Origin of the sequence: Enterococcus dongliensis, assembly GCF_031927985.1 — a bacterium.
Lineage (GTDB): Bacteria > Bacillota > Bacilli > Lactobacillales > Enterococcaceae > Enterococcus_A > Enterococcus_A dongliensis.
Genome location: NZ_JARPZC010000008.1, coordinates 57,672 through 107,763 on the forward strand (window position 1 = coordinate 57,672; position 50,092 = coordinate 107,763).

The 50,092-nt window shown below is 37.6% G+C and carries 49 protein-coding genes and 2 riboswitches; of the genes, 6 read left to right on the forward strand and 43 right to left on the reverse strand.

Annotated elements, in window-relative coordinates; translation table 11 throughout:
* Window positions 1-77: 77 nt before the first annotated feature.
* From P7D84_RS07490 to P7D84_RS07515, 6 genes are all read right to left on the reverse strand, one after another.
* Entirely contained in the window at window positions 78-572 is a 495-nt protein-coding gene (locus P7D84_RS07490; RefSeq protein ID WP_311805821.1) for a dihydrofolate reductase, read from the reverse strand.
* 38 nt (window positions 573-610) lie between these two features.
* Complete coding sequence (locus tag P7D84_RS07495) at window positions 611-2,485, reverse strand: ABC-F family ATP-binding cassette domain-containing protein (RefSeq protein ID WP_311805823.1); 1,875 nt, start codon at window positions 2,483-2,485, stop codon at window positions 611-613.
* 176 nt (window positions 2,486-2,661) lie between these two features.
* The gene (locus P7D84_RS07500; protein WP_137603432.1) at window positions 2,662-3,114 is read right to left on the reverse strand and encodes a hypothetical protein; all 453 of its coding nucleotides are present in this window, start codon (window positions 3,112-3,114) and stop codon (window positions 2,662-2,664) included.
* A 57-nt stretch (window positions 3,115-3,171) separates the two neighbouring features.
* Window positions 3,172-3,549, reverse strand: coding sequence for a thioesterase family protein (locus tag P7D84_RS07505; RefSeq protein WP_311805825.1), 378 nt, complete (start codon window positions 3,547-3,549; stop codon window positions 3,172-3,174).
* The gene (locus P7D84_RS07510; RefSeq protein ID WP_311805827.1) at window positions 3,546-4,763 is read right to left on the reverse strand and encodes a CCA tRNA nucleotidyltransferase; all 1,218 of its coding nucleotides are present in this window, start codon (window positions 4,761-4,763) and stop codon (window positions 3,546-3,548) included. The genes P7D84_RS07505 and P7D84_RS07510 overlap by 4 nt, the downstream gene beginning before the upstream one ends.
* Window positions 4,760-5,110, reverse strand: a complete 351-nt coding sequence (locus P7D84_RS07515; protein ID WP_137603435.1) for a nucleotide pyrophosphohydrolase — start codon at window positions 5,108-5,110, stop codon at window positions 4,760-4,762. Before P7D84_RS07515 ends, P7D84_RS07510 begins: the two co-directional genes overlap by 4 nt.
* A gap of 256 nt (window positions 5,111-5,366) precedes the next feature.
* Here P7D84_RS07515 and P7D84_RS07520 point away from each other — a divergent pair, with 256 nt between their 5' ends.
* Window positions 5,367-6,257 carry a YitT family protein gene (locus P7D84_RS07520; RefSeq protein WP_137603436.1) on the forward strand — a complete coding sequence of 297 codons (891 nt, stop codon included), beginning with the start codon at window positions 5,367-5,369 and terminating at the stop codon, window positions 6,255-6,257.
* Between the two features lie 44 nt (window positions 6,258-6,301).
* Here the strand turns inward: P7D84_RS07520 and P7D84_RS07525 are convergent, their stop codons facing one another.
* The 11 genes from P7D84_RS07525 to P7D84_RS07575 all read right to left on the reverse strand — a co-directional run bounded on the left by P7D84_RS07525 (window position 6,302) and on the right by P7D84_RS07575 (window position 17,392).
* Window positions 6,302-6,847 carry a YpiB family protein gene (locus P7D84_RS07525; protein ID WP_311805829.1) on the reverse strand — a complete coding sequence of 182 codons (546 nt, stop codon included), beginning with the start codon at window positions 6,845-6,847 and terminating at the stop codon, window positions 6,302-6,304.
* Between the two features lie 13 nt (window positions 6,848-6,860).
* The gene (locus tag P7D84_RS07530; RefSeq protein WP_137603438.1) at window positions 6,861-8,108 is read right to left on the reverse strand and encodes a tetratricopeptide repeat protein; all 1,248 of its coding nucleotides are present in this window, start codon (window positions 8,106-8,108) and stop codon (window positions 6,861-6,863) included.
* Window positions 8,109-9,161 carry a hypothetical protein gene (locus P7D84_RS07535; protein WP_311805831.1) on the reverse strand — a complete coding sequence of 351 codons (1,053 nt, stop codon included), beginning with the start codon at window positions 9,159-9,161 and terminating at the stop codon, window positions 8,109-8,111.
* 110 nt (window positions 9,162-9,271) lie between these two features.
* Window positions 9,272-9,940, reverse strand: a complete 669-nt coding sequence (locus tag P7D84_RS07540; RefSeq protein WP_311805833.1) for a hypothetical protein — start codon at window positions 9,938-9,940, stop codon at window positions 9,272-9,274.
* A 176-nt stretch (window positions 9,941-10,116) separates the two neighbouring features.
* Entirely contained in the window at window positions 10,117-10,392 is a 276-nt protein-coding gene (hbs, locus tag P7D84_RS07545) for a non-specific DNA-binding protein Hbs (RefSeq protein ID WP_137603441.1), read from the reverse strand.
* Between the two features lie 228 nt (window positions 10,393-10,620).
* Window positions 10,621-11,931, reverse strand: coding sequence for a ribosome biogenesis GTPase Der (gene der / locus P7D84_RS07550; RefSeq protein ID WP_137603442.1), 1,311 nt, complete (start codon window positions 11,929-11,931; stop codon window positions 10,621-10,623).
* 286 nt (window positions 11,932-12,217) lie between these two features.
* Complete coding sequence (gene rpsA, locus P7D84_RS07555) at window positions 12,218-13,438, reverse strand: 30S ribosomal protein S1 (RefSeq protein ID WP_137603443.1); 1,221 nt, start codon at window positions 13,436-13,438, stop codon at window positions 12,218-12,220.
* Window positions 13,439-13,584: 146 nt separating this feature from the next.
* Window positions 13,585-14,256 carry a (d)CMP kinase gene (gene cmk / locus P7D84_RS07560; RefSeq protein ID WP_311805835.1) on the reverse strand — a complete coding sequence of 224 codons (672 nt, stop codon included), beginning with the start codon at window positions 14,254-14,256 and terminating at the stop codon, window positions 13,585-13,587.
* 60 nt (window positions 14,257-14,316) lie between these two features.
* Complete coding sequence (locus P7D84_RS07565; protein ID WP_311805836.1) at window positions 14,317-14,952, reverse strand: LysM peptidoglycan-binding domain-containing protein; 636 nt, start codon at window positions 14,950-14,952, stop codon at window positions 14,317-14,319.
* Between the two features lie 68 nt (window positions 14,953-15,020).
* A complete protein-coding gene (locus P7D84_RS07570; protein WP_311805838.1) occupies window positions 15,021-16,415 on the reverse strand; it encodes a RecQ family ATP-dependent DNA helicase in 1,395 nt (464 codons plus the stop codon).
* Window positions 16,406-17,392 (reverse strand): helix-turn-helix domain-containing protein, encoded by a 987-nt coding sequence (locus P7D84_RS07575; RefSeq protein ID WP_311805839.1) that lies wholly within the window; start codon window positions 17,390-17,392, stop codon window positions 16,406-16,408. The genes P7D84_RS07570 and P7D84_RS07575 overlap by 10 nt, the downstream gene beginning before the upstream one ends.
* Before the next feature lie 28 nt (window positions 17,393-17,420).
* Here P7D84_RS07575 and P7D84_RS07580 point away from each other — a divergent pair, with 28 nt between their 5' ends.
* A complete protein-coding gene (locus tag P7D84_RS07580) occupies window positions 17,421-17,633 on the forward strand; it encodes a ferredoxin (protein WP_137603448.1) in 213 nt (70 codons plus the stop codon).
* 50 nt (window positions 17,634-17,683) lie between these two features.
* Here P7D84_RS07580 and P7D84_RS07585 read toward each other — a convergent pair whose 3' ends face one another.
* The 12 genes from P7D84_RS07585 to P7D84_RS07640 all read right to left on the reverse strand — a co-directional run bounded on the left by P7D84_RS07585 (window position 17,684) and on the right by P7D84_RS07640 (window position 29,202).
* Window positions 17,684-18,280 (reverse strand): ECF transporter S component, encoded by a 597-nt coding sequence (locus tag P7D84_RS07585; RefSeq protein ID WP_137603449.1) that lies wholly within the window; start codon window positions 18,278-18,280, stop codon window positions 17,684-17,686.
* 120 nt (window positions 18,281-18,400) lie between these two features.
* Window positions 18,401-18,519: riboswitch (FMN riboswitch) on the reverse strand.
* 69 nt (window positions 18,520-18,588) lie between these two features.
* The gene (locus tag P7D84_RS07590) at window positions 18,589-19,305 is read right to left on the reverse strand and encodes a pseudouridine synthase (protein WP_137603450.1); all 717 of its coding nucleotides are present in this window, start codon (window positions 19,303-19,305) and stop codon (window positions 18,589-18,591) included.
* Entirely contained in the window at window positions 19,305-19,886 is a 582-nt protein-coding gene (gene scpB, locus P7D84_RS07595; protein ID WP_311805841.1) for an SMC-Scp complex subunit ScpB, read from the reverse strand. The genes P7D84_RS07590 and scpB overlap by 1 nt, the downstream gene beginning before the upstream one ends.
* On the reverse strand, window positions 19,883-20,629 hold the full coding sequence (locus tag P7D84_RS07600; RefSeq protein ID WP_311805843.1) for a segregation/condensation protein A: 747 nt from the start codon (window positions 20,627-20,629) through the stop codon (window positions 19,883-19,885). Before P7D84_RS07600 ends, scpB begins: the two co-directional genes overlap by 4 nt.
* Before the next feature lie 7 nt (window positions 20,630-20,636).
* Window positions 20,637-20,996 (reverse strand): GNAT family N-acetyltransferase, encoded by a 360-nt coding sequence (locus P7D84_RS07605; RefSeq protein ID WP_137603453.1) that lies wholly within the window; start codon window positions 20,994-20,996, stop codon window positions 20,637-20,639.
* Between the two features lie 15 nt (window positions 20,997-21,011).
* Entirely contained in the window at window positions 21,012-21,902 is an 891-nt protein-coding gene (gene xerD / locus P7D84_RS07610) for a site-specific tyrosine recombinase XerD (protein ID WP_137603454.1), read from the reverse strand.
* Between the two features lie 113 nt (window positions 21,903-22,015).
* A complete protein-coding gene (gene fur, locus P7D84_RS07615) occupies window positions 22,016-22,468 on the reverse strand; it encodes a ferric iron uptake transcriptional regulator (RefSeq protein WP_137603455.1) in 453 nt (150 codons plus the stop codon).
* Window positions 22,469-22,581: 113 nt separating this feature from the next.
* Window positions 22,582-23,439 carry a CvfB family protein gene (locus P7D84_RS07620; RefSeq protein WP_311805845.1) on the reverse strand — a complete coding sequence of 286 codons (858 nt, stop codon included), beginning with the start codon at window positions 23,437-23,439 and terminating at the stop codon, window positions 22,582-22,584.
* Window positions 23,440-23,601: 162 nt separating this feature from the next.
* Complete coding sequence (locus tag P7D84_RS07625) at window positions 23,602-25,245, reverse strand: cell division site-positioning protein MapZ family protein (protein ID WP_311805847.1); 1,644 nt, start codon at window positions 25,243-25,245, stop codon at window positions 23,602-23,604.
* Between the two features lie 224 nt (window positions 25,246-25,469).
* Window positions 25,470-26,579 carry an RNA polymerase sigma factor RpoD gene (gene rpoD, locus P7D84_RS07630; RefSeq protein WP_137603458.1) on the reverse strand — a complete coding sequence of 370 codons (1,110 nt, stop codon included), beginning with the start codon at window positions 26,577-26,579 and terminating at the stop codon, window positions 25,470-25,472.
* Window positions 26,580-26,601: 22 nt separating this feature from the next.
* Window positions 26,602-28,419, reverse strand: coding sequence for a DNA primase (gene dnaG / locus P7D84_RS07635; protein ID WP_311805849.1), 1,818 nt, complete (start codon window positions 28,417-28,419; stop codon window positions 26,602-26,604).
* A gap of 153 nt (window positions 28,420-28,572) precedes the next feature.
* Window positions 28,573-29,202 carry a lysozyme family protein gene (locus P7D84_RS07640; protein ID WP_311805850.1) on the reverse strand — a complete coding sequence of 210 codons (630 nt, stop codon included), beginning with the start codon at window positions 29,200-29,202 and terminating at the stop codon, window positions 28,573-28,575.
* 183 nt (window positions 29,203-29,385) lie between these two features.
* Here P7D84_RS07640 and P7D84_RS07645 point away from each other — a divergent pair, with 183 nt between their 5' ends.
* The 3 genes from P7D84_RS07645 to P7D84_RS07655 all read left to right on the forward strand — a co-directional run bounded on the left by P7D84_RS07645 (window position 29,386) and on the right by P7D84_RS07655 (window position 33,778).
* Window positions 29,386-30,108: an alpha/beta fold hydrolase gene (locus tag P7D84_RS07645; RefSeq protein ID WP_311805852.1), complete on the forward strand. Its 723-nt coding sequence runs from the start codon at window positions 29,386-29,388 to the stop codon at window positions 30,106-30,108.
* Window position 30,109: 1 nt separating this feature from the next.
* Window positions 30,110-32,689 (forward strand): bifunctional lysylphosphatidylglycerol flippase/synthetase MprF, encoded by a 2,580-nt coding sequence (mprF, locus tag P7D84_RS07650; RefSeq protein ID WP_311805853.1) that lies wholly within the window; start codon window positions 30,110-30,112, stop codon window positions 32,687-32,689.
* 348 nt (window positions 32,690-33,037) lie between these two features.
* Window positions 33,038-33,778, forward strand: coding sequence for a hypothetical protein (locus tag P7D84_RS07655; RefSeq protein ID WP_311805855.1), 741 nt, complete (start codon window positions 33,038-33,040; stop codon window positions 33,776-33,778).
* A gap of 64 nt (window positions 33,779-33,842) precedes the next feature.
* Here the strand turns inward: P7D84_RS07655 and dnaJ are convergent, their stop codons facing one another.
* From dnaJ to P7D84_RS07710, 11 genes are all read right to left on the reverse strand, one after another.
* A complete protein-coding gene (gene dnaJ, locus P7D84_RS07660; RefSeq protein WP_311805857.1) occupies window positions 33,843-35,003 on the reverse strand; it encodes a molecular chaperone DnaJ in 1,161 nt (386 codons plus the stop codon).
* A 148-nt stretch (window positions 35,004-35,151) separates the two neighbouring features.
* Window positions 35,152-36,981: a molecular chaperone DnaK gene (gene dnaK, locus P7D84_RS07665; protein WP_137603465.1), complete on the reverse strand. Its 1,830-nt coding sequence runs from the start codon at window positions 36,979-36,981 to the stop codon at window positions 35,152-35,154.
* Between the two features lie 51 nt (window positions 36,982-37,032).
* On the reverse strand, window positions 37,033-37,593 hold the full coding sequence (gene grpE, locus P7D84_RS07670; protein WP_137603466.1) for a nucleotide exchange factor GrpE: 561 nt from the start codon (window positions 37,591-37,593) through the stop codon (window positions 37,033-37,035).
* Window positions 37,594-37,625: 32 nt separating this feature from the next.
* Window positions 37,626-38,666 (reverse strand): heat-inducible transcriptional repressor HrcA, encoded by a 1,041-nt coding sequence (gene hrcA / locus P7D84_RS07675; protein ID WP_137603467.1) that lies wholly within the window; start codon window positions 38,664-38,666, stop codon window positions 37,626-37,628.
* Window positions 38,667-38,793: 127 nt separating this feature from the next.
* Window positions 38,794-39,936: a radical SAM family heme chaperone HemW gene (gene hemW / locus P7D84_RS07680; protein WP_311805858.1), complete on the reverse strand. Its 1,143-nt coding sequence runs from the start codon at window positions 39,934-39,936 to the stop codon at window positions 38,794-38,796.
* A gap of 154 nt (window positions 39,937-40,090) precedes the next feature.
* Entirely contained in the window at window positions 40,091-40,744 is a 654-nt protein-coding gene (tenA, locus tag P7D84_RS07685; protein WP_311805860.1) for a thiaminase II, read from the reverse strand.
* 143 nt (window positions 40,745-40,887) lie between these two features.
* A riboswitch (TPP riboswitch) is annotated at window positions 40,888-40,979 on the reverse strand.
* A 69-nt stretch (window positions 40,980-41,048) separates the two neighbouring features.
* Window positions 41,049-41,891, reverse strand: a complete 843-nt coding sequence (locus P7D84_RS07690; RefSeq protein ID WP_311805862.1) for a sialate O-acetylesterase — start codon at window positions 41,889-41,891, stop codon at window positions 41,049-41,051.
* Between the two features lie 119 nt (window positions 41,892-42,010).
* The gene (locus P7D84_RS07695; RefSeq protein WP_311805864.1) at window positions 42,011-42,910 is read right to left on the reverse strand and encodes a sensor histidine kinase; all 900 of its coding nucleotides are present in this window, start codon (window positions 42,908-42,910) and stop codon (window positions 42,011-42,013) included.
* Window positions 42,903-43,577, reverse strand: coding sequence for a response regulator transcription factor (locus P7D84_RS07700; RefSeq protein ID WP_311805867.1), 675 nt, complete (start codon window positions 43,575-43,577; stop codon window positions 42,903-42,905). The genes P7D84_RS07695 and P7D84_RS07700 overlap by 8 nt, the downstream gene beginning before the upstream one ends.
* A gap of 15 nt (window positions 43,578-43,592) precedes the next feature.
* Complete coding sequence (locus P7D84_RS07705) at window positions 43,593-44,375, reverse strand: DUF2705 family protein (protein WP_311801224.1); 783 nt, start codon at window positions 44,373-44,375, stop codon at window positions 43,593-43,595.
* Window positions 44,368-45,285, reverse strand: a complete 918-nt coding sequence (locus P7D84_RS07710; protein ID WP_311805869.1) for an ATP-binding cassette domain-containing protein — start codon at window positions 45,283-45,285, stop codon at window positions 44,368-44,370. Before P7D84_RS07710 ends, P7D84_RS07705 begins: the two co-directional genes overlap by 8 nt.
* A 512-nt stretch (window positions 45,286-45,797) precedes the next feature.
* On the opposite strand from P7D84_RS07710, the gene P7D84_RS07715 reads away from it, so the two are divergent.
* Window positions 45,798-46,658, forward strand: a complete 861-nt coding sequence (locus P7D84_RS07715; RefSeq protein ID WP_311805871.1) for an alpha/beta hydrolase fold domain-containing protein — start codon at window positions 45,798-45,800, stop codon at window positions 46,656-46,658.
* A gap of 129 nt (window positions 46,659-46,787) precedes the next feature.
* Here P7D84_RS07715 and P7D84_RS07720 read toward each other — a convergent pair whose 3' ends face one another.
* The 3 genes from P7D84_RS07720 to murA form a co-directional block, all read right to left on the reverse strand.
* Complete coding sequence (locus P7D84_RS07720) at window positions 46,788-47,051, reverse strand: type B 50S ribosomal protein L31 (protein WP_137603478.1); 264 nt, start codon at window positions 47,049-47,051, stop codon at window positions 46,788-46,790.
* A 98-nt stretch (window positions 47,052-47,149) separates the two neighbouring features.
* Window positions 47,150-48,445, reverse strand: coding sequence for a transcription termination factor Rho (gene rho, locus P7D84_RS07725; protein WP_137603479.1), 1,296 nt, complete (start codon window positions 48,443-48,445; stop codon window positions 47,150-47,152).
* Window positions 48,445-49,716, reverse strand: a complete 1,272-nt coding sequence (gene murA, locus P7D84_RS07730) for a UDP-N-acetylglucosamine 1-carboxyvinyltransferase (RefSeq protein WP_311805873.1) — start codon at window positions 49,714-49,716, stop codon at window positions 48,445-48,447. The genes rho and murA overlap by 1 nt, the downstream gene beginning before the upstream one ends.
* Window positions 49,717-50,092 lie beyond the last annotated feature (376 nt).

The following is a 50,092-nucleotide window of genomic DNA, read 5'->3' on the forward strand; positions in this document are numbered from 1 at the left end:
AGTTTTAGTATATCAAACCTGATGAAATAAATCATTGTTGAGACTACTTCTTTATAAATCTTGAAAAAACGACGCCGTTAAGCATCGATTCTTGTGTAGGTCTCAAAATAATAAGGATAAGGATTCTTTTCATTTTTTTTCCCCGCTTCACGTGCGGTTAACTGCCATTCATCCCAAGCTAACGCGGGAAAATAAGCATCCCCTTCAAAACTATCTGCAATAAATGTTCGATAGATTTTTTCACAATAAGGCAAGAATTCAGTATAGATTGCCGAACCGCCAGCAATGAATGTCTCACCTTCATTTGCTTGATCATATGCAAGTACGTCCTCTACTGTATGCATTACCAAAACATTTTTTGCTTGATAATCTTTGTCTCGGGTCAATACGATTGTTTGACGATTCGGCAATGGGCGTCCCCCCATCCCTTCAAATGTTTTTCTGCCCATCACTAATGTGTGGTTGCTTGTTTTTTCTTTAAAAAACTGCAAATCATTAGGTAAATGCCAAGGCAGATGGTTGTTTTTACCAATCAATCCATTTTCATCTTGTGCCCAAATCGCAATAAGCATGCAGCGCCTCCTTATAATGTCCTTCTTTTCATACAGAATTATTGATCTTCCATAATTTCACTCAGATATTCCCAACGCGTCATTTTTTCTTCCAACGCCTGTTCTGTCTGATCGATTTCTTTTTGTAAATCTTGTAATTTTGTAAAATCATCCCCTTGATGATTCATGGCTTCTGTCAGCTCATCGATCGTACTTTCCAATAGTGCGATGTCATCTTCAATCGTTTCCCACTCTTTTTGTTCTTTGTAAGAAAGTTTTTTCTTTCGTTCTTTTGCCTGTGGTTTTACTTTTACAATTTTTTCTTCTTTTACAGGCGTTTGCTGTTCTAAGTAGTCAATGATTGAACCAAAATAAGAGGTGATTACACCATTACCTTCAAAAATCAATAATTTCTCGGCTACTTTATCTAAGAAATAACGATCATGAGAAACTGTAATTACAGCTCCCGAAAACTCTTGCAGATAGTCTTCTAAAACCGTTAATGTGGCTATATCTAGATCGTTCGTCGGTTCGTCTAATAACAAAACATTTGGCTGTTGGATCAATAGTTTCAATAAATACAGTCTTCTTTTTTCTCCACCAGATAATTTACCGATCAATGTTCCGTGCATAAAACGAGGGAACAAAAAACGTTCTAGTATTTCTGCCAGACTAATTTGTGACCCATCTTGTTGTTTTACTTCTTCAGCAGCCTCTTGCAAATAGGCAATCATCCGTTTGTTAGGATCTAATGTTTCATTTTGTTGCGTGTAATACGCTAAACGAACGGTTTCACCGATTTCGATTATGCCACTGTCTAATGGTAAACGACTAGCTAAAATATTCAGCAAGGTTGATTTTCCTGCACCATTTTTACCAGTGATACCTAAACGCTCTTTGGTTTGTACCAACAAATCAAAGTGGTCTAAGATTACTTTGTCTCCCACTGTATAAGAGGCCTGTTTTAGTTCCAAAACTTTTTTCCCTAGACGAGTCGTTGCGATAGACACTTCAAGCTGCTCATCGGTCTTGACTTGATGGAGATTTTCCTTTAAATCTTCAAAGCGATTGATCCGAGCTTGTTGTTTTGTGGTCCGGGCCTTTGCACCAGCTCGCATCCAAGCAAGTTCTTGCTTGTATAATTGTTTCCGTTTTCCTTCTTGTTCAGAAGCGATTCGATCTCTTTCAGCTTTTTCTACTAGATACACTTCATAATTTCCTTGGTATTCATATAAATTTCCAAAAGAAAGTTCAAAAATCCGATTGGTCACTCGATCTAAGAAGTAGCGATCATGGGTGACCATCAAAAGTGATCCCGAATAATTTTTCAAATAATTTTCTAACCATTGAATCGCATCATAATCCAAGTGGTTTGTTGGCTCATCTAGCAATAAGAGATCCGGCGCATCGATCAATACTTGAGCCAATGCTACTCGTTTGACCTGTCCACCGGAAAGCTCACCAATTGTTTTGTCTAATGTCGTAATCCCTAACTTATTTAAGATTGCTTTTGCTTCACTATCTGCAGTCCAAGCTTCTTGCTTATTCATCGCTTCTTCTGCCAACGTAAATCTCTGTTGATTCTCTCCATTGTTTTCATTTGATAATTCCAACAATGCTTTTTCATAGTTGCGAACTGTCTGCATTAACGGATTGTTTCCTTGGAACACGGCATCTAAAACTAGGGTTCCCTCAGCAAAATTTTGTTCTTGTGCCAAATAACCAATACGATAGTCACTAGCTTTTTCTATCGCAGAAATGTCACCGTCACCACTGTCTTTTCCTGCTAAGATTGACAATAAGCTAGATTTCCCTGTTCCGTTTACTCCAATCAGACCAATTCGATCCTTTTCATGAATCAAAAAAGAAATACGATCAAATAATGTTTTATCACCGAATGTTTTATACAACTCTGTTACTTTCAATTCTTTCATCTCGAACCATCCTCAAATTTCTCTTTGTCATTGTAACAAAAAAAAGCCGTAAAAGAAATTTTTCCTTTACGACTAATTTTTTATCTCCCTCATCACGCTTGTTCAGTTCTTCATTCAACCCACACAGACTCCATAAAAAAGACAAGCAGCCGAATCGGTCACTTGTCTAGTTAGTCTTAAAATTGATCGCCATAAACTTCGTCAACTGTTTTAGTTGGGTCGATTACAATATACAAACTTTTTGTTTTTTCAGAGACTTTTGTTGATTGGTAAACATTGTCCAAACCTTCATTATCTTTATCTTTATAAGGGAAATACACAGAATCAGGATGACCAGAGCGATAAATGATTTCCATCCGTTCAATATCTTCAAACTTACGTGCTCGTTCAAACATACCCATTTCTAAACCGCCTAAGTTAATATCTGCTGTTTGGACATGATCGCCTTCTTGATAAATTTCAATCTTGAAGCCTGCACATGGATGAATTTCTACGAATTCGCTTCCATGGATTCTTCCAAAACTAGTCGTAATTTGTTTGATCCACAAATCACCAATGTATCGACGATCAATCGTCCATGTTTCGCCATTTCTAAAATATAATTTTAGCGCTGTCATTTCTCTTGCCATTTTGCATTCTCCTCACTACTAATCTAAAAATAAGTTTAGCACACCTCGAGTAAACGGTCACATGTTGTGCTTTTCTGTCATTTTTTCTAAAAATGCCGCTGTTTCAACGATTACTCTTTGATGTGTTCCATTACCAATCATTTGCTCACCGACAAAGGCCTGAATGGAAAAAGAATAGCTGGTTCTCTTTACTTCAAGCAACTCTGCTTCAACAGCTACTACTGCACCCACAGCTGTTGGCGCTAAATGATTTATATTCATTTTAACACCAACGCTTGTTTGTGCAACAGAAAGTTCAGAAACTAAAAGACTTTTTGCACAGTTTTCCATCATCGCAACTAATGCAGGAGTCGCTAGCACTTTTAAGTCACCTGAGCCCATTGCGAGCGCTGTTTGCTCCTGTTGTACTTGATATTCTTTTCTCAATTTTTTCATGGTTGCTCCTTTTTTAAAAAGTCTTCAGCAAAACGGAACAATTCCTCTTTATGATTAGCCAATTCACCAGCTACTACTGCTCGTTCTAAAGCATTCAATGTCGTACTGATCCAAGGTCCCCGAGGATAATCAAAATGTTCCATCACTTCATTGCCTTTTACAGCAAGGTCTTTTAATGAATAGATTGGCAAAAATTGATACAATAGACGGACTTTTTCTAGATTGGGTTCTTGTTCAAAATAATATAAAAGATATTCTACAGAAAGTGCTAATTCTCGTCCCAATTGGTACAATGTCCAGCTGTCCCATCCTTGTTTCAAACGAAGCTGTAAAGCAGGAACCATCTGAGTAACTTCTCGAATCAGTTGGTTCGAACATTTCCAGTCTTTCATGAAATGACGAATATCTGCGCTGCTTAAATCAAGCATCATCATTAACAATGTCCAAGCTTGCCGCTCTGTCGGAATTGCAGGACCACGAAGTTCTGCAAAATTTAATAAAGCTTCACCATATTCACGTAATCCTGGACAATAAATGTAACACTCTGATTCTACAAGTGAATGCAAGCCAGCTTCTCGAGAAGAACCCATCATCAATTTGACAAATTCTACATTGATCCGTTCGACAGAAATTTTCGCTAGTAACGAATGATATTCTTGAATCGCTTCAAACGTATCTGGTTCTAAGGTGAAGCCTAATTGGCTAACAAAGCGCAATGCACGCATCATCCGTAATGCATCCTCATGGAAACGTTCATATGGATCGCCAACTGCTCGCAAGACTTTATTGCGTAAATCCGCTAACCCGTCAAAAAGATCAATCACTGTTCCATCAATCCCCACAGCCAATGCATTGATGGTAAAGTCACGTCGCTTCAAATCTTCTTTTAATGAGCGAACAAATTCCACATGATCCGGTCGTCGATAATCTTGATAGGTAGATTCTGTACGAAATGTGGTCACTTCATAGGTTGCCTCTTTGGTGATTACCATTACAGTCCCATGATCGATTCCTACATCAATCGTACGATGAAACAATTCTTTTACTTCAGCCGGAAAGGCACTTGTTGCAATATCCACATCATGGATGGGTTTATTTAATAAAATGTCGCGTACACTGCCTCCCACATAGTAGGCCTCATAGTTCTTACTCTGTAATTTTCGTAAAATCGGCATTGCTCCTTGAAATTCTAAAGGAAAAGCATCTAATTTCATTCATTCTCACCTTCTGTCAAGCCGTCTTTTCGTTCAAAACGAAAACGATCACGGCGATTGAATTTCTCCATATTTCGATTAAAAACTTCCGTCAAATCGATGCCAAGAGAGTTTGCCATAATAAGTGTCACAACTAAGACATCGCCTAACTCTTCTTCCACCGTCTTTGGTTTTTCTGATGGTTTCTTCAATTTTTCCCCGTAATGATGATTGACTTCTCGAGCCAACTCGCCAACTTCTTCGGTTAAACGAGCCATTTGTCCTAGTGGGGAAAAATAACCTGTTTTAAATTGTTGGATATAATCATCAACTTCTTGTTGCATGATTCTCATTGTCTTTTCATTCATTAAACCACCTCAAATCTATCTTATCAAAAAACAGATTTGTTTCCTATCATGTTGTTGTAACTATCTGAATTTCATGCTATGTTGGTTGAGGACCAATTTCGAGAAAACCGATCACTAAGTACTTGTTTACGGGCTTTATTTTTGACTTTAACATAAAATCTGCCGTAGTTTTTTGTTGCTGGCCCTCATTTTTTGCTTAATGATTATCGGTTAGTTCTCATCGAAACATCTATTCAATTTATTTAGGAGGTGTCATATGGAAACAACTATGACTATGCGGGTTAAAGAAATTTTGTTTATTGTAATCGGTACAGCGATTTATGCCTTTGGGTTAGTTTATTTAAACATCGCAAACGATCTGGCAGAAGGCGGCGTTACTGGTATCACTTTGATTATTCGAGCCTTATTAGGCATCGATCCAGCGTATACGACCTTGCTGATTAATATTCCCTTGATTTTGATTGGTGGGAAAATCCTAGGCAAACGGTCTTTTTATTATACGATTTTAGGAACCGTTTGCTTATCTGTCTTTCTATGGATTTGGCAAAGGATTCCATTACAAATCAATTTGGATCATGATCTATTTATCGTGTCTATCTTAGCAGGATTATTTGCGGGATTTGGTAGTGGTTTGGTTTATCGAAATGGTGGAACGACCGGTGGAGCGGATGTTATTGCGCGAATCCTTGAACAAAAATTTGGTTTTACAATGGGAAAATCATTATTGGTTTTTGATATCATCGTTTTATTATGTTCTTTGACGTATTTAGATTTGAAACGAATGATGTACACCTTAATCGTATCTTTTGTTTTCAGTAAAGTTGTAGATATGCTTTCTTCAGGCGGCTACGCAGCAAAAGGTGTTATGATTATTTCCAACGAGAGCAATGTGATTGCAGAATTATTGATGAGTCATTTGGAACGCGGTGTGACTTATCTCCATGGAGAAGGCGGTTTTTCTTCAGAAGTAAAACGGATTGTCTATATCGTAGTCTCTCAACAAGAGATCAATGAAGTTAAAAAACTCGTGCATACAGTTGATGAAAAAGCCTTCATCTTAATCAGCAATGTTCACGATGTTGAAGGCGAAGGCTTTACTTATTTAAAGCCACAACGTCGGAGATTCACGCTAAAAAGAAGCACTTAAAAAACATGACCTCAACACAGGTAAAAACGTGTTGAGGTCATGTTTTATTTTTGAACTGTTAATTTCAAGCGATTCAATTCATCTGATAACTCTAAAAAAGCTTCCTTGTCGCCGGCTTCTAGTGCTAAGTCTATCTGTTTTTTCAATAGTTCAACTTGTGCTTCTTGTTCTTGAGATTTCAAAAAATTTTCGACTTCTGAGACGATTTCTTCACTGACATTATCATTCCATGACAAGGCTGGATTGTCCTCAAGTACCGATAAATACTGAGGATTTTGCCAAGAATTGGGAAAACTACATTCCAAATACAGCGGCTGTTGCCAATGTAGACGGATCTCATGAAAAATTTGATCACTATTTGTAAATTGATGCCCTTCGATTGAAAACATCATTGGTTCTTCTTTTTGTGAGATATCCCGTAATGCCAAGCCTCGTTCTGTCTTCAAAGCTTGTTCTACGATATGGACATTTCTAAGGATCGCCTCATGATTGATTAAATAATTTAAAATCCAAATCACTTCTCGCCGTTGAAAACTCACATTATTGATTAACCAGACAAGAAATTCTCGTTTCTCACCTACATCGATCATTTTCTTCACCTCTCTACTCTTCTAGTAATGATTGCACCTCTAAATCTCCCGGTTCTAATTGTAAATAATTGGTCAGAACAGTTTTAGCTGCAGCTATTTGTCCATCTTCACGCAAGAAAATCCCATAAGCTTTCAAGAAATCTGGTTCGTGTGCCAACTCTTCATAGGCTTGTTGATAATGGGTCCGTGCAACATCAAAATCCTCTAATTCATTATAGGCTTGTGCTAAATTCCATTCAGCGTAAGGATTGTCTGTTTCATCCATTTGATTGATCATTTCAACTGCTTTATCAGGCTGAGCTTCATTCAAATAAAGGTTGCTTAGCGTCAATAGCGTCTCATCTGTTTTTTCGCCGCTTTCCAATGCCTGTAATAATAATTCTTCCGCTTTTTTGCTGTCTCGCAGACGATAGGCGATTTCAGAAGCCAGATGCAACAATTCTACTTGATACGGATTTTCTTTAATTCCCTCTTCTGCTGCTAGCAATGCTTCTTCTAACAATTCTTCTTCTTTCAAACTGTCGGCAAGGTAGTAATACCCGCTTTGATATTGCGGATCAAGTGTGATTAATTCTTGTAAATAATTAATCGCTTTTTGATAGTCTTTTAACTGATAATAAGTAAAACCTAATTGGAACAATCGATCAGAAGTACGTTCTGTTTCTAATGCTCGTTCTAAAAAAGGAATGGCTTCTTCAAGTCCGCCCATCATACTGTAAGCTGAACCAATCCGTTCATCAATTGAGATATTTGCCAACTCTTGGATTCCTTGTTTCTGAAGTTGACCATACTCATTGATTGCCTCACCTAATTGATTGGCAGAAAAATGTAACTCTGCCAATGCAAAGGTAATCAATGGTTCTTCAGGTGCGATTGTTTTAGCCTGTAATAATTTTGCTTCACTGACTTCAGGAATGCCTAATACTTGGTACAAATCAGCAGTTACTAATAAACTTTCTAAATAATTCTCACTTTCGGGAGCAATCTTTTCTAAATAATCAAAGGCACCATCAATATCATCATTTTCAATGGCGATTTCTGCCAAGGGCAGATAAAAAACATCTTCTGTCGGAAAATCTGCTGAAAGTTTTTCCAATACTTGTTTAGCTTCCTCTAAAAAACCCAATCCTTGTAATTCTTCGGCAAAACTTGCAAGGATTTCGGGTTCGTCTTTTTTTAACGCCTCTTCAAACAATTGATTTGCTTTTGTTAGATCTTCCTCTTTTAATGCTGTGAGCATTTTTTCACTATAACTTGCCATCTATTCTCCCCTGATCTCTGTTACGATTTTTTGATACGCTTCAAAAGTTCGAAGCAATTCTTTTTGAGTCGGTATTTTCTTGGTACCGATTCTTCCGATTTGTTCCAATCCTAAAAGTGGCTCTTCACGTGCCAAAGCGATCACTTGCTGACCATAATCTGCCAGTGAGATTCCTTTTGGAACAACGATTGGAAAACCTAATCGCACCAACCATATCATAAAATTTTTAAAATTGAAATGAAGATTGCTTGTAGTAACATTCCATCCTAATTCAAACAACAAACCGAACATCGTCTTCATACTATTTGAAAGTAGCGATCCTTTTTCTGTCTGAAAAAAAGCTTTCTCAAAGACTTTGCCAAATTCCCGCAATTGTTCACTATCTGATTGATAATAGTCAATCAAAGTCTGACTAAAAGCAGAGAAAGAATGCTGTAAGAGTGCTTCACGTGTAGGAAAATTTCGATACAAACTTTGCAGAAAAGAATAATCACTCACGACACCACAACGAATCAAAGTCAAAAGATCGACCATCTTTCCTGTCGTCTGTTGATCTGCCAACGTATGATCAAATAAGATACTCTGAGGCGCTTCTTGAATTTCCATCACTGTCATCAAGTTTTTATCAGAAACAATCTGATCAACAAAAGACAGACTTTGCGCAAAAGAACGTAGTGACACAGGTAAAAAACACAATTCTGCTTGAAAAGTCGTTACGTGGTAAACAAAACCTAAAAGTTCAATCACACCCTCATTACCGATTCCCAAAAAAAGTGTCTCTTTTTGCCGACTGAAACGATCAAGAAAATAGATCAGTTCTTGAAAGTTGACCATCGTATTACAGTAACGATTATTAGGTATAATGAACCAGTCATGAGAACTTGTTTTTGGAACAAATTGACGGAGTTTTTCCGCATACAGATCATAATAACGTTGATTGCCGCAAAAAAGAATCTGTTTGTTCTCTAAATTTTTTTTGCGCAACATTGATGCGACTGTTTCCCCGTAAATAATCCGTGTCCTAGCTTGATTGTTCTGATACGTGACCTCCATCTTGCTCACCACCTTGTTTTCTTTATTTTATACTACAAAAAAACCTCCTGCAACAAATGTACAAGAGGCAACTTTTAATGCTTCAATTCTAAAAAATCAAAAAGAAATTTTTATGGTGTGTTAGGTTGACTTTGACTCGGTGTTTCTTCTACAATTCCCTGTTCATTGGTTTGACTTGGTTGGACGTTTGGTTGATTTGGTTCATTTTGTCCCTGTTGTGGCGTTTGCTGAGATTGTGTTGGCTGCATCGGTTGATTATTCGCTTGTTCGTATTGCTGATTGTTCTGATTTGCTGTTTCTTCTACTTGAGAAAGTTCTTCAAAAGTCAAAAGTCCGTCATTATTCAAATCAGATTGTGAAGCACCTTCTCTAATAACCCGTTCACCATTAGATAAAACCCGCAATACAGTGACCTGTTCACCCCAAGGTGTCGTTAATACTTGACCGATACTTGTTGTCTCTGTTATTTCTGTCGTTTCAGCGGTTTCAGTTGAGGCAACAGTCGAATCGTTTAGACTAATTTGACGTTTTGGAATCATTTCCTCATCAGATGAACCATAAAAATACAATCCTACTAAGACCGCAATCAAAATTACTGGTACCGCGACTATTAATAAAATAAAATTGCGTCGTTTTCTTTGTTTATCTTGCTGCTCTAATAATTCTTGTGCTTCTAAAAAAGCTTGTCGCCACTTCGGATCCTTTTGTCTTTGGGCAAGAAATTCATATGAATGCCAAGAATCATTTTTTTCCACATAAAATAATTTCTCTTTTGACATCGTCACACCTTCTTTTCTTTTTTCAGTAAGTCTTTTAATTTATTTTATCCTATGAAAGACCTGACGTAAATCATTAGCTGATCAATCAAATAAAATAACAAAATATTTATTCAAAAAGTGATGGTAGACAAAAAAACCGTTGCAGCCTATAAGCTACAACGGTTTCAGCAGTTTTTTTATTTCACTGCATCTTTTAGCGCTTTCCCTGGTTTGAATGCAGGTACTTTGCTTGCTGGGATTTCGATTTCTTCACCAGTTTGTGGGTTACGTCCTTTGCGGGCCGCACGTTCACGAACTTCAAAGTTACCGAAGCCGATCAACTGAACTTTCTCACCTTCAGCTAATGCTTCTTGGATAGATGAAAATACAGCATCGACAGCAGCGGTAGCGTCTTTCTTAGTTAAGTCAGTAGCTGCTGCAACTTTTTCGATTAATTCTGCTTTGTTTGCCATGAATGAATTCACCTCCTGAGAAATGAGTATTGAAGTCTAAACATCAACCGATAACTGAGTGGTCCAGCTACCAGTAAATAAATATTGATTTGGTCAATATTCTGTTATAACGATAGCATAAGAACCTTATGTTAGCAAGGTTTTTAGCGATTAATGACACAAAATTCATGCTTGTTTGATCATTCAGAGAAATCTGTTGTCACTAAAATAAAAGTATGATAAAATGTCCTATTTTCTTCTTCGAGGAATTATTTTTATCGGCGTTCCTTCAAATTCAAAAGCCTTTCGAATTTGATTTTCTAAAAAGCGGGCGTATGAAAAATGCATCAGCTCTTCTTCATTGACGAACACTACAAAAGTCGGCGGCTTCACAGCAACTTGTGTCGCATAGAAGATCTTCAAGCGCTTGCCTTTATCTGTTGGCGTCGGATTGATTGCTACAGCATCCATAATAATATCATTTAAGACAGAAGATGGGATACGTAGATTTTGATTCATGCTGACTTCTTCGATCATTGTTGGGATTTTGTTTAATCGTTGTTTCGTCATTGCTGAAACAAAAACAATCGGTGCATAGTCTAGATATGCAAATTCTTCACGAATCTCTTGTTCAAATTTTTTCATAGTATGAGTATCTTTTTTTACTAGATCCCATTTGTTTACAACGATGATGACACCACGACCAGCCTCATGCGCATAGCCTGCAATCCGCTTGTCTTGTTCACGAATTCCTTCTTCTCCATTTAAAACGACTAAAACGACATCTGAACGGTCGATAGCCCGCATTGCACGCATAACAGAGTATTTTTCCGTATTTTCATATACTTTCCCACGTTTTCGCATTCCAGCCGTATCAATCATCGTAAATTCTTGACCATTTTCCCCGACGAAACTTGTATCGACAGCATCACGCGTAGTTCCTTCGATATCTGAAACAATCACACGATCTTCGCCTAAAATTGCATTAATCAAAGAAGATTTCCCAACATTTGGTCGACCGATCAAACTGAATTTGATAGATTCGTCTTCTTCGTCCTCATTATCGATAGGGAAGTGTTTCACCGCTTCATCTAACACATCGCCTAAACCAAGTCCGTGACTTCCTGAGACAGGATAAGGTTCGCCCAATCCTAGAGAATAAAATTCATAAATATCATTACGCATTTCAGGATTGTCTACTTTATTTACCATCAAGATGACGGGCTTTTTACTACGATATAAAATTTTAGCGACCGCTTCATCTGCATCAGTGACACCCTCTTTACCACTTGCGACAAGTAAGATGACATCTGCTTCATCAATAGCGATTTGTGCTTGTTGCTTGATTTGTTCCATGAATGGTTCATCGCCAATATCGATTCCACCAGTATCGATGATCGAAAACTCATGATCTAACCATTCACCTTTAGCATAGATTCGGTCGCGAGTAACGCCGGGCGTATCTTCGACGATTGAAATCCGTTCACCGGCGATCCGATTAAACAATGTTGACTTGCCTACGTTTGGACGGCCAACGATTGCAATTGTAGGATTTGACATAACTTACCTCGTTCCTATTAATTAACATTAATATATTTATTTTTCTAAACAGAAAGAATAAATTTGATTTTCTTAGTGTATTCCCGTTGTCTGACTAAACACATTTACTCATTCAGATGACTTTTTCTTCTCATTATAAATGAATTAGCCAGCTTCAGTCAGCATACTCTTTTTCAAATTCTCTTTAGTTTAACTAAGAAAGCTCCTTCTTGCAAGAGAAGGAGCACTTTTCATTTATTAAATTAATAAAAAGAACACACCAACAACCTGGTGTGCTCAATAAAAACTATTCTTGATTCTCTGAATCGTCTTTCAAAGCGTCTCCTAAAATGTCTCCCATAGTAAATCCAGTATTTTCTTCTGGCAACTCATAAGATTCTTCTTCAACAGGTTCTGCTTTTGCTTCTTCTGGTTTTTCTTCTAAAGCTTTAATTGAAAGAGCAACACGATGATCTTCAGGATGTACTTCTAAAACTTTTACTTGTACTTGGTCACCTTCGTGTAAAACTTCATGCGGTGTTGCAATGTGTTTATGAGAAATTTGAGAAATATGGACTAGGCCTTCTACTCCTGGGAAAATCTCAACAAAGGCACCAAAACTCGTCAAACGTTTCACTGTTCCTTCTAAAACAGAACCTGGAGCAGCTTTTTCTTCAATATCTGTCCAAGGACCAGGTAGATTTGCTTTGATTGATAATGAGATCCGTTCTTTTTCTGGATCAACAGAAAGAACTTGAACTTCTACTTCATCGCCAACACTTAATACGTCAGCTGGTTTTGCTACATGACTGTGAGAAATCTCTGACACGTGAACCAAGCCATCAATCCCGCCAAGATCAACAAAGGCACCAAAGTCAGTCAAACGAGCAACTTGGCCTTTAATAACTTGACCTTCATATAGATCAGCTAAGATTTCTTTTTTCTTTTCTGATTTCTCAGCTTCAACGACCGCTTTATGCGATAGGATCAAGCGATTTTCAGATGGTTCGATTTCAACAATTTTGAATTTCAATGTTTTTCCAGTATAAGCTGAAAAATCATCCACAAAATGATCGTCAATCATCGATGCTGGAACAAAACCACGTACACCTACATCAACAACTAAACCGCCTTTGACGCTGCTAGTTACCGGTGCTTCAATAATATTTCCAGCTTGGAATTCTTTTTCGATGTCTTCCCAAACTTTTTTTGCATCTAAGCGACGCTTAGAAAGGAGATAACTACCATTTTCTTTGTCTTTTCCGATAGAAGAGATAACGACTAAATCAAGAATATCGCCAACCTTGACTTCTTCATTGATATCTTCAACAGGTAATGTTGAAAGTTCTTTTGCAGGGACTACACCTTCTACTCCTGCACCTTCAATACCAACGATAACTTGTTTATCTTCTAAGGCGAGTACCTCACCTTTAACAATATCGCCAACTTGAACTTCATGCACACTTTCCATTGCTGCTTTCATCGAAACATTCTCATTGTCCATCGAATTTTGTTCTAAATCTGTCATGCCGTTTGTCCTCCTTACCAACAATTCTACGTAAAATACACTACATCTTCTATTTTAGATGAATCCACATGAAAAATAAAGCGATTTCTTCTTTTTTTCTAAAAATTTGAAAGAAATTCGCTTTATTTATTGGAATTAGCTAAAATTTAAAACCCTTTTGCCGTTATGATCTCTTTGATCTTCATTACTACTTGTTCGATTGACATACCAGTTGTATCAACTAATACGGCATCTGCTGCTTGAACAAGAGGTGATACCTCTCGATGTGAATCTAAATAGTCTCGTTTAGCAATGGCTTCTTTGATTGCTTCAAAATCCATTTCGATCCCTTTTTCTTGATTTTCTTTATAACGACGCTGTGCCCGTTCTTCCACGCTGGCTACTAGAAAAATTTTGACTTCTGCTTGTGGCAATACGGTCGTTCCGATGTCTCGTCCATCCATCACAATCCCGCCTGTTTCGGCCAATTGACGTTGAGCCTTTACCAATTCTTTTCGGACATTTCCGTGAGCAGAAACTTCTGAGACAGCTGCTGTTACATCTGGTTGACGAATGGCTTGAGTGATTTCTTCTCCATCTGCAAACACTAATTGCCCTTGTCCAGCTGGTTTAAAGGTGATTGGATATCGTTTGGTTAAATTTGCCAATGCGGATTCATCTGAAAATGCGATGTTATGTTTGATTGCTAAAAAAGTCACTGCGCGATACATCGCACCAGTGTCAACGTAAATAAAATGAAAGTCTCTTGCCAAAATTTTTGCTACTGTACTTTTTCCTGATGATGCTGGACCATCGATCGCAATTGAAATATTTTTCATCTTCTGCCTCTTTTCAATAAATAAGCCGTAATCGAGATCGATTACGGCGAAGTATTCAACTTATTTAACACGTACTTGCTGACCTGGATCAAAGTAAAAACTATCCAAAGTCATTCCATTTAATTGTAAAAATTCATCCACACTCAATCCATAACGTGCAGCGATTTGTTTGGGGCCTTCACCAGATTGGACTGTCCCGTATTGTGCATTAGCATCCGCTTGTGAACTTGAACTTGGTGTTGTTTGTTCTTGGGCTGCTTGAGATGCCGCTGCTGCTTGTTGAGCTTGTTGCTCTGCAGCTGCTTGAGATTCTGCTGCCGCTTGTTGAGCCTGTTGCTCTGCTTGTTGATCTGCTTCTGACTCGGTTGAAGCTGTACTTTCTTGTGTACTGCTTTCTTTGGTACTAGATTTTTCTGTTGAAGATACTTTCGATACTTGCGTTGTACTCTCAGGAGAGGCTGCCGGTTTATCGTTTCCACGAGTAATCCAGAAAAACGCACCAGCTGGAATCAAAATAAGAGCTAACAACAACGCGACTAGAATCGTCAAGAATTTTGTATTTCCGCCGCCTTTGTTACCACCGCCACTACGACGAGATTGGCTGCGTGAATAATTTTCTTCTGCGCTATCAGATTCATAAATGTGTTGATCCCACGGTTCATTCTTCGTATCGTTATAGCGATCTTTTCTACTCAATTTCTCTAACCTCCTAAATGCTATCGCCATGTATTATACCATAGCTCTAAAAAATGTGGTGTCGATTTTTAATCTTTCTTGCTATTTTTAAAAATTCTTTGAATAATTTTTTGCCATGGCAATCGTTGATCAAGCTGTTTTTGTTTCACTGTTTTCACTATCAAACTTGCTCCATCATTGTCGCAACAAATTGGATTTTTTTCAGGTAATGTATCCGCAAAATACTCAATTAAAAATTGACGGCGGCACTCTTTTGTAACGATGTACTCCAGCATCTTTTGTAGTTGGATTTTTTTGGTTGCTCCACGTTGACTTAATAAATCTAGCAAGCGAGCACTCTCATTAGGAAAATATTCTTCCCATTTTTTAATCAGCGGGTCTTCAAAAACAAGATCGCTGATCTTTTGTTTAATCTCAAATAATTTTTTTGATTGATTGGTTTGCTCTTGTAAAAAATGATGGATGTGTTCGTCCCCCATCTCATACAATAAGATTGCTTGACTGGGTTGACAATCACGACCTGCCCGACCAACTTCTTGCAAATAATTTTCTGGTGAATCTGGTAGGTCATAATGGATTACAAAACGAATATCTTCCTTATTGATCCCCATGCCAAAAGCATTTGTGGCAATCAAGATTCGCAAATCACCGGCTAAAAATTGTTGTTGCAGCATCCGACGTTCTTGTCCATTGAGCCCGCCATGATAATAAGCGATTGCCTGCTGGCCTTTGAATGCTTGATACAACTCCTCCACTGTTTTTCTCGTTGCACAATAGATGATTCCAGATCCTGCCAAAGACTCGATTAATTTTTGCAATTTTTCAAACTTATTTTCTTGATAAACAAAATAACTGATATTCGGACGATCAACGGAATAAACAAATTCTTGACCTCGTTTGTTTTTGAATAACAATTGCTGAATGTCTTTTCGTACCTCCGGCGTCGCCGTGGCCGTCAATGCCAAGACCAGCGATGCTCCCACAGCTTTGATCTCATCTGCTATTTTCAAATATTCAGGACGAAAGTCAATGCCCCACTGCGAGATACAATGAGCCTCATCGACAACGACTAAAGCAATATTAATCACTTTCAATGCTTCTTGCACAGTGGGACTGATGAACATTTCTGGGCTCATGAAAATAAATTTATACGTATGCGCTTCTTTTAAAATCCATTGTTTTTCCCATGATGACAATAGACTATTTAGTGCTACTGCCCGTTTTTCTCCCATACGCTGTAATTGTACTACTTGATCTTCCATCAAAGAGATCAGCGGAGAAATAATAATCACGGTCCCTTCTAAAACATACCCAGGAAGTTGATAGCACAATGACTTTCCTGTTCCTGTTGGCAACATGCCTAAAACGGATTCTCCTGTTAATAATGTCTCGATGATTTCTTGCTGACCTGGACGAAATTGATCATAATGAAATTTTTCTTTTAACACACGTGTTAAATCCATTGGCGTTTCCTCAAGTAATAAATTTGTGACAAACGAAAAGTCAAATAAGGCACCTCGTATTCTTGATATTGTTTATGAATAACTTGATTTTCATCCAAGTTTTCAAAAGAGAGTTTCTCAAAACGATCAAAAGGAAAATCTTCAGCTAACAGCGCCCATTCAATAAAGTGATCGTTAATGGTCCCTTGTTTCAAATGACGTTCTTGTAAAATGGCATCAACAGTTTTGCCTGACAAAAAAAGAGCCCGTGTTTTCAACATACTTTGGTTGAAATTTTGCTGATCCAATGCTGCAATCAGTCTGGCTAACTCTCCTTTTTGATTCTGGGCCAAAAAAAGATCGATTGCCCGTTGCCAATAAAGAATGCTCCATGGTTCTTTCTGCCATTTCTCCGGTAGTAATTGAAAGACCGTTTTGCCTTGAAACTCATGACCGGAAAATTGGTTTGCTAAAAAATCAGCAACATCTGACGGTAATTGCTGTAAATTCTCAATTAATTCTGCTTGAATCCTTGCTGCTAATTCCGGGCCTGACTGAGCCAACCATTTTTTGACCTGTTGTAAATAATATGGTCGATTTTCGATTGGTACATAGTTTTTTTCTTTAAAAGAAAGATGGCTGACTACTTGAAGTGCAAAAAGAAGCAGTTGCCACGAGTTTTCCCGCATTCGACCATAACGCAGATTATTTAATCCGCTTAAATCAAAATAATTTTCTGCTAAGCGAAGTTTTCCTTGCTGTGTCAATACACCAAAGCCTTCTTCTACTGTAATCAGTCGGCTAACTTCTAATTCTTTCACGGCTTTTTGAAAAAGAGCTTCAGTTAAATTAGGCAGTGAGCCCAAGTAAGCCAAATTTTCATAAAAAAAACCATGCAGTAAGACTGAACTCGTTCTTTTGCCGACCAATAAATGATACAAGGTCGATATTCTTAACTTGTAGCCGGTCTGAAATAACGTTAAAATAAATAAAGTCATAGTAAACGCTCCTGTGGAAGGTGAAAAAATGAAATGCGAAATCATTCCTGAACGTTGTATCGCTTGTGGCTTATGCCAGACGATTGCGCCAGAAATTTTTGATTATACTAATGAAGGGATCGTTCTTTTTGTAGGTGAACCAGAGGCAACTCATGAATTCATCCCCAAAGATCAACAAAGCGCAGTTATTGAATCTGCTAAACGTTGCCCATCTCATGCTATCTTATATCAAAACTCATAATACCATAGTTTGACAAAAAAAATCTCAGACAGATTGTCTGAGATTTTTTGTTAATTAATTGAGTGGTGATGAGAAACCATTGTCTTCTTCGATAACCAAGGCAATAATTTAGCATGTAACACTAAGAAAGCAACACTGACGATCATCCCTTTAAGAAGATTAAACGGTACAATCCCCACCAAGATATAACGACCCAATCCCATGCCCAACATTTGCCCTGCTGTCAGACCAAATGCTTTCAAGTAAAGAGGCGTAATCACAAAATAGTTTGCGATACTCATAAAGAGGGTCATTGCTAAAATTCCTAAACCTAATCCCAACACACGTTTTGACGTGTTTTTCTTCCTAAACAATAGAAAGATTGGCAGAGTATATAACGTTGATGCAAAGAAACTGGCAAAATCCCCGATCATATTATCAACCGAAAAACCAGTCATTGTTAAGTGTAGTAAAGATCGAATAAACGCAGTTGCGACACCTGTCAATGGTCCAAAGATAAACATATTGATCAATACCGGGATATCACTAAAGTCCAATTTTAGAAAAGGAAACATTGGAACAATCGGAAAAGCGATAAACTGTAAAATCAATCCCATTGCTGCGGCCACTGCTACTGCTGTCATTTTTTGTAATCTTAAGTTCTTCATCTGAAATCCTCCATTTTGGAAACATCTTCATCGAACTATTCAAGCGAGATTTTACACAAAAAAACTCTATGCTTCAGAAAAAAGCATAGAGTTACTTGAATATAATCTTACTCAAATAAGCCCTATCTTCTTTATCCAGACTGTACTGTCGGTATCGGAATTACACCGATTCGGCTGCTTTCGCAGTTCGCGGACTATCACCGCCGGTCGGGATTTTCACCCTGCCCCTGAAGACGAACCTTAAATTATTTTTTACTGTAAATACACTATAACAATTTTACTTTCAAAAAACAAGTAAATGATTCAAGCTATTTTGATTGATTCAACAACGTGTGAATTTCCTTTGTGTTCAAGCGACGATATTCCCCAGGACGCAGCCCTTGTAGAGTCAAATCACCATAGCGTTCTCGTTTCAATTTCTGAACTGGCAGACCAACAGCTGCCAGCATATTTTTAACTTGATGATTGCGGCCTTCATGGATCGTCAATTCAACAATACTCGTTTCAGCTTTTCTATCAGTTGAAAGAATCTCAAACCGAGCTGGAGCTGTTTTCTTTCCTTCGATCCGAACCCCTTTGGTCAATGGCAATAGCATTCTCTTTTCTGCATAGCCTTTTACTTTTGCTACATATACTTTATCAATTTGATGTTTCGGATGGGCTAGACGTTGTGAAAAATCACCATCGTTAGTCAACAATAAAATACCTGAAGTATCATAATCCAAACGACCAACTGGATAGATTCGCTCTGGCACTTGTGTAAAATAGTCTGTTACAACTTTACGCTTTTTGTCATCGGCTACTGCAGAAATGACTCCACGTGGTTTATAAAACAAATAATAGACAGGTTCTTCTTGATAAATTGGAACACCATCAACTTCAACAAGATCTTTCTTGCCAACTTTTGTTCCTAATTCTTTGACAACTTCGCCATTTACTCTGACCCGTCCACCAGTGATATACTCTTCTGATTTACGACGTGATGCGATTCCGGCATGGGCGATAACTTTTTGCAATCTCTCCATTATTGTTCATCCTCTTCTTTAAAGCGATCATAGAACAGATCAAACGGTTCTTCATCATCTGCTAGATCTTCTTCCATTTTTTGAACATCGGGTAATTCATTTATGTCCTTCAACCCAAAATAATCCATAAAATAAGTACTTGTCCCATATAATATTGCGCGCCCCGGTCCTTCTACGCGACCTTTTTCCTCAATCAATTGACGAGCGACTAATGTTTGGACAGCGCCACTTGACTGGACTCCTCGCAACTCATCAATCTCAGAACGGGTTACTGGCTGTTTATAAGCAATGATTGAAAGAGTCTCTAAAGCCGCCTGACTAAGACGATTAGCTAAAGGAGAACGAGCAAATTCTTTTAATAATGGGGCAAATTCTTTTTTAGTACTTAAAATAAAATGATTGCCTACTTCTAAAATAGTCAACGCTGATGAGGCATTTTCTTCATATCTTTTTTTCAATTCAATGATATCTTGATAAATCTCTGGTATCGGCCGATCCAATGTAAAGGCAAGTTCTTCTAGCCCGAGTCCTTCTTCACCTACGATAAAAAGCATTGCTTCAATTTGACTGAACTGATTCATACAACGACTCCTTTGTAAATCAAAATTGGCGCATAGGTCTCTGTTTGAGCCGCCAGTGCACGACCTTTTTTCATTAATTCTAATAACGCCATAAAGGTCGTGATCAATTCATCTTTTGTATACTGCACCAAAAGTGACTCTAAAGGCAATCCCTCATCTTCAGATAAGCCAGCTAAGCGTTGATCGATCTCTGTTACTTTTTGATCTACTGTGATTGATTCATTGACGATTGTTGTTTCCACCGGTTCTTCTTGACGTTTTCGTTTCAAAACATCGTGAAGCGCCAAAAATAGATCGATTGTATTTAACTGATTTTTCGGCAACGGGGGAATTTCTTCTTCATACTCAGAAAGATCCATAGGTGCTTTCGTATAAAACAAACTTCGCTCCTGTTCTTTTTCTGACAAGACAGAAGCAGCATATTTGTATTTTCGATATTCTAAAAGCTGTTGAACCAATGCATCTCGAGGATCTTCTCCTTCATCATCTACATAATCAAATTCTAGTTCAGGTTTGGGTAAAAGCATTTGGCTTTTGATCGACATCAACGTTGCGGCCATAACTAAATATTCACCTGCGACTTCTAACTCTAGTGTCTTCATCGCATGGATGAAATTCAAATATTGTCCGGTCACATCGGCAATAGGAATGTCATAAATATCGATCTCCAATTGTTGAATCAAGTGCAGCAATAGATCCAACGGCCCTTCAAAAACGTCTAATTTCAAACTAATTGTTTCCATTTCATCCTCACCTGTGTTCCTGCCATTTTGCTAAAAAGGCAGATGTAGCTGGTGTACCGATAATTTTTTGATCAGGATGCAATGCTTGTAGTTCCTCCATCATCAGCATACTGATCCCTTCCCCACGATAAGAAGGATTTAAACTAATATCATGCAACATGAGCTCATTATTATCCAACTGACTGATACCAATGACACCTTGCACGTTATCGGAACTTTCATCATAGTAACAATACAATTGATACCGTTCATCCGCTTCGTAGGTATCGATTTCTTTTAATAAATGTTGTTGATCTTTTAAATTTTCATGAAAACTCAAGAGACCCATCGCAATTTTTCGCTGATTTTTTCGATAGTGTGTAAGCATCGTATTTCCTCCTTCTTAAGCGCGCGGAAAAAATTCTTTATAAACTTCGGTCATTCTCCGTTTCGTAATATGAGTATAAATCTGAGTCGTAGATATATCCGCATGACCTAAAAGTTCTTGTACCGTTCGTAAATCCGCCCCATTTTCTAATAGATGTGTCGCAAAACTATGACGTAATGTGTGGGGAGTCACATCTTTCATAATTTCTGCTTTTATAACATATTGTTTCAAATTTTTCCAAATTCCTTGACGACTCATGCCATGTCCGTGATTATTCACAAACAGAAAAGGTTCATTTGGTGTTTTTTTAGTTAATAACGGACGAACCTCAGCTAAATAACGTTCCAGCCAATGAATCGCATAGTCACCTAGCGGAACGATTCGTTCTTTATCCCCTTTACCAACTGTTTGTAATAATCCCATCTCTAAGTGGATGTCCCCAAGTTTTAACCCAATCAATTCACTGACACGCAAACCCGTCGCATACATTACTTCTAAAATAGCGCGATCGCGAATTCCTAAATCAGTAGTCGTATCAGGCGTAGCGATCAGCCGCTCCACTTCAGCTAAAGAAAGTGTTTGAGGCAATCTTTGGGCTTTTTTAGGACTGTCGATATGTTGCATAGGGTCATGATCTGTGTAGCGTTCTTGGCGCAAAAATTGATGGAAACGACGTAAGCTAGAAATCATTCGCGTAATTGTTGTGGAGGCTTTGCCAGACTCAGTCAAATGAGCCAAAAAGGCCACAACAATATACCGATCGACAGCTTGCCAACTAGTCACCTTTTGCTCAGTTAAAAATGACAAGTATTGCTCCAAATCTCTTTGATAGCTGATTCGAGTATTCTCTGAAAGGCCACGTTCGATCGATAAATAATGCAAATATTCCGTTATCTGTTCATCCATATTTTCACCGCTTTCGCTTTATCATAACAAAAAGTCCCTTGATATGATAGCACGTATCTTTACAAGGGACTACATAAATTAATTATAACTTAATCCAATTTTTTCAAGAAGCTTTATGCCTTCTTCTCTTGGCAATTTTGACAAATACCATGAAAAGTCAATCGATGATCTTTGACCAAAAAATGATAACGCGACTCTACTACTCGTTCCACATCGCCTAAAAGATCTTCTTCAATTTCTTCAATATTGCCGCATTCAAGACAAAGCAGATGATGATGAAAATGCTCTGCTCCTTCTTTTCGTAGATCGTAGCGCGCCAACCCATCGTCAAAACTGATTTTATTGACAATGTGCAGTTCAGTTAAAATTTCCAAAGTTCGATAAACTGTTGCTAAGCCAATCTCAGGGCTTTTTTTCTTGACTAAAAAATAAATTTCTTCTGCTGATAAATGGTCCTTTTCATTTTCCAGTAACACAAGGACCGTTGCTTCACGCTGAGGGGTCAACTTGAATCCAGAATCATGAAGTTGCTTTTTCGTTTTTTGTAAGGCTAGGATTGCGTTCAAGAGAACTCTCCTCCATCTATTTTATAATAATTATAAATAAGTAGTTCGTTTTTCACCGCTTTACTTAGAATTATTATAGTTTATCACTTTTATTTATGCAAGGATATTCTCAATTAGCTTTTTAACCGAATTTCATTTTCTTTCTGTTCAATCATTTTTTCTTTCAATAAATGACCAATTGCTCGTTTGAATTGTCCTTTACTAATCCCAAAAGCTTCTTTGATCTCTTCTGGAGCTGACTTATCCCAATAAGGCAATGAGTGATCTGCCTTTCTTTGCAACATCGTCAAGATCATTGCCGCATCATCATTGATCATTTCATAACTACGAGGTTTTAATGACATATTCAATACCCCATCTGGACGGATCCCGATAACACGAGCTTCAACAACTTCGCCTAATCGTGGTTCTTTATAACGTTCAGAAGGATGAACGAAGCCTATATAGAAATCTTCTGTGATTAAATACGAGCCAGCAACTTTTAATCGATAGATCGTCCCTTTTTTATTTTCATTTTGCATCTCGGCATCCCCAGCTCGACTGAGTGAGTGGAAAATTGCCTCATCAGCCAAAACACCCCACATCCGATCTTTTTCGTCTACCCGTAAGCTGATCATTAAACGATCCCCTTTTTTCGGCCATAGTTCTTTCATGCTAGGCATTTCGTCTAATGAAACAACCATATCTTTATCAGGCAAACCGATATTTACAAAAACACCTAAATCACGCCGAACATCCGTCACCTCGCCAAAGGCAAAATGTCCGATTCGTACTTGTGGAATCTCTGTTGTAAAAATGGCTTCTTTCTTTTGATTCACATATCCAAAACCTTCCACCGATTCACCGATTTCATGGGTTTCATTCTCTTTTTTTGCAAGGCGGAAAGTCACACCATTTTTTTGGACCAAATACATTGTTTCATTTTCATCGATGATCAATCCAGTAAATACTTGCCCTAATAATTCATTCATAATTTTTCTCCTAACTCCTATTGATGTTTCTATTTAAGTGCTGATTGACTATACTTTCGACAAACAAAAATATATCAGCAGATTTTTGACTTGAACTCCTATTTTTTACGTAGAAATTGGCAAAGCTGGGAAGGCGATTCTTCCCAGCTGCTGTGTCTTTATTTAATTTGGGCCATTTCCCTTGAACCAACCAGTTTTACAGTTGATCGTAACTAAATACATCGGCAAATCTGAATCTGAATAACCTTTTGTCAGAGAAGCACGATTGGAAGTAGCGTATAAATTGTAATAGCCCTGTCCATTCTCCACTTTGACCGGTTCTAAACTATAGCCACCTTCTACGATGTAGCCACGTGAGATACAGGTTTGGATAACTTTTTCCTTGACGCCAGGTGCCCAAGCATACGCGTCACTGCTAGTGTCACCTACCTGATCCGTTGCCGAGGTGATGGTCTGTTTATTTTGTGCTTCTGCTGCTTTTTCAGCTGCCGCCTTTTCTTCAGCTGCTTTTTTCTCTTTATCTTTCAATAATTGGTCCACTTTGACCAATTCATCTTTTTGTGTTTGGATCAGTGCTTGATTTGCGACTGCTTTCACTGCATTATTAGCAGTGTTGTATTGCTCACGCGTCACTGAATCATTAATTTTGCCATCTTTTAGTAAACTATCAGTCGCCTTTTTAGCAGCTTCGATTTTAGTATACTGCCCTTTGGCCTGATCAATCGCTTGATTTAATAAGCGATCAAATGGCTCGTCTCCTGTATTACTAGTCAATTCAACTGGTGCAGCTACCTTTAATAATGGTTTTTCTACGATTTTATCGCCATCGATCGCAGCATTAGTGAATAACTGATTGACAGCATGCTCCGCTTTTTGTTTCTCAACTAATTCATCATACGCTTTTTTCAACTCATCGTAACGTTTATTATTTTTGTACCGTGACAATTCTTCATCGATTTTACTTGTGTTCAATGCTGCTTTATCTGCGGCAAGGAATGTTTGCTGATCATCGATGTAATAACTTTCTAAATTTTCCTCAATAGCATCGAGGGCTTTATTTTCTTTTTTAACAGTCTCAATTCGCTGAGCTTCAACTTCTTTTTCATGAAAATAATAACCGCCACCTACACCTAAAACCGCAATTGCAGCTAAGGTGATATAAAGTTTTTTATGACTTTTCTTTTGGGGGGTTCCTGAAAAATTTTCTTCAGGCAGAGAACGTTCATCATTAGACTCTTCTGATACTTTAGACTCTTCTGGTACTTCGTCTTCGATTATTGGTTCGCTCTCTTCAGCTTCAACAGCTGCTTTATTTTCAATTGACTCTGTTTTTTCAGAAATATCGGATTCAGCAGCGTGTTCTTTTTCACTTAAAGAAGGTTCTTCAAGATTTCGCTTCTCGCTTGACTCGTTCTCAGAAGCAGGTTCATTATCCAATACCTTATTTTCAGTCTGCTCACTATCACTTTTAGGCTCAGTTGGTTCCATAATTGCTTCAGCTTCTTCTGGTTGTTCTAAACCTTCCTTATGCTCCCGAATATACTGAGCTAAAATCGGATTCAATTCAGGCGTTTCTTCGATTTCTTTCTTTGATTTTTCTTCTTTCATCTTTTCCTCATTATCTTTAAACATTTGCTGGACAGATTCAATTGGCATATCTGCCAGTTTAGACCATTCTATCGTATCATTTTTATCAGTAACATCTTCATTATTTAATTGATCAGTTAACTGCAATGAAAAGCCACACTTCGGACAAGTCGTGCATCCTTCGACTGGTTCATAAACACAGTTAGGGCATTTTTGCAATGAAATCGGCTCCTTTTTTCAATCATATGCTTTAATCTATCATATGTTCTAAGATGTTCCAAGCAATTTTCAAGTGAATTAATTAAAAATAATAAATTCATTTGAGCGCTTACTTTGCAAGGATCTAGCTTGGACAAAAAACTTTTTATGGCCATTTTATGAATTTTAAAGAAACCTCTTTATAAAAAAACTCCTCGAGAATTTTCTCGAGGAGTTTTTAAGTTCTATTCTAAAAAGTCTTTTAATTGTTTTGAGCGTGATGGATGGCGTAATTTTCTCAAAGCTTTTGCTTCAATTTGACGAATCCGTTCACGAGTGACACCAAATACCCGACCAACTTCTTCCAGAGTCCGTGTTCTGCCATCGTCTAAACCAAAACGTAAACGCAAAACATTTTCTTCCCGGTCAGTCAACGTATCCAAAACATCTTCTAATTGTTCTTTCAACATCTCTGATGCTGCATGTTCAGCCGGACTGGTTGCTTCTTGATCTTCGATAAAATCACCTAGATGAGAATCATCTTCTTCACCGATTGGTGTTTCTAATGACACTGGTTCTTGTGCAATCTTCAAGATTTCACGAACTTTTTCTGTTGGCAGATCCATTTCTGCACCGATTTCTTCTGGTGTAGGTTCCCGGCCAAGATCTTGCAATAATTGACGTTGAACACGAATCAATTTGTTGATTGTTTCTACCATATGAACTGGAATCCGAATTGTCCGAGCTTGGTCAGCGATGGCACGGGTGATAGCTTGACGAATCCACCAAGTAGCATAAGTTGAGAATTTGAATCCTTTACGATAGTCAAATTTTTCAACGGCTTTCATCAGCCCCATGTTTCCTTCTTGGATTAAATCAAGAAATTGCATTCCACGGCCAACGTAACGTTTTGCGATACTTACGACCAAACGTAAATTGGCTTCTGCCAAACGTTGTTTTGCTTCTTGATCACCTTGCTCAATCAACAATGCCAACTCGACTTCTTCTTCTGCAGTCAATAATGACACACGTCCGATTTCTTTTAAATACATACGAACTGGGTCATTGATCTTAACACCAGTTGGGGCCGATAAATCTTCTTTTTGTGCGGCTTTTGCAGTTGCTTCATTTTGTTTCAAACTAGCTTTTGATGGATCCCCATTTTCATCGACAACACTGATCCCAGCATCCTCAACTTTTTGGATCAATTTATCCATCGCTTCTGCACCTAATTCATAAGGAGTCGCTAATCGGTTAGTCAGTTCATCATAAACTACCTGTCCGAGTGGTTTCTTCTCCTTAATGAAGACCGCTACAGCTTTTTCATACTCTTTTTTGTTTTTTACCTCTGCCATAAAATAAATGCCCCTTTCACTTCTAGGCTTGTTTCAAGCGTTTCGTCAATTCGATAATCTGAACAGTCAATTCTAATTCTCGCTGTTGATTTCCGCTTTTTCTGGCCTCAAGCTGCTCTTTTTGTCGTTGTTTTATTTCTTCAGCAATGCCAGACTGGGAAATCACTCGCATCAAGTCATAGATTTCTTGTTCATTACTATCTGCTGACATGGATATCATAGAGATGTCGATGGCAAGTTGCTTCATCTCATTCTCTTTTAAATAGTTCAGGAAGTCTGCTAAAACAAAATTTCCATGAACCATCATATAACTATCTAAGTAAAGAAGCAATTCTTGATATTGATCGTGAATAAATTGAAATTCTGTTTGAACCAATTGTTCACGGATGGAAGCTTCGTTCATGCTGCGATACAGTAGCATTCGTTCAGCTTTTTCTTCCTTAGTCAAACTTTTTTTGACTGATTGAACCGGTATTGGTTCAATCGATCGTTGTTGTTGACGGCGTGTTGTTCGAAGTGTTTGCCGAATCATCTGCAACTGTTGTTTTAAGCTTTCACGGGTTAAATGAAACTCATTTGACAACTGACCCAAATACAAGTCTTGTTCTACCAGTGATTGGACTTTGGCCAAGTCTTGCATTACGGCTTCCAAATAATTCAACCGATCAGCTTCATTTTCTAAGTTCAATCCTTTTTTTCGGTAAGACATCTTAAACGCAAAGGGCGTTTGACGACCATGTTGCAATAAATTTTGCAATTCAGTCACACCATATTTACGTAAATATTCATCTGGATCCAATTTTTCTGGTACGGTAACTGTCGTAAGATTCAACCGGCTGTGTTCAGCTAAAACCATTAATGCACGGTCTGTTGCTGCTTGCCCGGGATCGTCTCCATCATAGGCAATAACAATTTGCCCAGTAATCCGTTCGATTGCTGCGATTTGCTGTTCAGTCAAACTTGTACCCATCGAAGCTATGCCGATTTTGATGTCAGCTTGCCAAGCGGCCAGCACATCCATAAATCCTTCAAACAAAATCGCTTCACCTTGTTTGCGAATCTCATTTCGTGCTTTGTCAAAATTAAACAAGACTTGTCGTTTATTAAACAGCTCTGTTTCTGGTGAATTTAGATATTTAGGCTGATCCTTTCCAGGAAAATCCTTCGTCTTTAATAATCGGCCCGAAAAGCCGATTGTTTTCCCTCGAAAATCATTCAATGGAAACATTACACGCTGATAAAAACGATCACTAAAACTACCATCTTCACGGCGGATAAATAGCCCACTGCGCTCCATCAACTCAGCAGTCACCTTGTCTTGCTGCGCGATTTGAACTAAAAAATCTCGTTGACTAGGCGCAAACCCCAGCTTAAATTCACTGATCAATTCATCACTCAATCCACGACCATGCAGATAAGCTAACGCCTCTTCGCCTACTTTTGTATTCATCAATAAATGATGATACAAATCTCGTGTTCGTTCATGCAACGCAATCAATTGTTGTTGACCGCTTGTCTGATTGACCGGCTCACTAGAAATCTCGATAGAAAGAGGAATCTGTTCCATATCTGCTACTTTTTTTACTGCTTCAGGAAAACTAATTCCTTCTAATTCTTGTAAAAAAGTATAGACATTCCCGCCTTTGCCGCAACCAAAACAATGAAAAATCTGTTTATCTTCAGCAACTGAGAACGATGGTGTTTTTTCTTCGTGAAACGGACAGAGTCCCAAATAATTCTTGCCGGATTTTTTTAACTGTACGTATTGTCCGATCACTTCCACAATATTGGTTTTTTCACGAACTTCATCAATCACTTGTTGGGGAATCCTTTGTACCAAAACTTCACCCCAATTTCTAAAAATATGATAACAGCTGTAAAAAACCGCCCCAATTTATTCTTCAATCAGCGCGATTTTTTTAGACAAACTTATACAGTTATCATTTTAGCATATTTCTTTATTATTACAAGCTTTCCGCTCATTATTTCCTATTTATTGGAACCGTTGAAATAACATGAGGAGTTGTTTGTTCATTTGAACAATCTCTGCATAAAACATGTTTCCTCCATTTTGATATAAATAACCGCCATTGTAAAATACTGATTGAACTTGCATGTAGCGATACATCGATTGTTGATCATTGCCATACCCTGGCGAAAGAACATCCCGTGAGTACTTTTCAGCAAGCTCTACACTATTTTTCCCGCCATTTTTTTGGACATACTGAATATATTTGGTTCCAAAATTATACGCTTGGATTGCCGTATCAAGATCACACCCTGCAGCCTTCGCTTGCTCATAACTTTCAGCGAAATGTTTGACGCCACTTTCTATGCTCTCTTGTTGACTGCTGATTTTCCCACGACTACCATAAGCACTTTCAGAACTTTGCATCAAATCAGTGCCTTTTCCTTTGGATTCTGTATACATGATTCCTAAAATGACGTCAGTATATTCACCAATCTCTGCTTGATTGGCCAAAGTTTGAACATCACTACGATAACTATTGACTGTTTTTGTATGTTTATAGGTGCGAACTGCAAAAAGAATACCGATTATAAGCACCGTAAGAATTGCTAGTACGCTTATTATTTTAAAGAATTTTCCAATTATTTTTGCCATAAATCTGCCCAACTATCTTCTTTTTTCTTCTACCCATACTACAAGAATCTACTAAACTTTTGAAAGCATTAATTGATAGCTTTATATTTAATTAATCATTCAGATTGTTCTAGCTGATTGGATGATTAAATTAATGTGCAAGATACAAAAAAATCGTTATACTAATGATTGGTAGGTGATGTTGTGAAAAATGAAAAAAAGACCGCTCTTATGAGTGACGGTTCAGAAATTTATTACGAAAAATATGGACAAGGTCCAGCACTTTTCTTACTCCACGGGAATGGTGGTAGCGGAAAATACTTTTCAAAACAATTAAATAGCTTTAGTAAACATTTTAACGTTTATGTCGTGGATAGCCGTGGGCATGGTCGTTCAACAAACACGCAAAAAGAAACTAGTTTTCATCTAATGGCAGAAGATCTTGCTACGATCATGGATCAAGAAAAACTGGCACAGGCTGATTTTTTAGGTTTTAGCGATGGAGCAAATCTAGCTATGGTCTTTGCACGGTTATACTCTAAAAAAGTGGATCATCTAATTTTAAATGCCGGCAACACTATTCCGAGCGGTGTCCGTTTGATTCCGCATCTATTGAGTTATGTACAGTATGCAATCGTCTGGGTCGGTGCATTTGTTGATACAGGTATGCGTAACTTTTTACCAATCTTACGGCTCCTTTTTCGTGATATTGGATTATCAACAGATGATCTAGCTAAAATCGACGCTCCCACATTAGTCATTGTCGGAAAACACGATTCAATTAAAACAAAACATTCCATGTATATCGCCCGGTCTATCCCAAATGCAAGTTTTGCAATCGTCCCAGGACAAGGGCATATGTTCGCTCGCAGAAACCCAAAACGCTTCAATCAGGAAGTCTTACAATTTTTAATTAACGAGGAGTGAGTTGGTGGAGAAATCAATTACATGGTTTAAAGCACATTTAAACAAATTAAAAATAGTTTTCTTAATCTCAGTTATCATTATCGTTTTATTCGAATTATCAACTATTGCCAAAACGATCTCAGTTGAACAGCTCGCAATTATTTTCAGCAAGATCAAGATTGGAAACATCTTATTGATGGCTTTGATTGGATCAATCTCAGTCATACCGATGATTGGTTATGATCTCACATTGAATACATTGTTAGAACAAAAACCTAAAAAACTATATATTTTTGAAACAAGTTGGTTGGTAAACACGCTAAATAACATCGCAGGTTTTGGCGGCTTCATCAGCGCAGGGCTGCGTTCAGAATTTTATGGCAAACAGATTGCTGGTAAAAAAGTGGTCCGTGCCCTATCAAAAATTTTGGTCTTTACGATGTCGGGTTTATCTATTTACGCATTGCTCTCTTTTTTTCTTGTCATGTTTGATGATTCCAATCACTATTTGCGTCAATATTGGATCTGGTTGATTGGTGGCGGCTTGTATTTTCCCCTGATTTTTTGTTTAAGTCTTTTTGGTAAAGGAGAATATCTCGGCGATTTAAAAAGTTCTCAGCGCTGGCAACTGATTGGAACGTCCTTTCTTGAATGGAGCGGCGTGTTGATCAGTTTTATTTCAACAGGGATTTTAATGGGTATCTCAGTTGATATCTGGGAAGTAATCCCGTTATTTATTGCAGCGACTGTTATTGGGATAGTTTCGATGATTCCCGGAGAGCTTGGTAGTTTTGACTTAATGATGATTATTGGTTTATCTGCTCTTGGAACACCAAAAGAGACCGTAGTCGCCTGGCTTTTATTGTTCCGATTATTTTATTACTTAGTTCCTTTTATCATCGGACTGATCCTCTTTTTCAAAAATCTTGGTACAACGATCAACCTGCGCTATAAAGGGATCCCAATCAGCTTGCTAAAAGAATTGGCTCATAAATTGGAGACCTTTTTTCTTTATTTTACCGGGATCATGCTTGTTTTATCTGCAACGATTCCAGAAGCCTTCAGCCAATTATCTTTTTTACAGAGGCTAAATCCTATTCGTTCTCGTGTAATTGTTGTTTTCCCAGCAATTCTACTAGGCTTTTTATTGATTGTCACTGGTCGCGGGATTTCTGCACGCGTCAAACGAGCGTACATTCCAACAATTATTCTTGTAACACTGACCTTCGTGTATTCATTACTGGCTGGTTTTCGGATTTCAACCGGAATCTTTCTTGCTCTATTATTATTATTTGTTATTTTTTCTAAAAATGAATTGTTTAGAGAACAACTTGTTTACTCTGCTGAATGGATGACTATCGATGGGCTCATCATGGGCGGCTTAGGAATTTTATATATAATCATAGGCGTTTACAATAGTCCAAAAATTCATCATCGACACCATCTCCCGGATTTTTTCTTATTTCCTAGCGAACAAATCTGGATTGTCGGCTTTGTTGCAATTTTATTTGTCGCCTTCATTATTTTGTTATTAATTCATTTCTTTAAAAATAAACGGATTGAAATCGGTGAACCTTTAGATGAAATGCGGGTCCAACATATTTTACAATCCTTCGGCGGCAACCCTGACAGTCAATTGGTTTTTTTAAAGGATAAAAAGGTTTTTTATTACAATGACGGCAAAGAAGACACTGTCTTTTTTCAAATGGCAACTTTTAACAATAAACTATTAGTAATGGGGGATCCTTCTGGTAAAAAAGCTGATTTTGAACCTGCCATAGAAGCTTTAATCGATGAAGCCGATCGTTATAATTATTTGCCAGTATTTTATGAAAACAGCGAAGAAATAGTGATGATCCTCCACGAATTTGGCTATGATTTCATAAAATTTGGCGAACGAGCTCATGTTCATCTGCCTGATTTTACATTAAGCGGCAAAAAAATGAAGGGACAACGAGCTACTTTCAATAAAATTCTTAAAGCCGGCCATCAATTTGATGTCATCCATCCGCCGTTCTCAGCTGAAACACTTGCCTCCTTAAAAATAATCTCGGATGAATGGCTCAATGGCCGCAAAGAGAAAGGATTTTCGTTAGGTTTCTTTTCAGAAGATTATCTGCAACGTGCGTCCATTGCCATAATAAAAAACGAGACGGAAATCGTTGCCTTTGCAAACTTCATGCCTACTTATTCTGAGTCTATCGGAACCATTGATTTGATGCGCTTTAGTCCAACAAAGGCTCCTAGCGGGACAATGGATTTTCTTTTCATCAATTTATTCCAATATATGCGTGATGAATTAGAGCTGGACTATTTCGATTTAGGTATGGCTCCTTTGGCTAACGTCGGGACTTCCCGTAAAAGCTTTACGCAAGAACGGATCGCTTACCTAGTTTATAATTTTGGTTCACGTTTTTATTCCTTTGGCGGTCTAAAAGAGTACAAAGACAAATATGCGGACAAGTGGTTTCCCGAATACGTCTTGTACTCTCGAGATAGCTGGATTGGCTATGTCATGATTGCACTATTGATCACTGATAATGCCCCTGTTCAAAACACAAAGAACTATCACGGCCTCCATCGTTTTATCTTTAGAGAATAGCAACTTCATTATTAAAGTTGCTATTTTAGCTTGACACGCCCCAAAAATACGTCTAGAATAAATCAAAATAAAATTAATTAGTTTGGAGTGTTTATTATGACTCAATTGATCTCTAGACAACTAAATAATTATTACTTTAGCTATTTTAGATAAGTTTGTATTCATGCTTCATGGATACAGACCTTTCCGTTTGTATCTATGATGGCTAAAGCATTTTATGCTGATTTTTTCGCCACATAGATGAAAATCTATCGTGGCTTTTATTTATTTCTCGAGCTCATTGTAGATTTTCTAATCTATAATGAGCTTTTTTAGCGGCTAAATGAACAACAAATAGGAGGGATTTTTATGAATATTGTACCAGAAATTGCAATCAAGTCGGATGGATTAGCAGCGATTGGTAGTTATACATTTTCATTATGGACAAAAAGAAAAATAGTTTTAATTAGTGATAAAAAAAGTTTTGATATTCATGGTTCAAAAGTACTCCAATACTTAACGATTATCGGATTTGATGTTCATACACTTATTTTAGATGAAACTTATTATACTGTAACTACAGCAAAGCTCATTCATACTTTTTTGAAAAATGAGAACATAACTAAGACAGACGGAATCATCGGTTTAGGTAATGAAACACTCTGTCAATTAAGTGGTTTTGTATCAGCGACATATCTTGGTGGACTTCCATTGATTCAAATTCCAACAACTTTGATTGCCCAATTTATTGTCTGCGCGCAAAAACAAGTTTGTTTGCTCAATTCTGAAACAACATATTTACATACCGCACAAACAAGACCCGATGGTATCATGATTGATTCAACCTTGACGGATAATCTATCTAAAGAAGAGCTAACAGCCGCACAAACCTTAATGCTTAATTTAGGATTCTCACAAGATCATGTTTGTCGTCATGAATTAAGAAAAAAAGAACGGATTATTGATTATCAATTAAACTATGAATTATTATTTGATAAATTCATAACAGATACTTTAATCAGTAATAAAAAAATAATCAATAAATCATTTAATTCCCATTTACAAAGTATCTATAATAAATTGCTAGCTCAATCAAATCATCTAAGTTAATAACTACCATCCCTTCTACTTTCATCAAAAAAGCTCAGCCAATTAACATTGACTGAGCTTTGCTTTATTTTTTTGCACCAAAGGCATCTTTCATTTTACCAAAAAAACCTTCTTCTTTTTGCTCACTGACTGTTTGCCCGCCAGCTTCTGCAAATGCACGTAACGCCTCACGTTGCTTCTCATTTAAGTTCTTCGGCGTAATAATCTTCACCGTAACTTGTTGATCCCCGTTTGTAGTACCGCGAAGTCTTGGTGCACCTTTGCCGCGAAGTCTGAATTTCGCACCCGTTTGTGTACCAGCAGGTATTTTTAAGCGTACATCCCCATGGACAGTCGGCACATTGATTTCATCACCTAATGCCGCTTGAACAAAACTTAATGGTAAGGTGTAATAAATCTCCGCACCATCGCGATCAAAAATATCACTCTCTTTTACCTTAAAGACGACATAAAGATCTCCATATGGTCCACCATTAATTCCTGCCTCGCCTTGATCAGCCAAACGCATTTGTTGTCCATCTTCTACACCAGCAGGTACTTTTACCTTAACAGTATGTGGACGTTTTTCATGTCCTGTACCATGACATGTTGGACAAGGATCCTTAATTTCTTTTCCTGTACCATGACATACGTCACAAGTTTGACGACTCATCACACGGCCAAGCGGTGTTTGGTGTTCCACATTGATCGAACCTGAACCATGACATTTATGACAAACTTCCGGTTGTGTGCCTGGTTTTGCGCCATTTCCATTACAAGTATGACACGTTTCTTCTCGGTTGTATTTAATATCTTTTTCCACACCAAAAATGGCTTCTTCAAATTCCAAGTTGATTGAATATTGAAGATCTGCACCTTGTCTTGGTGCTTTAGGGTCAGTTTGACGTGAACCTCCGCCTCCGAAAAATGATTCAAAAATATCTTCAAATCCAAAACCGCCTGCTCCGCCAAATCCACCGGCGCCGCCGAAACCACCTGCTCCATCAGCACCAAAATTCGGATCAGTACCTGCATGACCATATTGATCGTAAGCAGCACGTTTTTGTGGATCACTCAAGATTTCATACGCTTCAGAAATTTCTTTAAATTTTTCTTCAGCATCGGCTTCTTTATTGATATCCGGATGGTATTTTTTGGAAAGCTTGCGGTATGCTTTTTTTATCTCATCATCCGAAGCCCCTTTTTGTACCCCAAGGACTTCATAATAATCCCGTTTTGTAGCCATTGGCTTCCCTCCATAATTTCATAGAATCGTTAGTATTGTATCACACTCAAAATCGATACGATACTCTTCTTCGTGTTTTTCTAAAGGAGTTGCCCATCTTAAAGAAAAAAGACCAAAGCGATGACTTTGGTCTTTATCAACGAATCAATTATTTGTCATCATCGTTAACTTCTTCAAAATCAGCATCCACAACATCATCCGCGCCGCCTTGAGCTGCGTTTGGATCAGCTTCTGCTTGTTGTTGCGCTGCTTGTTCGTAAAGTTTCACTGTTAAGTTTTGAACGATTTCATTCAACGCATCGCGTTTTTCTTTCATTTGTTCGATATCGTTTGCTTCAACTGCTGCTTTCAATTCATCGCGAGCATCTTCTGCTTTCTTAACTTCTTCTGCGTCTACTTTGCCTTCTAATTCTTTCAATGTTTTATCCACTGAGAATAGTAAAGCATCAACATCATTACGTAGATCTACTTCTTCTTTACGAGCTTTGTCCGCATCCGCATTTGCTTCAGCATCTTTCACCATACGTTCGATCTCATCATCTGACAAACCTGATGAAGATTTAATTGTGATTTTTTGTTCTTTTTGTGTTCCCAAATCTTTAGCTGAAACATTTACGATACCATTTTTATCAATATCGAATGATACTTCGATTTGTGGGATTCCACGTGGTGCAGCTGGAATATCCGTCAATTGGAAACGACCTAATGTTTTATTATCCGCAGCCATTGGACGTTCACCTTGTAAGACATGGATGTCTACAGCTGGTTGATTGTCTGCAGCCGTTGAGAATACTTGTGATTTGCTTGTTGGGATCGTTGTGTTACGGTCGATCAGTTTTGTGAACACGCCGCCCATAGTTTCAATCCCTAGTGACAATGGTGTTACGTCAAGTAAGACAACATCTTTTACATCACCTGTGATAACGCCGCCTTGGATTGCTGCTCCCATTGCGACAACTTCATCTGGATTAACCGATTTATTTGGTTCTTTACCAGTTTCCTTGCGCACTGCTTCAACCACTGCAGGAATACGAGTAGAACCACCAACTAAGATTACTTCATCAACATCAGATTGAGACAGGCCTGCATCTTTTAAAGCTTGGCGGACTGGTGTTTTTGTACGTTCAACTAAATCAGCTGTGATTTCATCAAATTTAGCACGAGACAATGTTGTTTCTAAGTGCAATGGACCAGCATCTCCGGCAGTAATAAATGGTAAGCTGATTTGAGTCGAGCTGACACCAGATAGATCTTTTTTCGCTTTTTCAGCAGCATCTTTCAACCGTTGCGTTGCCATTTTATCTTTAGATAAATCAATGCCATTGGCTTGTTTGAAGTCAGCAACTAAGTAATCGATGATCTTGTTATCAAAGTCATCCCCACCTAAGTTGTTATCTCCGGCAGTAGACAATACGTCAAAGACGCCGTCCCCTAATTCAAGAATTGAAACGTCAAAAGTACCACCACCAAGATCAAATACTAAGATTTTTTCGTCTCTATCTGTTTTATCTAAACCATATGCCAATGCCGCAGCAGTTGGTTCGTTAACAATCCGTTCAACTTCCAATCCAGCAATTTTACCAGCATCTTTTGTTGCTTGACGTTGTGAATCATTGAAGTAAGCTGGAACTGTGATAACAGCTTTTTCAACTTTTTCACCTAAGTAATCTTCAGCAAATCCTTTGATGTATTGCAATACCATTGCAGAAATTTCTTGTGGTGTATAAGATTTTCCGTCTGCTTCAACCTTGTATCCTGCTTCACCCATATGACGTTTGATAGATGAAATCGTGTTAGGGTTTGTTACTGCTTGACGTTTTGCTACTTCACCGACTTGAATTTCTCCATTTTTAAATGATACAACAGATGGTGTTGTACGATTTCCTTCTGGGTTAGTAATGATTTTTGCTTCTCCGCCTTCTAAGACAGCGACTGCTGAGTTAGTTGTTCCTAAGTCAATCCCGATAATTTTACTCATAGTTAAAAATCTCCTTTTTTATTATATGATTAATTATAGTAGTTTACTTTTTTATTGAGCTACGATTACCATTGCTGGGCGTAACACACGATCGTGTAACTGATACCCTTTTTGCAATACGTTGACGATCGTTTCAGCTTTCACATCAGCTTCAGCAGGAACAGTTTGAACTGCTTGATGCAAGTTGGGATCAAACGTCTCCCCTTCAGCTTTGATTTCTGTGATACCTTCTTCTTTTAAAGCAACGTTTAGACTTTCAAGGACCATTTCTACCCCTTTTTTCAGGCTGGCACCTTGATCATCGGTAACTTCTGTTGCTAAGGCTCTTTCTAAATTATCGATCGCTGGTAATAATTTTTTCCCAAGATCTTGTGAACGATAGCGAACCAATTGTTCTCGTTCATTTTTATTGCGACTAGACATATTCGCGATTTCAGCACGAGCCCGCAAAAATTTGTCTTCCATTTCGTTGAATTTATTCGTCAATTCCTCAACTTCAGAAACTTCCGGAATATCAATATCCTCTGTTTCTTCGTCGTGTTCAGTTGTTGGTGCTTCTGCAGCCTCAACTTCTGTTAATTCTTCAACTTCTTGTTTTTTTTCTTCTGCCACTATGCTACTTCCTTTCTTTTTAGGAATCGTTTCTAGTGATATAAATCCAATGAACGATAATAATCATCCAATGCATTTGTCAACTCGTATTGAAAGACTTCCAATAATCCAAAAATCTTCGAATAGGGCATTGCTGTTGGACCTAATAGCGCAATCGTCCCTCGACCGTGCCCACGAATTTCATAGTTTGCTTGAATCATACTTAAATGATCAAACAAATCATTGCCCAACTCCGTACCGATCCGAACATGGATCGCATCATCTGACGGCAACAATAACTGGGTCAACTCGTCAGAATTTTGCATCAATGAGTACATCGACTTGACATGATTAAGATCTTGGTCTGGGTTGAAATTCAAAATATTCATTCGTCCGCTTACAAATACTTTATCCTCAAAGGCATCATTCAAAATGATGTCAAATAAATGTCCAATTCCTTCAGTCGTCTGAAAATAGCGATGTAAAATCATTGGAATCTCTGTTCTTAATTTTTGATAAACACTCACTAACGGTTGCCCTACTAGGCGATCATTAATAATCCGAACCATTTTTTCCAAATCTTGGCTCTCAACATTTTCAGGGATATGGAATACTTGGCTTTCAACATTTCCTTTATCAGTAACAATGATCGCCAAAATTTGTCGATCATTCAATGGAACGATCCGAAATCCAGTCAGTGTACGATCTTTCATTTCAGGACCGAGTGAAAACGCCGTATAGCTTGTAACTTGAGAAAGCATTTTAGCAGACTGCTGAATAATGTCATCAATTTCATGAATATCTTTTTTCAACGAGCTGCGAATCTGATTTATTTCCTGACTGCTCACCTTAGTTGGCGTTAATAAATGATCCACATAATAACGATAGCCTAAAGCTGAAGGAATTCTTCCAGACGAGGAATGGGTCTTTTCTAACAAACCTAATTCTTCTAAGGCTTTCATATCATTGCGAATAGTCGCGGAACTTGCTTTTACGCCTTCTTCCATTAGACTTTTTGATCCAACTGGTTGCCCTGTGTGAGTAAAGTCTTGGATGATCAAGCTGAGAATCAGTTTTTGTCTTTCAGTTAACATTCTTCTCATCCTTTAGTTAGCACTCTTTCTTTTTAAGTGCTAACTCGATTATTAATATACCACATTCTCTATAGAAGTCAAGGATTAAAAACAAAAAATTAGCACTCTCTTCATGAAAGTGCTAATTTTATTTGCTGATTAAAAATTGTTCAAAAACATCATTTCCCCGAAATAAACCAGTCTTGGTTAAATAAATACTAGAATCTGTTTCTGTTATCAACTTTTGGTGTTTTAATTTTTCAATAACCTCACCATAGATACTCGTTAAACTTTGACCAAAACGAGCTTGAAAAACTGCTTTCTCAACACCTAAAATTTTTCTTAAGCCTAAGAACATCTCTTCTTCAATCTGTTCTTTTGTAGATAATTGTTCTTCTTCAAGTATAGGTAATTGATCCTCTTTCAATGCTCGTAAATAATGTTGGATCGGCCCACGATTTTTATAGCGCTTCTTTCCAAGATAGCCGCTGGCTCCTGCACCAAAACCAAAATAATTTTGATTGTTCCAGTAGATAAGATTGTGCTGACTTTCAAAACCTGGTTTAGCAAAATTACTGATCTCATATTGTTTCCTTCCAGCCTGCTCCATCGCTTGGATTGTCTCTGCATACATCTGCGCTTCTATCTCCTGCTCAGGCAGTTGCATTTTTCCACGACGGACCCAATTCATAAACATGGTTTGATTTTCCAAAATTAGTGAGTACAATGCATAATGAGGTAGATCTAACGCCAATGCTTGTGCTACGGTATCACGAAAACTTTCTAAGCTCTGACCTGGTAAAGCGTAGATCAAATCAATTGTTACGTTGTTAAAGTCCTTTTCTTCTAACAAACGGATGGTATCGTATACGTCTTGAGCTGTATGCTTGCGTCCAATTTTTTTCAACAAGCGATCATCAAAGGTTTGCACGCCCATCGACAAACGATTTACACCATAGTTTTTCAAAACGTCCAATTTATCCGCTGACAAATCACCAGGATTGGCCTCGACGGTAAATTCTCCCTGATGATAAGGAAGGATCTCGCGCAAGCCGCTCAGCAATCGATCCAATTGCATTGCATTAAGAGAGGTAGGTGTCCCTCCTCCCACATAGACAGTTTCCATATTCTCTACTGGGTTTTTACTCAAAGAAAGACGTACTTCTTTCAATAATGCTTCTATATATTCATCTACCGGCTGACCTTCAATAAAAACTTTATTGAAATCACAGTAGTAACAAATGTGTTCACAAAAAGGAATGTGAATATAAGCTGAAGTTGATTGTGTCATTTGATTCCTCTTTCTTCTACTAATTAGTAACAATTGGTATTCTATCACACTTGAGATTACTAAAAATATTTGTTGAAGCAAATGAAGAGAATTATAAGAAAAATACCAAAAAATAGTCGTCATTTCTCTTTAATCAGAATGTATCATGAAAAACTCACCATTTTTCTAAAGTCATTGCCATTTCCCAAAAAGCATATTCTAGCTTGCTACTAATCACAAAAGCTTCGATCATCTGTTGTTGTTCTTTTTCTGTACTTTCCTCATATAAACGATCTAACAACACACGTTCCTTTTTGATCCCTTCGACAGCTGTTTCACCCGCATAAGTTTCGATCCAACACTGATATACTGGGTCTGGCGAACCGACAGTAATCAAGCACTCCCCGATTTCTTGATAAAGCCACGCACATGGCAGCATTCCTGCAAAAGCTGTGTTGGGTGTCCCCTCAATCAATTGACGATACATATGAGAAACGTAATGATATGCAGTTGGTGCAATGGGGGGCGTCAGGATTTCTGCTTCACTGATTGCTAATTTCGAGAAAAACTCTTCTCGAATTGCTAACTCACCTTGTTTTAAATTTTCTGCATTTTTCTGCAAATGAGCTTGGACTTCTTTATCGATTGTCTGTTTTGCGATATAACCATATAATTTGCTAAAATGCTCAAGATAATAACGATCTTGCAATAAGTAATAACGGAAAATCTCCGGTGCTAAATCACCTCTTGCCAATGATTGGACAAAAGGATGTTCAAAACTTTTCTCCCAATACTTTGCCGCTTTTTTTCTGGCTAATTCAGTAAACATCGTTTTTCCTCCTATATAATAGTAGTTTTTACACTGCTCTATTCAAATATGTCCTCCATATTTATCTTTTCTCTAAACTAAAAGGGGCGATGTCAAACAAATGATACAAGAAAACCCGACCACTAAAAGCAGCCGGGGACAAATTAAAAAGCATCACACATTCCCTGCGTCAGTTCTAACTGTTTCAGGTTCAATGGGTATGATCTCAGCTTAAAAAGCACCCCTAGTGTTCATTACAAAAAGTATAACATACCTTTTGTAAATAAGAGTGCTCTTACTAAGAATATTTCAGTCATGAATTTTATCAACTTGTGATTGCAGTAAACATTTCTATGAATTTTTGATAACTAATTTTCCCAAGTGCAAAATCTCGACTCAATAAATAGATTTTTTCGTTCTTACTTGTTTCTCGTCCATAGATTAAACTAAGCTGCTCATCTTCGTTCCCCAAAGCATGAAGTACATCTCGTTTTGTCGCAAACGCTTCATAGTAACGAATCCCAAATCGTCTTTGAGATTTTGCATCAATATGGATCCCATCTGGATTTGCAGAAAGTTTTTCAGCACTGACGAGGTAACAATCAGCTAGATTAGTTACTACTTTTGCCATTTCATGATTGATTTCAGCAAACTCTGTCGCACTTAACCCAAATCCATTTTTCCCAAGAAAATCAGGCAACTCACCAACGATAATAGGAAGCCTAGGTAAATCAAGTTCCCTACGAAAATGCTCAAGAACAGCCTTCAACTTTTCTGCATAATTTTTATAACGACCATTCAGACTATCATTTTCACCTTGATGCCACAAAATACCAATCAATTCACTAGACTCCATGGCAAATTTCGTTTCAGCCAATGCATGGCGTGTCAACAATTGATCTGCACCCCATTCATCAATAGAACTACCACCTTCAGCACAAGGAATCAAACCAAGTTTTTCATTTGGATGTTCTTGCATCCAAGCTGCAGCAAATGACGCTGCTGGACCAATCCCAGCTACTTCTCGATCAAAATGGATGGGCTCTGCCATCATCTGCCATCGTCCATTGCGTAACATTTCTATCTTTTCATTGTAGATAGCCGGAACATCATTTATGTAACCTCGCCCCGCCATATTCGATTGTCCAATCAATAAAATAGATTTCATTTTTTCACCTCAAATTCTTTACCAAACTATAGCTTAATCAAATAACAATGACAAGACTCTATAAATAAAATAGAGTAAGAAAATCTCAATGATGACTATTCCGATTCCTAAAATGATTGTCAGATTCCTTTTTTTAATTTTATTAAAAGTGTGAATTTGTCATCTGATAGCTGAGCGGTCATCATGCCCCCCATTCCTTCTACTAATTTCTTAGACAAATATAGGCCTAATCCGCTAGCTTCGGTATTGCTTCGACTAGTATTTTCAGTGTAAAATCGTTGGAAAACTTTTTCAATATGTACTTGAGTACCTGGTTTCACGTGATTAATAACTTGCAAAGTGACGGCATCTGACGCTTCTAAAAAAGCAACCGTCACGTGACCTTCTGCGTATCGAAGTAGATTTTGTGCGACATTTTGAATGACTCGTGTCAGCATGATCCTATCTGCTAAAACTGTCCTGTCAGCACTGTTTGCTAAAAATTCTATTTCTATCCCACGTTCACGGAATTGTTCATAAAAAGAAAATAGAACTTCTTCCACTTCTGTTGAAAACAAAATCGGTCGAAGTTCCATTTCTTTTTGTTTAGTTTCGATGCGTGTAAGATCGTAAAATTGATCTGTCATACTTAAAAGTCTAGCGATGGCTTGTTCAATAATAGTGATATATTGTGCTCTTTTCACCGGATCTTCTGTAATAGGAAGCAGCTGTACATAACCTTTTATCGTAGTCAAAGGGGTTCGCAAATCGTGTGATAATCCAGCAATCGTCAGCTTTATGTTTTCTTCTGATTCCCGATAAACCTGTCCTTTTTTTTCCACTTCATCTATCCAAACATTCAAGACATCCACGACTTCTAATAAATTTTTTTCGCGAAATTCCAATGACAGACGACCGCCATAAGCTTGCCTTTCTGACAAGGTAGTAATCGTTGTTTTCAAGCGGCGAAGTTCTCGTTTCAATAAAATCACGTAAACTAATAATAAGATCAGTACGGCACTTAATAGCCAGTTAATCAAATTTAAATCCCACTCCCCATATAGTCTGAATGTAATTCACACCGGCAGACGACAATTTTTTCCGCAGATTGCTAATGTGCATGTTGACCGATTTATCACTCTCAAAGTACGGATCTTCCCAAGCACTTTCGTACAAATTCGCTCGAGAAAAAACCTTTTGAGGATGGGTCAAAAACAATTCCAATAGAGAAAATTCTCTTCCCGTTAAATGAATCTCATTTCCTGAAACAGTGACAATTCGTGTTTCTAATTCTAAAAAGATTTCCTTATAATGTAGTACGGATTCACTTTTTGCTGGTGAATGGACCGACTGATGACGAAGCTGAATAGCTATGCGTAAAAGAAGTTCATTGATATCAAAGGGTTTTACCATATAATCATCCACACCGGCAGCTAAGAGCGTATTTTTATCAATCTGATCACCTTTAGCAGTCAAAACTATAATTGGAACTTGAGATTTTTGACGAATTTCATTTACGAAATCTTCCCCTGAAAGACCTGGCAACATGAGGTCAAGGAGAATAAGATCAACCTCATGAGAATCCAGCAAAAGTCTGCCTTCAGTACCTGAATAAGCATCTATAGTTATAAAACCATGAGTAGTCAAGACCTCTTTTAAAAGGACATGAACTGCGGTATCATCTTCAACAATCAAAATCTGCGACATGGCGTCACCAACTTCCTACTTGATATCAGATTTTTGAAAAACCATCATTCCTATAGCCGATGATACCACAATCGTCACTAAACTCACTACAATCATTTGAGGGATTTGAGCATAAATACCTGAACTAGCAAAATCCGTATAAATAAGCCAAGTTTGGACAAACCACTCTGGAAGAAAACTAAGACTTTCATAACGATTAAATATTCCTGGAAGAAAAGCGACCAATAACGTGTAGACAAAAGTAGTAATCAAGGCAAGTGACGTATTGCGAACAATAAAAGTCAAGGCAACACTAGTAGCAGTTGCTGCTAATGTAAGTAACAGTTCTGCAAAAAAGACCTTCGTCCAAAATTCCCAAACATTGGAGAAGCCTTCAATTTGACCAAAACCAAAACACAACGTGTAAATTGATACACCTAATATAGTCAATAATAGTGTTAAAAACAACGTGATAATTTCTGCAGTCACCAATTTACTCAAATAATACTTGGTTCGGCTTCTTCCTAATGAAAGTGCATTTCTAATAGTTCCATATTGAAATTCTTCACCAATATAAAGAGAAACAAATGCCCCAAAAATCACTAAAATAAATCCATTCGCTTTTTTAGCGATCATGATTGCAGTCGCACCATTGATCACTGTATCTCTCCGTAAGTTCATTATTTTTCCATAATTTATATGCATGGAATAATCATTTATTGGAAGATATACTGCAAGAAAAATTACTAATCCAAGCACGAACCACATTTTTCGACTCTTTATTATCTTAAGTTTTTCTGCTGTTAATAAATTAAACATGTGCCACTCCTCCTGTTATTTGCAAGAAATAATCTTCAAGTTTTTGTCCTTGCGCATGGACTCCTTCTACTTCAATACCCGCTTCAACCAAAGAGCGTGTTAGTAGCGGAATCTGATTGATCCCTTCAAATAGTTGAACCACTTGATTAGACTGAACATGATAATCTGTATAACCTAGCTGATCAAGTACACGCACGACCTTCTCGACGTTTGGACTTTCTATTTTGACAAATTGTCTTGACTCTCGAGAGAGTTCTTCTTTAGATAATTCCTTGATCAAACGTCCTTTGTGTAAGATTCCGTAATGAGTCGCAATCTGTGAAAGTTCATCTAAGAGATGGCTAGAAAGTAAAACCGTCATCCCTCGTTCTTTCACCAAACGTAAAATAATCTCTCGCATCTCCACAATACCTGCAGGATCCATACCGTTTGTTGGTTCATCTAAAATCAAAAATTCTGGATTAGTGATTAGCGTACTTGCTATTGCTAAACGCTGCCTCATCCCCAAAGAAAAATTTTTTGTCTTCTTCTTTCCAGTATGTTCAAGGCGCATCAATTTTAATAAATCGTCCACTTCTCTATCAGAAACACCACCGTTAGCTGCTTGAATTTTTAAATTATCCTTTGCTGACAATTCTGGATAAAGAGCAGGTGTTTCTATCGACTGCCCCATTCTGCGGCGAGCTTTTTGCAGATTGGTGGATTGAAAAAGCTCGATTTCTCCTTTATCTACTGAAATCAATCCCATGATTGTACGCATAAAAGTAGATTTTCCTGCACCATTTTCTCCAATGAGTCCATAGATCATTCCTCGTTTGATCTCTAGTGAAACATTATCGAGAGCCTTGGCCTGGCCATATAGTTTTGTCACATTCGTCGCTTTTAAGACAATATCATTTTCAAAAGTCATATTAATTCCTCATTTCTGCTAATAATGGAAGTATAGATGTACTCTATAAAGAAAGTATCTGAAACCTATAAAGAAAGTGTAAAGATAAAAAATATTGAACCTTATCCTCCATTAGAACTATCCTTTAACTAGAAAGATCAAAAGTTTCGTTTACGTTAGTTAAAAATAAACCCAAGACACAAAAAAACAGACCTCTCATAATCGAGAAATCTGCTAAACGTTGATTGAACAATGTTTTTCTTATTCCGCAGTATTTGCGTCTTTGAGACTGATTTTTGAGGATGTTCAATGAGCCAAAAATAGCTTAAACATAAGATTTCGAAAAGTATTATAGCACTCTTCTAAAATATATCCACTAAATACTAGCATCAGCTCACTTCATTGTAAATAGCACACTAGAAATATAATCTATGATACAATCAATAAGCGAATAATCTGATTTTTATCCCGACATGTCTGATAAGACAAGTGTTATAAAAAATTTATAAGTATTACAGAAAGGACAACTGTACATGAGCTTTCAATTGAGAATTATTCTATTAGCAACAAGATTACTAAACGTCAAAAAGATTTTTACATTAACAGGGGAAAATTTAAAAAAAGAAGTAGCAAAGCGTCAAAAGAAAATATCTACCCCTAAGAATTTACAATTTAAAGGGTTTAAAAAAGAAGTCATTGAAATTAAAGGAATACCGAATTACCTATTTAGCAAGGATTCAAGGAAACTTTTGGTCTACTTAGCTGGTGGTGGATTTGTATTACCAATATCAGGTTTACATTGGGACTACTTGGATATGATAACTAAAGAAACTGATACAGATTTGTTAGTTTTAAACTATCCATTAGCACCAGCTCACAATGTGGATGATGTTATGCAATTTGTTAATAGCACAATATTAAGATACCAAGACCTTTACGATACAGTTACTTTAATGGGTGATTCTGCAGGTGGAAATATAGTACTTGGATATAGTCAGTCTTCATATAATAAAGATAAAATGATTAAAAATATTATTTCATTGTCACCATTTGTAGACTTTTCACTCAAAAATAAAGCCATAAATACTGTAGCTCAACAAGACACAATTGTTTCACTAATAGCTTTGAAAGAAATTGGTGAACAATATAGAGGAAATCATGAAATTACGAATCCCCTAATTAGTCCAATCAATGGGAATTATAATGATTTAAACGTTCTGATTATTTCTGGTACAAGAGATATTACCAACCCTGACACTCAGTTATTAGCTGAAAGAAACTCCACCGTTAAATATATTCAACAAAAAAACATGCCTCATATCTTCATGCTATATATGATTCCTGAATCTGAAAAACCAAATCAAATCATCATTGATATGATCAATGAACTATAAAGAAGTAAATATTATTCATCAACTAAAAACAAAGGAACCTTGACTAAAAAAATAAAAGTATGAACTAAACTAAAAAGCAGACTATCCCTATCAGATAGTCTGCTAAACGTTGATTGAACAATGTTTTTCTTATTCCGCAGGATTTGCGTCTTTGAGACCGTATTTTTTGTTGAAACGGTCGACACGTCCGTCTGCTTGAGTGAATTTTTGACGGCCAGTGTAGAATGGATGAGAGTCTGAAGTTACTTCGACGCGGATTACTGGGTAAGTATTTCCGTCTTCCCATTCAACTGTTTCTTGTGAAGTTTTTGTTGAACCTGACAAGAATTTGAAACCTGTAGTTGAGTCCATAAATACTACTGGATGATATTCTGGATGAATTCCTTGTTTCATAGTTTTTTCGCTCCTTTGCCCTGAATCATTTGCTGGTTCAGAGTTATTTTTGCAATTTGCAACATGAATATACTATCATGAATGATTCGACAATGCAATTATCTTTTTTGATTTCTACGTGGAGTTTTCCCACCGAAAGAGACATCTTTGAATGCTTTGAAAACTTCTTCGTTAGTCTTGGATTTTTTTAAAAAGTTTATAAACTGTGACGTGTATTCTAAAGAGTCTCCAATCATATTGTTTCGGATCTTCCAAATCTCTTCAAGTCGTGACGGTGTCATCAGCAGTTCTTCTTTACGGGTACCAGATTTTTTAATATCGATTGCTGGGAAGACTCGGCGCTCGGATAGTTCACGAGATAATTGCAACTCTAAGTTCCCCGTGCCTTTGAATTCTTCATAGATGACATCATCCATTCGACTGCCAGTATCGACTAATGCTGTGGCTAAAATTGTCAAACTGCCACCTTCTTCGATATTTCGTGCTGCACCAAAGAATTTTTTGGGTTTGTAAAGAGCCGCTGGATCGATCCCTCCACTTAATGTTCGGCCACTTGGCGGAACTACTAAATTGTAAGCACGTGCCAAACGTGTGATGCTGTCCATTAAAATGACGACATCCCGTTTATCTTCAACTAAGCGCATCGCACGTTCCAATACTAATTCAGACACACGGGTATGATTTTGCGGCTGTTGATCAAATGTTGAATAAACTACATCCCCTTTAACACTGCGTTCTAAATCTGTTACTTCTTCGGGGCGTTCATCGATTAATAAAACAATCAATTCAACATCGGGATGATTGTCAGTAATGCCATTAGCAATTTCTTTTAGAATTGTTGTTTTCCCGGCTTTAGGCGGTGCAACGATTAAACCACGTTGACCAAATCCGACCGGTGAGAAGATATCAATCATTCGAGTAGACAAACGATTAGGCGTTGTTTCTAAGACTAATTGTTTGTTTGGATAAAGTGCTGTCAGTGCTGGAAAATGGGGGCGTTCTTTGGCTTCTTCAGGATCTTTGCCATTAACACTTTCTACATGCATCAAGCCGTAATAACGTTCAGATTCTTTGGGTGGCCGAGCTTTCCCAGCCACTTTGTCCCCATTTCGCAGACTAAAACGACGGATCTGTGAGGAAGAAATATAAATATCTTCCGCGCTTGATCCATAGTTGATGGGACGTAAAAATCCGTAACCGTCTTGTCCGACGATATCTAAGATTCCTTCCATGTAAAAAAATCCTTGTTTTTCTGCCTGTGCACGAATCACAGCCAAAGATAATTCTTTTTTATTCATCTGACTATAATAAGGAATTTTGAAATCTTTTGCATAAGCGTAGATTTCTTTTAGCGTCTTGTTTTCAAGTTCCGCCATTGTTAAATAATCGCTCATTATTCCGCCTCTTCCTCGTCGATCATCTCAATAGTTGCACCTAAAGCTGTCAGTTTTTCAATAATATGATCATACCCACGTAGAATATATTCCACGTTGAAAATCGTTGTTTTGCCTTCTGCCATCAATCCAGCAATAACTAAACAGGCTCCTGCCCGCAAATCAGAGGCGACTACTTCTGCGCCATGTAATTGATTCGGGCCATTTAATACAATCAGATTACCTTCTACTCGGGCATCTGCACCCATGCGGACCAATTCAGGAATATGATTTACACGTTTTGAATAGATTGTATCAATAATTTCTGAGGTTCCTTGTGCTTTTAATAGCAATGGAGTCAATGGTTGCTGCAAGTCTGTGGCAAAACCAGGGTAAGGAGATGTCGTAACATCAACTGTTTTTAATTTCTTAGAAGGCAGCACTTCAATACTATCTTCTGAGATATTCATTTCGACCCCGATTTCTTCTAATTTTGCGATGAAACTTTCAATGTGTTCGTAAATGACATTATTGACGGTCACACCTTCACCAATAGCAGCAGCTAACGCTAAATACGTTCCTGCTTCAATCCGATCAGGAATAATAGAATGAACACAGCCGTGTAATTCTTCTACTCCTTCGATTCGGATTTCATCGGTACCTGCTCCGCGGATTTTTGCGCCCATGTTGTTCAATAGTGTAGCCACATCAATAATCTCTGGTTCTTTTGCGGCGTTTTCAATGATTGTTTTTCCTTTGGCTTTTACAGCAGCTAACATCACATTGATTGTTGCCCCAATTGACACGACATCCATGAAGATACGATCCCCATTTAATCCCTCTTCATCTGTTCGCAAATAAATCACGCCATGCTCATTTGTAACTTCAGCACCTAGACTTTCAAATCCTTTGATATGTAGGTCGATTGGTCGAGGACCTAAAAAACATCCGCCAGGCAATCCTACAACCGCCTCGCCAAATTTACCTAACAAAGCGCCCATAAAATAGTAGGAAGCTCGTAATGAATTGATTTTTCCATTCGGCATTGGGATTGACACGATCTTAGTTGGGTCGATCACCATTTTATTATCTTCAAAAAAAACTTTTGCACCCATGATTTCTAATATCTCAATCAATGAGTGGACATCTTGAATATCTGGAACTCCTTCTAAGGTTACGGGAGAATCTGCCATAATTGCCGCTGGGATCAATGCGACAGCACTATTTTTTGCGCCGCTGATAGTAATATTACCTGATAATGGCTTTCCGCCATGAATTTCGATTTTTTTCATTTATTTTCACCTAATTAATTATTTTAAAATTTATAGACCATTATCCATTTTATCATATTATTATCGGTATAAAAAGGAAGCATTCTCAAAACTCAAGAGAAAATAAAAAGATTTCTCACACACACAACATTTTTGATTATTGAGTACACTCACTCAGCAAAATATAGTAGTATTTTTAAATATTTCTATATATTTTTTTATATTTTCTATGTATGTTTATTTATAAAATATTTATTGAGCACAAAAAAGCCTCAAAGCAAAAGCTTCGAGGCTAGAAAAACAACGGTTCTGTTGCAAAGTTTTAAATCTACTATCAAATAAGGTAGAATAATAGAAAAAGATAGCAGGAGGAATGACGATGAATCATTTTAAAGGA

Coding starts and splice junctions, on each gene's coding strand:
- rho (WP_137603479.1), bottom strand. CDS start 48,445: ATGAGCGATTATTTAACAATGGCGGAACTTGAAAACAAGACGCTAAAA.
- dnaJ (WP_311805857.1), bottom strand. CDS start 35,003: ATGGCTACAAAACGGGATTATTATGAAGTCCTTGGGGTACAAAAAGGG.
- P7D84_RS07710 (WP_311805869.1), bottom strand. CDS start 45,285: ATGACTTTTGAAAATGATATTGTCTTAAAAGCGACGAATGTGACAAAA.
- hemW (WP_311805858.1), bottom strand. CDS start 39,936: ATGACACAATCAACTTCAGCTTATATTCACATTCCTTTTTGTGAACAC.
- P7D84_RS07495 (WP_311805823.1), bottom strand. CDS start 2,485: ATGAAAGAATTGAAAGTAACAGAGTTGTATAAAACATTCGGTGATAAA.
- tenA (WP_311805860.1), bottom strand. CDS start 40,744: ATGTTTACTGAATTAGCCAGAAAAAAAGCGGCAAAGTATTGGGAGAAA.
- P7D84_RS07590 (WP_137603450.1), bottom strand. CDS start 19,305: ATGGAGAGATTGCAAAAAGTTATCGCCCATGCCGGAATCGCATCACGT.
- P7D84_RS07530 (WP_137603438.1), bottom strand. CDS start 8,108: ATGGCAAGTTATAGTGAAAAAATGCTCACAGCATTAAAAGAGGAAGAT.
- P7D84_RS07500 (WP_137603432.1), bottom strand. CDS start 3,114: ATGGCAAGAGAAATGACAGCGCTAAAATTATATTTTAGAAATGGCGAA.
- xerD (WP_137603454.1), bottom strand. CDS start 21,902: ATGGATGAACAGATAACGGAATATTTGCATTATTTATCGATCGAACGT.
- P7D84_RS07525 (WP_311805829.1), bottom strand. CDS start 6,847: ATGATCGATGTAGGTGAGAAACGAGAATTTCTTGTCTGGTTAATCAAT.
- P7D84_RS07655 (WP_311805855.1), top strand. CDS start 33,038: ATGAATATTGTACCAGAAATTGCAATCAAGTCGGATGGATTAGCAGCG.
- P7D84_RS07705 (WP_311801224.1), bottom strand. CDS start 44,375: ATGTTTAATTTATTAACAGCAGAAAAACTTAAGATAATAAAGAGTCGA.
- dnaK (WP_137603465.1), bottom strand. CDS start 36,981: ATGAGTAAAATTATCGGGATTGACTTAGGAACAACTAACTCAGCAGTC.
- P7D84_RS07620 (WP_311805845.1), bottom strand. CDS start 23,439: ATGAATGAATTATTAGGGCAAGTATTTACTGGATTGATCATCGATGAA.
- cmk (WP_311805835.1), bottom strand. CDS start 14,256: ATGAAAAATATTTCAATTGCGATCGATGGTCCAGCATCATCAGGAAAA.
- rpsA (WP_137603443.1), bottom strand. CDS start 13,438: ATGACAGATTTAGAACAAAATTCGATGGACAATGAGAATGTTTCGATG.
- P7D84_RS07520 (WP_137603436.1), top strand. CDS start 5,367: ATGGAAACAACTATGACTATGCGGGTTAAAGAAATTTTGTTTATTGTA.
- P7D84_RS07585 (WP_137603449.1), bottom strand. CDS start 18,280: ATGAAGAACTTAAGATTACAAAAAATGACAGCAGTAGCAGTGGCCGCA.
- P7D84_RS07600 (WP_311805843.1), bottom strand. CDS start 20,629: ATGGAAACAATTAGTTTGAAATTAGACGTTTTTGAAGGGCCGTTGGAT.
- P7D84_RS07575 (WP_311805839.1), bottom strand. CDS start 17,392: ATGACTTTATTTATTTTAACGTTATTTCAGACCGGCTACAAGTTAAGA.
- der (WP_137603442.1), bottom strand. CDS start 11,931: ATGTCAAATCCTACAATTGCAATCGTTGGCCGTCCAAACGTAGGCAAG.
- P7D84_RS07515 (WP_137603435.1), bottom strand. CDS start 5,110: ATGAATGAAAAGACAATGAGAATCATGCAACAAGAAGTTGATGATTAT.
- P7D84_RS07580 (WP_137603448.1), top strand. CDS start 17,421: ATGAAATGCGAAATCATTCCTGAACGTTGTATCGCTTGTGGCTTATGC.
- P7D84_RS07490 (WP_311805821.1), bottom strand. CDS start 572: ATGCTTATTGCGATTTGGGCACAAGATGAAAATGGATTGATTGGTAAA.
- P7D84_RS07690 (WP_311805862.1), bottom strand. CDS start 41,891: ATGAAATCTATTTTATTGATTGGACAATCGAATATGGCGGGGCGAGGT.
- P7D84_RS07605 (WP_137603453.1), bottom strand. CDS start 20,996: ATGCTTACACACTATCGAAAAAATCAGCGAAAAATTGCGATGGGTCTC.
- hbs (WP_137603441.1), bottom strand. CDS start 10,392: ATGGCAAACAAAGCAGAATTAATCGAAAAAGTTGCAGCAGCTACTGAC.
- P7D84_RS07720 (WP_137603478.1), bottom strand. CDS start 47,051: ATGAAACAAGGAATTCATCCAGAATATCATCCAGTAGTATTTATGGAC.
- P7D84_RS07540 (WP_311805833.1), bottom strand. CDS start 9,940: ATGTCAAAAGAGAAATTATTTTATGTGGAAAAAAATGATTCTTGGCAT.
- P7D84_RS07510 (WP_311805827.1), bottom strand. CDS start 4,763: ATGAAATTAGATGCTTTTCCTTTAGAATTTCAAGGAGCAATGCCGATT.
- P7D84_RS07570 (WP_311805838.1), bottom strand. CDS start 16,415: ATGGATTTAACACGTGTGTTAAAAGAAAAATTTCATTATGATCAATTT.
- P7D84_RS07715 (WP_311805871.1), top strand. CDS start 45,798: ATGAGCTTTCAATTGAGAATTATTCTATTAGCAACAAGATTACTAAAC.
- P7D84_RS07640 (WP_311805850.1), bottom strand. CDS start 29,202: ATGGCAAAAATAATTGGAAAATTCTTTAAAATAATAAGCGTACTAGCA.
- murA (WP_311805873.1), bottom strand. CDS start 49,716: ATGAAAAAAATCGAAATTCATGGCGGAAAGCCATTATCAGGTAATATT.
- P7D84_RS07535 (WP_311805831.1), bottom strand. CDS start 9,161: ATGGAGGTCACGTATCAGAACAATCAAGCTAGGACACGGATTATTTAC.
- scpB (WP_311805841.1), bottom strand. CDS start 19,886: ATGAATCAGTTCAGTCAAATTGAAGCAATGCTTTTTATCGTAGGTGAA.
- hrcA (WP_137603467.1), bottom strand. CDS start 38,666: ATGTTAACTGAAAGACAAAAACTGATTCTCAGCTTGATCATCCAAGAC.
- rpoD (WP_137603458.1), bottom strand. CDS start 26,579: ATGGCAGAGGTAAAAAACAAAAAAGAGTATGAAAAAGCTGTAGCGGTC.
- P7D84_RS07700 (WP_311805867.1), bottom strand. CDS start 43,577: ATGTCGCAGATTTTGATTGTTGAAGATGATACCGCAGTTCATGTCCTT.
- P7D84_RS07505 (WP_311805825.1), bottom strand. CDS start 3,549: ATGAAAAAATTGAGAAAAGAATATCAAGTACAACAGGAGCAAACAGCG.